Here is a 57,671-nt window from a genome sequence, read left to right on the forward strand (position 1 = left end):
TGATATAGTGATTAGGGTATGTCCTGATATTGACAAATACTTAAAAAATAAAACCGATTGCCTGAATACAAGGGTTGTAATATGTCGAAGTCTGCCAGCACAGTAGCTACCTATAAACGCTCTTTTTATACGGCACTGTCCGCAGTATTGCTACTCACGTCTGCTTCATCAGCATTGGCAGCAAGCGACCGTGTCAAAACCAACACACTGATAAGTAATGACTACTGCCATAGCAATTTAGAAAATCACATCCCGTCTTATCAATACCAAAGTACTCAGCAGCGCGCATTGAGCTGTATGCTCACACAGGTAAAACCCTATCAGCAAGCGGATAAGACAGCACGCCAGCGCTACTGGGCCTACAAAGCGCAAGCATGGCTGAACTACGCCATTCATCAGGACAGTATCAATAGCCGCTCTACCGCTGGTGCCTACGCTGCCCAAACGGCAGAGTCCATACTGCACTCATTAAAGAATGGCACAGAAAAAGATATCCACCTATATCAAGACATCCCTGCGATGTCTGCCTTGATGCGACCAGACCTATGGGCAACTATAAGTGCCCTCAAAGACAGTGACGGCATCGCTGTTGCCCCGCGTGAGATGGCGTTTAGCGAAGTGGCTCTGATTTGGGCGGCCACCAATCAATGTCAGCGCGGCTGGCGAGAGTCAGGAATTCATTTTCGCATGGCCGATCGCTGGCTTGAGCAAGCACGTGAAGCCTATATTAATGTCCATGATGCGCAGACCAATGTGGCTTTAGAACAATCTATCGTCAACTACTACAACCAGTATGCACCTCTAGATGCCAGTGACGATGTCTGCCGCGGACAAGTATTAACACCCAGTCCCTAAACGAATCAATCATAACCGGCGCTCACAGAGCTTTAGCCAACATTAAAACCAAAAAAAGCCGACAAATATGTCGGCTTTTTTTTGGTTCTAAAAAATACATTAACGGTTTTTACGCGGTAATTTCTCTGGCAGATAACAACGTAAATACGCGATAAATGCCGTATTTGCTTCTTGAATATAGTCATCCGTAATGGTCTGGTGGCGACGATAAGACAAGGTAAATATCGCATTAACGATGCTATAAGCAATCAATAACGTGTCTTGAATATCATCAAAATTCGGCATCTCATAGCGCTCTGATAAGCGCTTATACACTAAGTCTATGATTTGATGATCGATATCTTCACCGAAACTGTTTCCTTCAAAATCAGGCGTGTTGGTATCATAGATCAGCTTGGCTTTGGTTTCATCATTATGAAAGATTGTCACGCACTTATCGATCAACGCGGTCAAATACCCCTGCCATCTGTCGTAATTGCCAATATCGACCGTCTCCACCATCTCTAATATCTCGATGGCGTTCAAAAAACGCAACGCTAAAAATATCGCTTCGATATTAGGGAAGAAATGATAAGCAGATGCGCGCGGAATACCTGCCTCTTCGCACACCGCTGCAAGGGTAATATCGTTAATAGCATGGGTTTCGCTTAGCTTTTTGGCACCAGCCAATAGCTTTTGACGGCGTGCACGACCCTGCTGACTGGTAAACTTAAACTTATTTGGCACCAGCTTTTTTGCCAGCTCCGAATCTACCAATACGTCTTCAATCTTTTCGTCTTTATTTTCGCTCATTGTAAGTCTCTTAATGTTACGCCCTATTTTATAAATACGGTCTTTATTGAAAGTTTGGTCTTAAATAAAAAACAACGATGACTGACTAACAATAATTCATTGCTATCATCACCACCCCTTTCAATAAGGAGGCATCATAAACGCTTGTATACTATCAAGCAAGGCAGTTTAGTGGGTTAAAAATGATATATGAGTCAACAACATAACAATGTCGACATAACTGTATGATACTGCTAATTATTTAGTTTGATTTTCGCTCTTATAATACCATGATCGATGACCCTATCTGCATAATCCCATTTTAAATGATCATTAAAATAGTCCACCCGCTCTACCTGACCAAGCGAAAACTTGCTATCAGGTAAGAACTCTTCTGACACAAATAATTGATCGATGACCTCTGGCATACCTTGGTAAATATGAGTATAAGCCACATCTTTCATCCAGCCATAACGCGCTTGAATACGGGCAGCATCAAATAGTGCGACATCGCGCATGCTTTTATCATAATTGACCTCGCCCGTCTCCGTCATCAGCTGCGTGGTGACGCTATTCGTCACATCATTCATGTCACCCAACAAAATCAGCGGCTCACGGGTATTCTGCAAACGCTCAATGATAGACATACGAATCGAAGCCGCCTCGGCCGCGCGCATACAAAGACTTCGTAGCTTGGCACGGACCCTGATATTAGGGTCATCCATATCTTCTAGCAAGTTACCGGCCTCATCACGCAAGAAAAAAGCACGTTTGCTTTTTAGATGCGCGGTGACAATGGTGATTGGCTGACCATAAGCATCAACGCGCACCATCAGCGGCGGCCGATTAAAGCGCTGATAGAGGCCTACATCAGGGACATCAAGCACCGCCTTCGGTGCCACATCCTGTAACAAACTGACCTCTAACGGCTCAAAACGGCTGATCATGCCTACTGCTGGTGTCTTTTGGGCACCCTGCCCTTGGGTATAAGGGCTGGCCGCATCATTGCTTGCCAGCGGTGCGATGACGTGCTTTGCCTCAAAACCCAAAGACGCCGCCAGCGCTACTAAAGCGGCACTATCCCAAACTTCTTGTACAGCGATGATATCGGCATGAGCCTTCGCCAATAATTCGCTGATACCGCGTAGCTTATGATTGTATTTAGTATCATTATAAGCAGGGGCATTGTCATAATAAATGCGGTTGGGATTTGCAAAATTCAATAAGTTTGCGGTCGCGATATAAAATTGATGATTATCAGCCTTATTATTCATATATTCCCTATTATTATAGTAATGTCTGATATATTCATTAACATCCATAAATAATAAACTTTTTTCATAAAAAAAGCTTCCAAAGATGCCTTCGGAAGCCTCAAAATAACATAAATAATATAAATAAAAGCGATTGAAAGAAACTAATGTACAATTAAACTCTCTGCTGTAACGTCATAGTAAGCTCTTATAATACTGCTTAGTTTTTAGACGGTTACGCTTTTTTATTTGTATTTCTGATAAGTTTTTATAAGATTTTTAGTGCCTTATAAAGAAGCCAATTAAGAAACACGATTCCATGCATCGCGTGAGGCTCGGCGAGCATCATTCCACTCTAGGCGAGACTCGCCTTTTACTTCGTGCCATGAGCGCTCTAAGTCAGCTTCGTGGTCTTCAAAACGCGCATCGGCTGGATAGCGCGCACGATTGGCGTAGCCTACTGCATATGCTGGGTGCAAATCACGATCAAAATCTAGACCTTCACGATAGTAGTCTGCATTGGCATACTCAGCGCGCCAGTATGCTTCTTCACGTGTAGGATCGATCGCTTCTGCGGCTGCATGACCGGCGCCGCCACCGACGACTGCGCCAATCGCGCCGCCAATTAGTGTCCCTAGCGGCCCTGCCATTGTACCAATAGCTGCGCCCGCTGCTGCACCGCCAACACCGCCAACGCCTGTGCCGACAGGATGAGAGCCTGGCTCACCGGTGATGATGTCTGCGTTTAGGTCTTTTTTAGACTCTTTTGACATGTGTTTTACTTCACTGCGATCGATACCGTCATGGTTACTCATAATATTATCCTTAAATTATTTGTTATGTTTTAACTACTCAGACCGCTAAGATTGCGGACTTGTGAATACCGTTAAAGTATAGGAATTTATGGATAAGCTTCGATAGACGCGTTATGTAAACTCTGTCCCACTTCAGATTGCCTTACGTTACAGCCTGTATCTTTCTCACGGTCATGTACGGCCGTTTCAGGGTTTCAGTAATACTCCTTTATTGATTTTATCGTCTCCTTAATTGTCTATATCATTAGGGCGTGTTGTTTTATAGCGGCATTAAGGATCGTTTGATGGCTTGCTGCCATTTACTCAGATGCTGCTCACGCATATCTGCCGACATGCTCGGCTCAAATATACGCTCTACTTGCCAAGACGCTTGCATCGTGGCGTCATCATACAGCCCTGTTTTTAGACCCGCGAGCATTGCTGCACCTTTTGCGGTGATTTCTGTATCCCTAGGACGCAGCACTGGCACATCCAGTAGATCTGCCTGAAACTGCATCAGCAAATCATTATTGGCCGCGCCGCCATCTACCCTGAGCTCTGTAAGCGGATGGGGGCTGTCTTTTTGCATTGCAATCAGCACGTCATAGGTTTGATAAGCGACCGCTTCTAGCGCTGCGCGAGCAATATGCGCCTTAGTAGTGCCGCGGCTCATCCCAGTGATACTGGCGCTGATATCAGAGCGCCAATAAGGCGCGCCAAGTCCTGTAAAAGCTGGCAATAGTACCACCTCTTCACTACTGTCTACTTGCCGTGCCAAATCCTCCACTTCACCACTTGTCTTAATCATACCCAAATTATCTCGTAGCCACTGGATAATGGCACCTGCCATAAACACACTACCTTCCAAGGCATAGGTCACTTCTTTTTTTGGTGGCTGTAATAGGCGCATACCTGACTGAACGATTTGGTCAAATGATAAGTTATCTGGGCGCGTTGGGCTGGTTTTTCGCTGCCATGCGATGGTGGTCAGCAGTTTATGTTCGCTGATTTTTGGTTGTTTGCCTATGTTCATCAGCATAAAGCACCCAGTCCCATAGGTGTTTTTGGCCATACCCGCGTCCAGACAGCCTTGGCCAAAGAGCGCCGCTTGCTGATCGCCCAATACCGACTGAATAGGTATTTGCTTGGCAAATAGGCCTTTTTTGGTCTTGCCAAAATCTCCGTCAGACGGCAAAACGGTGGGTAGGATGCTCATGGGTATCGAAAAACGGGCACACAGCACTTCTGACCATGCCAGCTTATGAATATCAAACAATAACGTCCGAGATGCATTGGTCACATCGATGACATGCGCACCACCAGTCAGTTTGTATATCAACCAGCTATCGATGGTGCCCACCGCTATCTCACCTCTACTGGCGCGCACGCTCAGCTTAGGGTTGTTTTCGAGCAGCCAAGCGATTTTGCTGGCACTAAAATATGGATCGAGGCGCAGGCCTGTCAGACGCTGCACCTCTTCTGCCATGCCATGCTGCGCGCTGCTATTGAGACCCGTGTCGCTAACCGCAACTTTGCTCAATGCGCTTTTGCTCCGTGCACCGCTGTCAGACTCGCCGCGACTTGCAGGTTCAGCGGCCAGAGTTTTGCAATAGCTGGCCGTACGCCTGTCTTGCCAAATAATCGCTGGCGCTAATGGCTTGCCGGTTTGTTTGTCCCACATCACAATAGATTCACGCTGGTTGGTGATGGCAATGCTACTGACATCGGTGGCCAGCAGGCCTGCGAGGTTGATCACATCGTGCGCACAGCTAATCTGCGTCTGCCAAATTTGCTGGGCATCTTGCTCTACAAAACCTGCCTTAGGTGTTTGCAAGGTCGTCGGTTGCTGCGCCATCTTAATAGGGCGGGCGTGATCGTCGTAGAGTATCGCTCGGCTCGATGTCGTGCCTTGGTCCAAGGCCAATATATATCCTGCCATTACCTGCCCCTTTTTTGCTGATATGCTAAATAATCGTCAGCTCAGTTTACAATATGTCCTGAGTCTGTCCTATTCTGAGTATAGTCGATTTACTCTAAAAAGCGCATAGTGCTACTGGGATGCTATTTTTAAACGTAGGTTGCGCAGCCTCTGGGAACGCAGCACGCAAGTAAAGTTTATACCAGTAGCGCGTTTAAGTTTATATAACAGTTTCATGTTCAACTGACTATATGTTCTATATAACGCTAAGTCTTCTATTTTTGATGTTAGGCTTATGATACTGATTATAGCGCGGTATTTTGCCGGCACTGCTTGCCATATGTATAGCCATCTTTTGCGCGGTTTGATGTCTATTTATTTACTGTAGCTGATTGTCTATCATAGCGCTATTTAATACACAATAGAAAAAATCAAAATACTGAGTATTGACCCGTCACGATTGAGGCTCTACAGTGTGTTCGTAATAGGGCACATCCTCACTTATTTGCTTTGGATGAATAGTCTATAATAAATGTACAATGCTATCTGCTGCCGGCTTGCGATACGCAGTCATACCCGTAGCAACCTGTATACTAGTGTACTTTTTTATAGGTCTGATGGTCTTGAATCATACCTTGCACTCTTATTAACGGCTTATGTGACTTATGAAATTTGCTTTATCGGCTCTCTCTATTGCTATGATGACGGTGACTCTAATGAGTGCATCGATAGTTACCCATGCAAACACAGACACTCGTGTAGACCCCACGGCAGCGCCTAGCCACGCCGGCTTTCAAAATGAGATACCAACCATCACGCAAATCGTTGAGGCAGAGGATAGTGCGGCGCGTATTCAGGCAACCGACGACATCCGCATCGCACACAGTGTGATGAATCATGACAATAAGCGTGCCACGAAGCCCTTAAGTACGCTTATCGACCCCATCACGCACAAGACAGTGGACAACAGCTATGCGCTGGATGTGTCTAGTTTTTTGAGCCTTGAGCAAGCACAAGATATCTTATTGCAAGTCTCACCCAAGATCGCGGCCAATGATGCAGCCATCGCCGCCAGTGAATACCAAACCGACGCTCTCAAAACCTTAGACAACCCACTGGTGTTTGCGCGCGTTTCAGCCAGCGCCTACCACGTCGATGAGGATATCGATTTGTCTTCACTCAGAAGCGGCATTGTCAATGAGATTAATAACAGCGTCGATGGCATTGTCCCGCCGCCTGTCCCAGATTTGCCAAACTTCGGTGAGCTCGTCGGCGAGCGCCTGCCGGACTCTTATGATTTTAAGCGCTCAGGCGAGACGACCAGCGCTGGCCTAGGCGTGGCGTGGCCCATCTATACCGCCGGACGCACCGCAGCTCTAACGGGAGCCTCCCGCGCCCGTACCCAAGAAGCACTCGCAGACAGCATACTGGATAAAAACGCACTATATAACACATTAATCGAGCGGTATTTTAAAGCGCAGCTTGCCATCATTGCCGCCTATTTGCGCGACGATGCGTATGACACGCTAAAACAGACCGACCATATGGCCGAGCGCTTGTATGAAGAAGGCTTTATCTCTCATGTCGATAGACTAGAGGCACAGTCGGCGCTGGCAGATGCCAAAAGCGAAGCTGTCAAAGCCAACAACGATGCTCGCCTTGCGATGATTGCACTACAAAGACTGCTACGCACTGACTACCGTATCAAGCCCACTACGCCATTGTTTGTTTCCAGCCACCCGTTGCCTGATGTCAGCTACTTTCAGGACTTGGCGCTCAACAATCACCCAGGGCTACAAAAAGTTGCGGCCAAGCGCGCGCAGGCGCAGCAGCTACATGCCTTGTCCGATACAGGCTACAAGCCGACGGTCATGCTTTATGGCTACGGGCAAGTTGAAAAAGACCCAAGCTGGGTCGCTGGTATCTCTGCCAGCTGGAAACTGTGGGGCGGGCTCGACAAAACCGCATCACTGGCCTCTAGTAGCGCGCAGATTCGTCAAGCCGACTTGTCTGAGATCGAGGTCAGTGACAACTTACTCCTGCTGGTCGAAAAAAACTGGCATGATGTCAATAATGCCCAAGCACGCTATCAAGCCCTGCAGAGCAATGTAGATCTGGCCGCAGAGGTGCTGCGCTTACGCCGTTTGGGATTACAAGAAGGGGTCAATACCACGATAGAGGTGGTACAAGCACAAACGCAAGCGCTCAAAGCTCGTACCGAGCAGGCACAAGCAGCACATGACTATGTACAAGCACTGGCCGCCTTGATGCAAAGCTGCGGCACACCGTTGGCATTCAATGCTTACCTCAATGCTGCTGACATTCAATTGCCGACTTTATATACTCAGCAATAAAAAAACACAGCGAAAAAAATCACAACGACTTAAGTAAGCTACCGTCATTTACTTAACATGGCTGATAGAGACACCTAACCTGAACCTTTAGTGTGAATGATTGTTTTATGAAAAATCTGACTGCTACCTCGACCCGCAATTGGCGACAGACGTTACTAGAGACGTGGCGTATTGCCAATACCTCAAACGTCTGGGCACACTGCGCAAGCGTTGGTTATTTTGGTTTTTTGTCGATTTTTCCAGTCATGGCTGTGTTTGTGCTGCTGTACGGCTTGGCGTTTTCGCCCGCCGAGATGCAAGAGCAGATATCACTGCTACGCCCCTTTATACCTGATACGGTATATGACGTCTTAGATTCGCGCCTAAGCGATCTGGTCTCTAACACCGCCTCTACCCTCACTTTTGGCCTGACTGTCTCAGCCTTAGTTGCTTTATATGCAGGCTCCAAAGGGGTTAAGTCATTAATCGTTCTTATCAATCTGGCCTTTCATATCAGCCAAGAGCGCGGTTTTATTCAAGGCACTATACGCGCCCTTGGTTTGACCTTGGCGGCAGTGGTGGTTTTGATTATAGCCATATCCTCTATCGCGATTATTCCTGTTGCCGCCACTTACCTGCCCTTCCCGCAAGTCGCCAAGACAGTGGCGCTTTGGAGCAGATGGCCGATACTGGCAGGCATTATATTTTTATGCTTTTTGGGTTTATACCGATTAGCGCCCAATCGGGACGCAGTCGCGCTAAAAAAACTGGTACCAGGTGCGCTGGTAGCGACCGTCCTTTGGATTGTGCTGTCGATATTGTTTTCGCTGTATGTGCAAAACTTTAATAATTATAGCGCTGAGTTTGGCGTGCTTTCGGCTGCTGTGGTCATTATGCTATGGCTGTATTATTCAGCGTTTATCGTCGCCTTTGGTGCTATTTTTAACGCTGAGACGATCGAAAACGCCAAGCCTTATGCGATTCGTGTGTATTAATATTCTCTTTGTTTTCAACTTTGTTGCTTTAGGACTCTCACCGTCATGACTGAATTTCCAAACGAATCAGACGACTCACGCAAACGCCAAGCCTTATGCGATTCGTGTGTATTAATATTCTCTTTGTTTTCAACTTTGTTGCTTTAGGACTCTCACCGTCATGACTGAATTTCCAAACGAATCAGACGACTCACGCAAACTCCCTGATTCTGATGAATCAGCGCGGCCTCATGATGCACAGACGCCAACGGAGTCTGTAAAAGAGACGCCTGATGACAGCCCAGCACCAGCCGCGGCCGATTATTATCGCGGTACGCCAAAGTCAGACAATGCCGCCATGCGAAAAAAAGCCCTACTGGCTGGCGTGGCACTCATCATCATTGCTGTCATTGCCTACGGCCTATACAAAAGCACCGCGCAAAGTGAGCCGCCGCTTGTGACGCTGCAAGGACAGATGCAAATGCAGCAAACATCTATCGCCGCAAAGGTGCCAGGGCGCATCGCTCAAATCTTAGTTACCGAAGGTGATGAGGTCACACCCGGCCAGCAGCTGATTGAAATGGACTCGCCTGAGATCAATGCCAAGATCGCTCAAGCAAGGGCAGGCAAACAAATGGCCCAAAGCCAGTTGGATAAAGCCGAAAACGGCGCGCGCCCGCAAGAGATTGCGCAGGCAAAAGCGGCATGGCAGGCCAACAAAGCCGCCTCTGATTTGGCACAAAACACCTATCAGCGTGTCGACCGCCTTTATAAAGAAGGCTTGATGGCACGGCAAAAACGCGATGAAGCTTATGCGCAGTATCTGGCCACCAAAGATCAGACCGAAGCGGCGCGGCTGCAGTATGACTTGGCACTAGAAGGTGCGCGCAGTGAGGATAAATCAGCGGCCACCGCACAAGTGGCGCAGGTTGATGCCCAGCTTGACGAGGCTTTGGTCGCAAAAGAAGAAGCCAATCTTAAAAGTCCGATTGCTGGTATCGTTGATAATGTCATCGTAAGCGCAGGCGAAGTCGTCGGTCAAGGAGTGCCAATCTTGACGCTGGTCAACACCGACGATCAGTGGGTGGTACTCAATGTCACCGAGTCGCATCTCAATCAATTTGCCATCGGTCAAGTGTTTACGGGCACCATCCCAGCGCTATCTTCTGCCGGCAAGCCCTACAACAAACAATTTACCGTTTATGCCACCTCGACCCTCTCCGACTTTGCCACGTGGCGACCGACCAATAACGATGATGGTTTTGATGTGCGCACCTTTGAGGTCAAGGCTCGCCCGACTGTTCCCGATGCCCGTATCCGCTCCGGCATGAGTGTCATCGTACCTATCGACCCAACCACCATGAGCCAAGAGTAAGCCATGCGCCTAACTCAGCTAAGTGAGGCTTTTATACGTAGCGCCGCCTATGAGCGGCGGTTTTTGCACAAAAACCCATGGGACTTGACCATGGTGGTATGGATTCCCTTGCTCACCGTCTTGCTGATTTGGTGGATATTTTCGCAGACTCAGATTACCAACCTGCCTATTGGGGTCATTGATCAAGACAATGGCCCAGTGGCCAATACCGCCGTGCGCTATCTTGATGCCAGCCCAACGCTGAGCGTCAGACAGATGTATTATTCAGCCGCAGAGGCAGAAGCGGCTATTTTGCAGCGTGATATCTACGCTGTTGTCATCATCCCTGAAGACTTCTCGCGCAATATCTTATCGAGCAAATCCGCACCGCTTATTTTACAAGTAAATGCCCAGTATGGCACGCACTCAGGTATTATTCAGACTGGTGTGCAGGCAGTCGCAGGTACTCTCTCGGCAGGCGTTGAGATTCAGCGCTTGATCAAACAAGGCATGGCACCATCACAAGCGGCAATCGCCTATTCGCCAATCAGCATACAACGCATCAGTCTGTTTAATGCCGCCACCGACTATCAGCAGTTTTTGGCCTCTACCGTGATACCGGCGCTATTACACATACTGGCCATGGTCATCGGTGCCACGACCATCGGCCGTGAGCTACGAGATAAGCAGCTTGGCCATTGGTATGGTTTTATCGCCTCTGCTCAGGCTTATGACAATCTTAGTGGCAGCATTAGTGCCAATATTAGTGGCAATGTGAATAACAATGTAGCTGATAACACTGTGCAAAATATAGCCGCGCTCAGTCAACCTGCAGCTAAGCTGCCAAATAGTACCGCTAAGGGCAACACCAATCAAAAACCTGTATCTATGCTGCCGAGCGTGCACATGGGTGTTTTACTTTTTGGGTTGTTGGGTAAGTACTTTTGGCCGATGCTGGCTTATGGTCTCTGGTCTATCTTGGCGCTGTGGCTGGCCACGCCGCAAGAGTCCGTAGCGAGCAGCGCTTTTTTTGCCACTTATCTTGGCTTACTGCTTTTGATGATGCTATCGTTTTGGCTAGGCGCTATTTTTACTTTAGGCTCTTTTTCATTACGTATGGGTTTGTCTGCCACTGGTTTTATCTCCGCGCCTTCGTATGCCTTTGCTGGCGTGACCTTTCCTTATATTGCCATCAGTGACAGTGCCAAGCATTGGTCAGATGCCCTGCCACTTACCCATTATCTCAAGCTACATATCGCGCAGATGCAGATGCAAGCGCCTGTCGCCATCTCCCTGCCGATACTCTACGGCCTTGCCATCGCCACTGTCGTCGCTATGATGCTGACTGCCCTACTCACCAAACGTGCACTGGCACATCCTGAACGCTGGGGAGCACGCTAATGCCGCCATTATCAACAGACCATAACGCTAAAGTCACGCAGCCGCCAGCGCAAGGCTTTTTTGCAAGCTTTTTTCAGACCCTAACAGACGTTTTTACGGACAAAGGCATTGTATTGATGCTGATTATTGCCCCCATCATCTATGGCTTTTTTTATCCGTGGCCATACTCATCGGAGGTCGTCAATCATGTGCCAGTCGGTATCGTTGATAAAGACAACAGCGACTTATCACGCACTATCGTTCGTTATGCTAGCGCCAGCCCGCAGCTCGACACCAGACGGTTTTTAGACGAACAAAGCGCTAAGGAAGCCATTTGGGCAGATGAGATTGCAGGCTATATGGTGATCCCAAGTGGGCTTGAGCAAAACGTGCTGTCGGGTAAAGCAGCTAGTGTCAGTGTTCTTGGTAATGGCGGTTATTTTTTGCTCAACAAAAACGTGCAGATGGGATTTTTAAAAGCGGTTAGCACGGTCTCCGCTGGAGTCAAAATTAAAAAGAGTGTCGCGCAAGGTGCCTATGCCCCGACAGCCGCGCAAAACGCACAGGCCGTACCGCTACAGATTGTCCCGCTATACAACCAGACAGAAGGCTATGGCGCTTATGTGGTGCCCGCCGTTTCTATTATCATCTTGCAGCAAACACTACTTATGGCCACTGCCATGCTCATTGGTACTTGGTATGAGCAGCGGCGGCATCAGACCAGCATCAGCGGCTGGCTTGGGCGTATCACAGCGCTTAGTACACTGAGCTTTTTGATCGGCTGTTTTTATTATGGCTGGGCGTTTGAGCTACATCACTACCCACGCGGGCAAAATATGCTCGGCAGCCTGCTGTTTCTTTTACTGTTTTGTCCGGCAGTGGCGACACTTGGTTGCCTACTTGGGCTTTGGTTTCGTCAGCGTGAGCGCAGTATGCAGATTTTGATTTTTAGCTCATTGCCGATGTTTTTTGTCAGCGGCTACCCATGGCCTGCCGACCAGCTGCCTACTTTCTTACAAATAGTGCGCTGGTTTATTCCGACCACGCCCGCCATCAATACCTCAGTCCAGCTAAACCAAATGGGCGCGAGTATCTCTCAGGTCGCGACTGGGTTTTATGCGCTAGCGGCCTTATGGGCGCTGTATTTTGCGCTACTTGTGTGGCTTCGCTGGTATAGTGCGCCAAAGCGCAGGCAAGTCTCGTAGCGGCTCGGCTCGTTTAAAAGCTTTCTAGGGCGTGTCCTCAATTCAATCGATAGCCATCTAAATGGGCTAAAAATGGTTAAATCTGGCCAAACGGTGTCAAATAGCTGACGAATATCTCGATATTATCTGCGCTATCTTCCTTGTTTGACGGCGATTTATCTCATTTTTATCGCCATTTTTAAAATGAGGACACTCCCTATAGCCGATGCATTCTAAAAAGAATATAGCGCTACTGGGATGAATTTTGCGCAGCCTCTGGGAACGCAGCACGCAAGTAAAATTTATACCAGTAGCGCGTTTAAACTTATATAACAGTTTTATTTTCAATTGATTATAGTCTAAAAGGCAGCTCATCTAAAAATGTCATAAAAAAAGCGCCTGCTAATCATAAACAGGCGCTTTTTTATTTGACTGAACGTCGCGCGTCATTTTTAAAAAACGCGGTTTAGTCCATTTAATGCAGCCACGCGATACGCTTCAGCCATCGTTGGATAGTTAAAGGTGGTATTTACAAAGTACTCAAGGGTGTTGTTGCTCTTGCACTTCATCACCGCTTGACCGATATGGATAATCTCTGAGGCGTGATTGCCGTAGCAATGAATACCCAAAATCTCCAGCGTGTCACGGTGGAACAATATCTTTAATACACCAGAGCGCTCGCCGATGATCTGTGCCCGCGCCAGATGTTTAAAGAATGCTTGACCTACTTCATAAGGGACTTTTTCGTCCGTCAGCTCTTGCTCTGTCTTACCGATACTAGAGATTTCAGGAATGGTATAGATACCAGTCGGTACACTTGATACAGGCTCTGCATCACTGTCACCGACCATAAAGGCTGCCGCACAGCGCCCCTGGTCATAAGCGGCCGACGCCAGAGACGGCCAGCCAATCACATCGCCGGCTGCATAGATATTGTCGATTTCGGTACAGTAAGTATCATCGACTTTTAGCTGGCCTCGGCTATTGGCTTCAAGACCGATGGCCTCTAGGTTTAGGCCTTCTGTGTTGCCTGAACGGCCATTGGACCACAAGATCGCGTCTGACTTGATGCGTTTGCCACTCTTTAGGTGCAAGACCACATAATCATCATGGGTTTCTAAATAATCAATCTCTTCATTACTACGGATCAGAACACCAAACTGCCTAAAGTCATGGGCAATCGCATCGCTAATTTCACTATCTAAATAGCTCAGTAGCTGGTTTTGGTTATTGATTAAGTCAACTTTATAGCCAAGACCGGTAAAGATAGAAGCATACTCACAGCCGATAACCCCTGCGCCATAGATGATGATTTTTTTGACGACATAGTCCATCTGCAAGATTTTGTCAGAGTCAAATACCCGTGGATGGTTAAAGTCAAGAATATCTGGGCGATAAGGGCGGCTACCGACGGTGATGATGGCTTTGTTAAACGTGACAGTCTCAAAGATATTGTCATCGGTTTCGACGCGCAGAGTATGGGCATCGACGAAGCTTGCCCAGCCATTAATCACTTCGATACGATTGCGCTCATAAAAACGCGTGTGGGTGTTGACTTGCCGGCGAATCACTTGACGCGCTTTGGCCAGCACTTCATTGAGCGGGACTTGCTTGTATTCCATCGCTTTGGTAAACATGGGATCACGGCGAAAGTTGATCAAGTTAAACACCGATTGACGCAGCGCTTTACTCGGTATGGTGCCGACGTGCGTTGAATTACCACCGACCTGCTCACGCGGATCAATCACCGCCACCTTTTTGCCCGCTTTGGTCAGCTTCATGGCCGCCGCTTCACCAGCAGGACCCGCCCCTAAGACTACTACATCATACTCATACTGATGCTTATCGCCCTTTAGACGACGCGAGTCTTTGGTAAAGCCAGTTTTGATATCGATACGAGTATCATCGAGCGGATTGACCAAGTCAGGATGATGCATGATGTCTTCGGTGACTTGCTCGTGGGTTTGCTCGATTTTCTCTTTTCTACCTTTACCTTTGGTGTGCTCAGGGTTTGGTATAGGCGCGCTTTGTTTGTTAGATACTTCGGTATGGGTATCTTCATCAACATCGTTGGTCGCATCGCTTGGTTTTTTACTTCCCATTATGTCCTCTTTATATATTAATGTATGTATCATATCGCCCATGAAACGGCGTCATGGATCTTCTCATTATCATAGCTTTAATCATAGCTCTAAGGGGTGCCTACCATACGTTGAGATAGGATATTTTGCAACGTCCAGTGACCCGTTAGACGTTGTTGCCCCTCGTCGATCTGTGGCCGTACACTGATGACGTATTCGGTGCCAAGGCTTGGCGCAAAATCATCAATCCAGTCATAAGGAATCTGAAACACACTGCCATCTTTGCTAGATTTGGCCAGCAAGCATTGCATCGGTAGCGCTGAGGCGCAGGCGACACGATTGGGCATAATGGTGAGCGTTTGAGCGTCACCAAGCACAATACTCGGAATATAACGCGGCTCAGGCACAGGCTCACGAGCAAATGGCGACGTCTGGCAGGCACTCAATAGCGTCGCGGCGCTAATAACGCTTGCTAATAATAAAGTTGTTTTTTTGGCTTGATAAAGTGAACGCATAATCTTCTCTATATAAAATGACCGTTTGATAAAGATAGTGTGATAAATCTGGAGGTATAAAATGTGAGCGCTCAGCATTCTAACCGATGCGGCGTTTTAGCCCCGTCATCTGCAAGATACGCGTGGCAATCTCTTCTACCGACATCTCAGAGACATCGAGGCTTGGGATGCCATGAGTGATATAAATACCTTGTATGGCGCGCTGCTCTTGCTGACACTGCTGATAACTCGAATAACGGCTGCCCGCGCGGCGCTCTTGGCGAATCTTGACCAAGCGATCGGTATCAATCAGTAAACCAAACAGCTTGTCTTTGTGTTCGCGCAGGGGTTTTGGTAATTGATTGTCATACAGATCATCTTCGGTCAATGGATAATTGGCGGCGCGAATACCGAATTGTAACGCGAGATATAGTGACGTCGGTGTTTTGCCCGAACGTGATACCCCTACCAAGATAATATCGGCAGCATTATAATGGCGGGTGCGCGCCCCATCATCGTTATCTAAGGCAAAATGTACCGCGTCGATACGCTCTTTATACGTCTCGGAGTCGACATCATCATGAGCATGACCTGAATGGCCGTCTGGCTCTACCCCAGTCTCTTCTGCGACGCGGCCGATCAGCCCCTCATACATATCCAAGTTACAGCTGTGCGCTGAGTTGATTGTTTCGCGAATCTCGGGGCTCACGATGGTATCAAACACCAATGGCAGCAAACCATCACGCTGATAAGCCATATTGATTTGCTCAACCGCATCCTCAGCACGCTCTAGGCTATCGACATAAGGCAAAACTCTGGTCTCAAAAGGAACCGAGGAAAACTGACTTAAGATCGCGCGGCCCAGCGTCTCCGCCGTAATCGCCGTACCATCTGAGATAAAAAATGCGGTTCTGATGGCCTGCGAGCTGTCCAAGTTTAGCGCGTGGCGGTTTTGAATGGTGGGCTTGACTTGTTCAGCTGGATTGCTTGAGTACATAACATTGACACCTTAGTTGGAAACTCAGTAATGGTCTTCATGTAGCGTTCAGTAATGGGTTAATAATAACTATCGCCTCTTGCCGGCCAAGCACACATTTTATGCTTGGAATAAAGACGATGACCACCTTTATATAACGTATCTATTGAGCGATCTACACCACCTATCTATGCGCTACATTATACGCATATTAGCCCCTGAATAGAAATCAATGTTACAGGTGTACACCTACAAATCCACTCTACTCTGCGCGTCTCTGCCGCCGTCGCTGTCTATCAGCAAGCGCTTTTTATAACCACCTGTCACCTATTATTCTGTTCGCTCTTGATATTTTTTTATCTTGCTGCAAGTAAGATAGCGAGAAACCGGCCTTACTCTGTGTAGCAAATCCGACAATTTGTGTATTTTTAACAAGTTTTTTGGTCAAACCCCTCGAAATTCTACAAATATAGCGGTATAATTCACCGTTATAATCTTTACTAAATAACCTTATTTTCTGGAGTTATCATGGCAGCGCAATCTACAGCACTTGTAATCAATCTAGATCAGTTAGGAAAAGACGACATCGATATGGTCGGTGGTAAAAACGCCTCACTCGGCGAGATGATCAGCCACCTATCTGATTTAGGCGTTAGTGTTCCAGGCGGTTTTGCGACGACTTCCAATGCGTTCAATCGTTTTTTGACCGAAACAGGATTGCTCGATAAGATCAACAACGAGCTAAAAGCCTTAGACGTCAACGATGTCAACAAACTTGCTGCCACTGGTAAAAAAATCCGTACTTGGATCATTGAGCAAGCGCTGCCAAGCGACCTTGAGCAAGAAGTACGTCAAGCGTTCGAAGCCATGAGCGGCGGCGAAGACATCGCGGTTGCGGTACGCTCTTCTGCGACTGCCGAAGATTTGCCAGATGCGTCATTTGCTGGTCAACAAGAGACTTTCTTGAACATTCGCGGTATTGATAACGTCCTAATCGCTATCAAAGAAGTATTTGCCTCTTTGTATAACGACCGTGCCATCTCTTATCGCGTGCACAAAGGTTTTGAGCACGAAGGCGTGGCACTATCGGCTGCTGTACAGCGTATGGTACGCTCAGAAACAGGCGCCGCGGGCGTGATGTTTACCATTGATACCGAAAGTGGCTTTGATCAAGTGGTCTTTATCACCTCAAGTTATGGCCTAGGTGAAATGGTCGTACAGGGCGCGGTGAACCCAGACGAATTCTATATCTCTAAAAAATTACTTGCCAATGGCAAGCCTGCCGTTATTCGCCGTAACCTCGGTAGCAAGCATAAGAAAATGGTGTATGGCGATGAAGGCAGCACGTCAAAATCAGTGAAAACCGTTGATGTTGAAAAACAAGATCGCATGCAGTTCTCACTCACCACAGAAGAACTAACCTCACTTGCCAAGCAAGCGGTCACCATCGAGCAGCATTATGGCCAAGCGATGGATATCGAGTGGGCAAAAGACGGTGACAGCGGTGAAATCTTCATCGTACAGGCGCGCCCTGAGACCGTTAAAAGCCGCCAAGACAGCAATGTCATGGAGCGTTATGTCATCGATACCACTGATGCCAAAGTACTGTGCGAAGGTCGTTCAATCGGTCAGCGTATCGGCTCAGGTAAAGTACGCATCGTCACCAACCTAAACGAGATGGACAAAGTAGAAGAAGGCGACATATTGGTATCAGACATGACGGATCCAGATTGGGAACCGGTCATGAAACGCGCCTCTGCAATCATCACCAACCGCGGTGGCCGTACCTGTCACGCGGCTATCATTGCTCGTGAGCTAGGTGTACCAGCGATTGTTGGTTGTGGTAACGCCACTGAGCTATTGGTCGACGGTCAAGACATCACCGCCTCTTGTGCCGAAGGAGACACAGGCTTTATCTACGAAGGTCAGATCGACTTTGAAGTACAAACCAACTCTGTCGAGACCATGCCAGAGCTAGCATTTAAAGTGATGATGAACGTCGGCAACCCAGACCGCGCTTTCTCATTTACCCAGATGCCAAATGAAGGTATCGGCCTTGCCCGTCTTGAGTTTATTATCAACCGTATGATTGGTGTGCATCCAAAAGCGCTACTAAACATGAATAGCTTGCCACGTGAAATCTCACAAGCCATTCATGAGCGTATCGCAGGCTATGCCTCACCTGTCGATTTTTATGTTGATAAATTGGTCGAAGGTATCTCAACCCTAGCGGTTGCCTTTATGGACCAGCCTGTCATCGTTCGTATGTCTGACTTTAAATCAAACGAATATGCCAACCTATTGGGTGGTAAGCTATACGAGCCATCAGAAGAAAACCCAATGCTAGGCTTCCGCGGTGCCAGCCGTTATGTGTCTGACAACTTCCGCGACTGCTTTGAGCTTGAGTGTAAAGCACTAAAACGTGTCCGCGACGAGATGGGCTTGACCAACGTTGAGATCATGATTCCATTCGTTCGTACCACTGACGAAGCACGTCAAGTCATCGAACTGCTTGAGAAAAATGGCCTAAAACGTGGCGAGAATGGTCTACGCGTCATCATGATGTGTGAGCTACCGACCAACGCTCTGTTGGCAGAAGAATTCCTTGAGCATTTCGATGGTTTCTCAATCGGCTCTAATGACTTGACTCAGCTAACGCTCGGTCTTGACCGTGACTCTGGTATCGTCTCACATCTATTTGATGAGCGCGACCCTGCGGTTAAGAAATTGTTGACCATGGCTATCGAAGCTTGCCGTAAGCAAAACAAATACGTCGGCATCTGTGGTCAAGGTCCATCTGACCATCCAGATCTTGCGTTCTGGCTCATGGAACAAGGCATCAGCTCTGTGTCACTAAACCCTGACTCAGTGCTAGACACTTGGTTCTTCTTAGCTGGTGAAGACAAAAAATAAGCCGTCACATTAAGTCACGACGGTGATTGATACAGTCATTACAAGTACTACTTTTAGGGTCTATTTGATTTTTTCAAATAGACCCTAATATAATGTGAGACAAGTAGTAGCTTAAAAACAGTGACTTAATATTTGACTAACTATGCAGGCAATTATGCAAATTTTTCTTGCTCGAAATAACGTACAAGCTGGTCCATACAATTTGGAGCAGCTCAATATCATGTTGGCATCTGGCGAAGTGGTGCTAGATGATCTGATGTGGCATGAAGGCTTGGAACAATGGCAACGTGTCGGCACCTTAACCAACAACCAAACGGTCTATACACCCGCTCCGGCTAATGGCGCTGAGGTCAATGACTCTATCATTAACAACGTCACTATCTTTCCAGAAGACAATGCCTCAGGTAGTCAAACCGACAAGCCTGTGTCTTTAGATAGACTGTATGGCAAGCCTGAGCGTAAAGATACGGCGAATAATACCAAGGTCGACATGACGACCAATCGTCACCACACCCCGCATCACAACGTCTCATTAAACAAAACCCAGCTGAATAAAGCTGCCACTAACCAAGACAAAGTCATTGGCGACGTCGTATTAGCGCCAATTATGTCACGGGTCTTAGCGACCGCCATCAATGGACTGCTATATCTGCTGGCGATATTGCCGCTGGTGATGGCACTGACCAAAATGGATGTCGACTATAGTAAGTTTCAAAACATCCAAGATATGGACGCCGCGTACCAGTACTCAATGACATTGATGGAGAGCCTACCTAGTAGCACATTGATGATGTCGCAAATCATGGTGTTCGGCCTATTTGTATTGCAACTGGTATTTATCGCATTACGCGGGCAGTCACTGGGTAAGCTAATTACTGGTATTCGTGTGGTCGATCAAACCACTCATCACCTGCCCTCATTTACCAAGCTCATCGGTATGCGTACATTACTGCTGTTTATTATTTATAATTTGCTATTTTCGTTTACCAGCTTTTTAGGATTTGTCGTTGTCGCCGTTCATTATTACATGGCCTCCAAAAGCCCTGAAAACATCGGTTGGCATGATAAACTGGCTAAGACGTTGGTGGTCAAAGCCGACAGCAGTCAGCTGACAAAAAAGCCAACTCTGAAATAATCAACCGATAAATAACAAGCTCGATCTCTAAATTTATCCTTAAATACATCTTTAAATACTGAAAAAGCAGCGTATGATCGTGGCTTTTTTAGTATTACCGGCAATGCGTGAGTGATTAACCTTTGTATTAGCCACTCACTACTGTTATAATACGGCGCTTTATAAACTAAGCTTATCTCCAAGATTTTATAAGAACTATTTTTATAAATAGGATTTTATAAAACTGGGCGTTGGGTTTACCTTATAAATCTCCTTGCTATTGACATAGGGTCAATAGCTACTAATCCGTAAGGAGTCATAATGCGACATTACGAACTGGTGTTACTTGTACACCCAGACCAAAGCGACCAAGTGGTCGGCATGGTTGAACGCTATATCAAGTTGGTTCAAGACAACGGTGGTGCTATCCATCGCCTTGAAGATTGGGGCCGCCGTCAATTGGCTTATCCAATCAACAAGATTCACAAAGCTCACTACGTTCTTTTCAACATCGAAACTGACGGTGATACTTTAGCTGAACTTGAAGAATTATTCCGCTATAACGACGCGATCATTCGTAGTCTAGTTATGCGCCGTGACGAAGCTGTCACTGAAGAGTCGCAGTTAGCCAAGAATGCCGATGAAAAACGCGCACGCAAAGCAACTACTCGTCGTCCAGACAATCGTGAAAACGACGACAACGACAACAGTGAAGACTAATTAAAGGAGAATACTCATGGCACGTTTCTATCGCCGTCGCAAATTCTGCCGTTTCACTGCTGAAGGCATCACTCACATCGACTATAAAGATGTTGAATTGCTAAAACAGTACATCAGTGATAATGGTAAAATCGTACCAAGCCGTATTACCGGTACGTCTACTAAGTATCAGCGTCAACTAGCCACTGCTATCAAGCAAGCTCGTTACCTTTCACTACTTCCGTATACTGACAACCATCAGTAATTTAACCGTTAACTAGGAATGACTCATGCAAATTATTTTGTTACAGCGTATCGTCAACCTTGGTAAACTCGGTGAAACTGTCGATGTAAAACCAGGTTACGGTCGTAACTTTCTTATCCCTCAGGGCAAAGCGCTACCTGCGACCAAAGCTAACATTGAAAAGTTCGAAGCACGTCGTGCTGAGCTTGAAGCTGAAGAAGCTAAAGAAATCGCTACTGCTCAAGAGCGTGCTGACGCATTAACTGACGTTAATGTCATCATGCGTGCTAAATCAGGTGACGAAGGCAAGCTATTTGGCTCTATCGGTACTCGCGATATCGCTGAAGCATTGACTAACTCAGGTCTAGAAGTAGACCGTGCTGAAATCAAGCTACCTGAAGGCACTCTACGTCAAGTGGGCGAATACAATGTTGATATTCAGCTACACCATGACGTGACTGCTAGCATCTTGGTTACTATCTTATCTGAAGATGGCGACAATGAAGACGCAGCTGACGATGTAGAAGACGACAACGAAGATTACTCAGAAGAGTAAGCCTTTGTAGCAGTCTAAAAAAGCCAGTGACATCATGTTGCTGGCTTTTTTTATTCCTGATCGCTGCTAATCTCGTTTGACTTGTTTGTTGCGACCCGATGATATACTCTAGCAACTATCTGCAATAAACCCTTAAATATCTTATACTTAATGATAAGATAACCTCTATAAAACCCTCTATATATTTAGTTATCTGACTGTTATGCTATAACCCTCTCATTTGTTAATAGGGTATGACGAATAGTATGCCAAATAACGATACGTTGAACGATAAAACATTAGACAGTCATGTGATAAATACCAATGATAAATTGTTATGTATCCAAGGTAATAAGTTTTATGCAGAAGGTGAGGTTTATACTGTCGGTAGAATTGTAAATAATAAGTATTTTCAACTGCTAACTGGCAGTAATGACGATCACTAGTATGCCACACTAGATGAAAGAGGTATTTATGTCAGCTTCGATTCTATGACGCCTGATAATAACAAAGCATGGTTTGATAAGATTGCTTAAATGATGCAAAAGCCTTTGTCCATCGCTGCAGAAGATAAAATAAACTGGTCATTACACATGGCCAGTTTTTTGCTATGAGCCTTTTTATTAGAGCATGTCATTAGGGTATATTTTCAAATGTATTATCATGGAAGCTGGCATTGAAAACACACTCAAAAAAGAAAAGGCAAGGCTTGGCGCTCCCCCGTACGCCACTGAAGCTGGCCAATCTGCTGCTATCTTCGGTATATTTTGTCCAGGATCAATCATCTTGGCAGCAGTTATCCAGCCCGCATGACCGACTGCTAATACTGGTTTTTGGCCACTATTTTGCGCAGCCATGTCATTTAACCAGTTCTCCACACGCTCAAATAGCTGCTGCAAGCTCTCGCCACCATTAGGCGCAAAGTGAGCAAGCAAGGAAAATTTATACCAGTAGCGCGTCATAATACTTGTACTTTTTTCATTTAGGACTGACTATATACTTCAGACAAAAGGTATAGAAGCAGCCAGCCCCGCATATATGGCGATTTCACTTACCTGCTGCGTCGCCCCTAGCCCATCGCCCGTATAGCCATCTAAATGCCTACGTAATAAGCGGCGCATATAGTCTGTCGCCAGCAGCGCCAATATCAGCGCTACTATCCATTGGCTCAAACCAATCTGCTGCACAGTGCTCGGAAACAAGTAAATAACGAGCGCGCCTGCCACCAATAGCCAACCACTACTAAACAGCGCTTGGTATAAGAGAGTGAGAGTGGTTTTGTCGTTCTTGTAAAACGACCCATAATAGAGATGTTAATGGAGCAAAAAATATTCTCGCGGTCGGGCTTGACCGTCTTTAGTAGGAATCCCCGTTTCTTTAGGTCGGGGAGGAAGTCAAAACGGATATTCAACACAGGTCAGCTGTTATATCACTGATAAGCCATGCTATCATTTGGGTTTATGTCCCATTATCAAGGAAGATAAATGTACAACACCCATACGCCTACGCCTGAGGCCAATGAACCGTTCATTATCAGAGAAAACCATAAAGAGGCAAACGGCGTCGTCACGCTTACTCTCAATCGCCCCAAACAATTCAATGCGCTATCAAGCGATATGCTCACCGCCATGCAGACAGAGCTGGACAATATCGCCCAAGACAGCAATATCCGTGTGGTCGTCATCGCGGCGGCTGGCAAGGCATTTTCTGCAGGTCACAATCTAAAAGAGATGCGCGCCCACTCGGATGAAGCATTTCACAGTGCTTTATTTAAACAATGCAGCCAGATGATGCTGACCATCAACCAGATGCCGCAAGTCGTGATTGCCAAGGTACAGGGCATCGCCACTGCCGCAGGCTGTCAGCTGGTCGCCGCTTGCGATCTCGCCGTGGCGGCTGATGAAGCCAAGTTTGCCACCTCTGGCATCAACGTCGGGTTGTTTTGCTCGACGCCGGCTGTCGCTGTCAGTCGCAACCTCTCTCGCAAGCAAGCGTTTGAGATGCTCATCACCGGTGAATTTATCGATGCCCGTACCGCCTTGCAGCAAGGGCTTATTAACCGTGTCGCGCCAGCGGATCAGTTGGCGGCCAGCCTACACTCTTTAATCGATAGCATCACTGCCAAATCTTCTGTCGCGCTCAAAACTGGCAAGGATATGTTTTATCAGCAGTTGGAGATGGACTTGGCAGACGCCTATGACTATGCAGGCAAAGTGATGAGCTGCAATATGATGGCAGATGACGTGCGCGAGGGCATTGATGCGTTTATCGAAAAGCGCGATGCTGTATGGACGGGACGATAAGACTCACGCGCCAGAACGCATGACTAAACATGTGATTAAAAATCCACCTTGCCGCGTAACGCTTTTATTTTGCCGCGCTGCGTCTTTTGATCGACCCGTTTACGCTTAGCACTTTTGCTGGGTTTGGTCGGTTTACGTGTCGGCAGCGTTTTCGTGGATTGCAAAATAAAGGCTTTGAGGCGCTCAAGCGCATCTATCTTATTGCGCTCCTGCGTACGGTACTGCTGCGCTTTTAATACAAAGATACCATCTTTGGTGACACGGCTGTCTTTACTGTTTAATAAGCGCTGTTTGTGCTCCTCGCTTAAGCTTGAGGCATTGATATCAAAGCGCAGGTGAATGGCCGAGGCGACTTTATTGACGTTTTGTCCGCCTGCCCCTTGCGCACGAATGGCATGCATCTCCACGTCGCTATCGCTCAGACGCATGGTATGGCTGATAAAAATCATAAGACTCTTTTTTGTTGTATATGATTTTTATGATATGGGGCTTAATTTAGCATTTATAAACCGCAGTAGAGTAATGACAAAAAAGCTAACAGCAAGAAGCCAAAGGACAATACTAATAAAAAATACCAATGAAAAAGGACACGATATCGCTATCATGTCCTTTTTGTTTGGCTCTGACTGCATACTCATAGCAGCGCTGCGCTCGTAGTAACGCTAAGTTACTCTGCGGCAGTGGCAATCATCTCGACGAGTAGCTCAGGACGCGCCAGTGCAGACTCGCCGCAAGCACGCGCTGGTGGCTGTATGCCTTCAAACCACTTATCCCATACTTCATTCATCGCAGCAAAGTCTGCCATGTCTTTAATCCAAACGGTCACTGAGAGTAGCTTTGATTTATCGCTACCAACCTCTTCGAGCAATGCTTGGATTTTTTCTAGGCAAGTGAGGGTTTGGGCTTTGATGTCGTCTTCTGCGTTACCCACCTGACCGCACAGATAAACGGTCTGGTTGTGTACCACGATTTTACTCATACGCTGATTGCTGTGTAACTTTTTCATCGTATTTTATCCTTAATATCTAACGAAAGTTAAGTTGCATTTGTCCGATAAGCTGCTCTAACGCCTAGCTAGAAAAACGCTGAGCGCTAAATGGGGTGATATCGACCAATAGCGGCTTATCATGAATCATCTCTTCTACGATGCGCCCTGTCATCGGCCCCAAAGTAAAGCCTTGATGGCTGTGACCAAAGGCAAACCAGAGCTTGTCATGCTTAGGTGCAGGACCAATGACCGGCTTCATATCTGGCATACAAGGGCGCGAGCCTGCCCACGCTTCGCTCTCGACAGCGTCATCTAGCGGTAGAATTTTGCGCGCGAATTTTAGGACGGTCTGTAATTGACCGAAGTTTTTTGGCGCGTTCATGGTGGTCATCTCAGCACCGGTGGTGATGCGAATACCTTGCTGCATCGGTCCCATGACAAAGCCTTTGTCCATATCAAACATACTGTGATGGATGGTGTTTTTGTCCGTCACTTTAAAGTGCTGATGGTAGCCGCGCATCGGGAACAACGGCAGGTTATAACCCAATGGTTTGATCAAGTCGTTTGACCAAGGGCCGGCGGCGATGACCAGCTTATCACTATGGTAGGTCTCTTTATCCGTGATGATTTTCCAGCCTTCACCTTCTTTGACGATTTCTTTTACGTCACTTTCTTTGATCGTCCCTTGCATCTCTTCGAAGTTTTTGGCGTAAGCTTTGACCAAGGCGCTTGGGTTTGAAACTTGCCACGAGTTGAGCCAATGAATCGCGCCCACAAACCCATCAAAATTGGCACTCGGCTCCATCGCTTTCAACTCTGCAAGACTCAATACGTTGTGCTCGACGCCCTGCTCACGAGCTGCAATGGCTGATTCAATCGCCTCTTTAAAGGTATCTTCAGAGCGATGCAGCTGCAACCATCCATCACGCGTGATCAGCTCATCGGCACCAGATGCCGAAATCATGGTTTGATGCTCGCTGGTACAATGTGCAATCAGCGTCTGCCATTCAGCTTCGATTTTTTTAACCGTGGCTGGCGCCGAGTACTTCCAGTATTGCAGCAAGGCTTGATGATAACGCAAGAGAGCCGGTATCCGATAACGGATATCAGTACCTTGGTTGGGCAGTACGCGAATCATCTCTGTCAGCTGACGCGGGAAAGGATGAGTATGGATGGCTTCACGCTGGATCAAGCCAGCATTTCCATAAGAGGTCTCTGACCCTGGGAGTTTTTTATCTAGTAACAGTACTTGCGAATTATTTTTTTGTAGATGCCACGCAATTGAGGTGCCAACCATGCCAGCACCAATAACAATAACCTCATAGCGCATAGAATATCCTTTCCTAACAGGTAGTAGAGTCTTGCATATCAGGGGGTGATAATAACGCGAACCTAATAATTAATAAACCCATATTTAACGGATTTTTTCGCCGAAAAATACTTTTGGTTATACGTTTTTAACAAAGGTATTTTCTTCAGGAATAACAAGCCATTTTATTAAAAATAAAGCCCGCAAGTACCCCACTCGCCTGATATTGCGGCGCACCTACGCGAAAATCACACGTGGCGATAGCTCATAAGAGCGCCCATAACGAGGGCATCGTCATATGTATATTTTGATGTCAGTACTAAGACCAGTTTTGCGATAGATATTTGAGTCCAAATACACCGCAACAACCTCACCCTTATCCTCGGAAAATTTGCTACAATATGCCCAATTTTGGCTGGCGCTTTCATCGAGCATCGGCCGACCTTATTTTATAATACTATCGAGAGAGCATTATGGGTTTTAATTGCGGCATCGTCGGCCTACCAAACGTGGGCAAATCCACCTTATTTAATGCGTTGACCAAAGCGGGCATCGCTGCTGAAAACTTTCCGTTTTGTACCAAAGACCCCAATACTGGCATCGTCCCTGTGCCAGATCCTCGTCTCAAAAAACTGGCCGATATCGTCAATCCTGAGCGCGTGCTACCTACGACCATGGAGTTTGTCGATATCGCAGGTTTGGTCGCAGGAGCCTCAAAAGGCGAAGGCATGGGCAACCAGTTTTTGGCCAATATCCGTGAGACCGACGCGATTGCACATGTGGTACGCTGTTTCGACGATGACAACGTCGTCCACGTCGACGGCCGCGTCAGCCCTATTGATGACATCGAAACCATCAATACAGAGCTGGCGCTCGCAGACTTAGAAGCAGTCGAGCGCGCTATTCAAAACCAGAGCAAAAAAGCCAAAGGCGGTGATAAAGACGCGCAGGCCATGCTTGAGGTGTTTAAGAAAATCGAACCTTTATTAGCTGAAGGCAAAGCAGCACGCGCAGCAGGTCTGGATAAAGATGAGCAAAAACTGATCCGCAGCTATGGTTTAATCACTTTGAAACCGACCATGTATATCGCCAACGTAAGCGAGGATGGTTTTGAAAACAACCCTTATCTTGATGCGGTGCGTGACTATGCCACAGGCGAAGACTCTATCGTTATCGCTTTGTGCAACCAAATCGAATCTGAAATCGCGCAGCTCGACGAAGACGACAAAAAAGACTTTTTAGAAGACATGGGCATGGAAGAAGCCGGTCTTGATCAAGTGATTCGTGCAGGTTACGACTTACTTGATATGCAGACCTACTTTACTGCTGGGGTCAAAGAAGTGCGCGCATGGACGGTCGCTGTCGGCGCTACTGCACCGCAAGCAGCTGGCGTTATTCATACCGATTTTGAGCGCGGCTTTATTCGTGCTGAGGTCATCGCTTATGACGACTTTATCGAGTATAACGGCGAAAAAGGCGCTGCAGCCGCTGGTAAATCTCGCCTAGAAGGCAAGACTTATATCGTCCAAGACGGCGATGTGATGCACTTTAGATTTAACGTGTAACTTTCAATAGTATATAGTTAGCTGAATGTAAAACTGTTATGGATTTAAACGCGCTACTGGTATAAATTTTACTTGCGTGCTGCGTTCCCAGAGGCTGCGCAACCTACATTTGAAAACAGCATCCCAGTAGCGCTATGACATTTTTAAAGTGTATCGACTATAGCTTGTTTAAAATTAATTGGCCGATGTTGGATATTCTCCATCATTGGCTTTATTTTATCGCCATATTGTTATATTATAACATATCTTTTTTTCGCTTATTTGAGGGCTCATACTGTGAATAATTATTGTTCTAGACTTGCAGGTATTACTATATTAGGAAGTGTGATGGCAGGCTCTTTATTGGGCTGTCAGCCAAACAACGATACCGATACAGCGGTATCTAAAGAAGCACCAGTAGATAATCACGCCGATCATGAACAAGATCATGAAATTCATGACAATAAAGAGCATGAAAAGCACGGCTACGAAGAGCATAGTGATATGGAACATGGTCATGAAGGGCCTAATAATCATGAAGATCACAGTCATGAAGGTCATAGTCACGAGGAACATGCGCACGCAGGTCACGATCATGCAGCTCATACCAGCAACAGCACTACTTTCTCTTGTGAGCCTACTGCTACTATTGGCGTTTCTTATCATAGCGACAGTACACCGCAGACAGCGCATTTGCTCATCGATGGTATCGAATACGACTTGGCCGCCAGCGCTGAGAGCAATGACCAACAAACCTATATGAGCGATATCGGTCTTGATGACCGCCATGGCATCATCTGGCAAGTCAGTGATGATGAGGCGATACTACTGAGCAAAACCTTAGATGATGAGGTCGCCATCAGCGATGAGCAGATACTTTTTAACTGCCATACAGCCTAATGATCATCACGCTGAGCGGTGGTACGAAAGCGGTACTAAGTAGCAGCTGTACCAAGGATGCTATTTTGCTATGCTAGAGGCTCCCTTGGTTTCGGATATTTTTATATGCTAGGCACCTCTATGTCTTTGTCGTCTGCCACCACCCAATGGTCTCATCTTCTAAACGCTCAGCGCCTCGGCGCTCATAAAAAACCCAATGCCAATACCAGCACTCGCTCTCAGTTTCATAAAGACTATGACAGGCTGGTATTTTCGCACTCTTTTCGTCAGCTCAATCAAAAGACTCAAGTACATCCCTTGAGCAATCAGCTGGGTATTCATACCCGTCTGACTCACTCTCTTGAAGTCTCTTGTATCGGGCGCTCTTTGGGTATGATGGCAGCAGAAAAGCTCCATGATAAGCTGTCCCACGGTCTGCCCGCTGGGGTCTCGCCTGCTGATGTCGGCGTCATCGTGCAAGCGGCATGTTTGGCCCACGATATCGGCAACCCGCCATTTGGGCACGCAGGTGAGTACGCCATTCGCGACTGGTTTGCCCATCCTGAGCGGCAGGCGGTTTTGCAGCATTTATCCTCCTCTGAGCAGTTGGATTTATTGGCCTACGAAGGTAACGCGCAAGGGTTTCGTTTGCTCGCACGTAACGAGCATCATCCTGATAAAGGCGGCATGCGTTTGACTTGCGCAACCTTGGGCGCTTTTATGAAATATCCTTGGCTGGCCACCCACAGCAATGACAGCTCACAACTTACCTATCCGCAGCGCCCTGCTGCCACCTTACAAGCCTGTCCATCGCAAGCCAAAAAAGTACAAAAATTTGGCTGCTTTTATAGTGAAGCGGCGCAGCTAGAAACCTTAGCATCGTGTTTAAATCTGCCGCGCTCCAAGCAGCATGACGGTTTTGCCCGTCATCCACTGGCGTATCTATTAGAGGCGGCGGATGATATTTGTTACGCATTGATTGATTTAGAAGACGGCATCAATCTAAATATGCTGACCTATCAAGATGTGGCGGCGATCTTTTATGAGCTGATCGGTGAGCGACCTTGTACCATCGAGTTACCTGCTCATATGTCTGTCAGGCAAAGTCTGGCATCACTGCGCGCGCGGGCGATGATGCGTTTGGTCAATACCGTGACGGATGCTTTTGTTGCCAATGATGACGCGTTACTGGCCGGAACCCTTAGCGATAGCCTGTTTGCCCACTGTGATACCAGCGTACAAAGCGGCATCCATCAAGCCAAACAGCTGGCGCGTGAGCAGATATTTAACCATCCAAGTAAAGTACGTATGGAGCTGATGGCCAATCAATGCCTGCATCGTCTTTTAGATGCCTTTATGCCGCTGGCGTGGACGGGGAGTACGATCATAAGCGCCGTGCAGCCTATGTCTTTTGAGCAGGAGCGTTTGCTAAAGCTGCTACAGCCGCACTTAGATGAGCAGCGCCGTACGTTATCAGACAATATTTATCATAATATTTTAAGCATTCTAGACTTTATTACGGGTATGAATGATCATGAGGCCTATCGACTGGCGCAAGAGTTGCAGGGGCATTGGGGGACGGTGGTATAAGACGCGTCCATTTGAAAAACCGCGATAAACAAAATGAGTGGGTGCGATATAGCGACTATTGAGTTAACAGTCGTTGCGTATTTTGGTCGTATTTGTGCGCTAAAATGCGTATGATAACCCTTTACTGGATAACTTTTGAAATACTATGAGTAGTCGCGAACAAAAAAAACTTCAAACTCGGCACGCTTTTTTTAATGCGGTGCTCGATTTATGTATGACTGGACAAGCCTTTAGCTCTATTAGCCTTCGGCAGGTCACCCGTGAGGTGGGCGTGGTACCGACGGCATTTTATCGGCATTTTGACGATATGGAATCGCTTGGTCGAGCCTTAGTGATTGAGGAGCTAGGCAGTACACTCGCTATACTGAGTAATAGCCTGCAGATTGGCCGTAAGCGCAGTTTTGATCGGCAAATCGCCAAAAGTATCCAGCTGTTTTTGTATATGGTCAGCGATCAGCCGTATTATTGGCAGTTTTTGGTCAGTGAGCGCTATGGCGGCTCTGATGCGGTGCGCAAAGCCATCAGCGATCTGGTCAAAAACCACACGCAAAACTTAGCAGATGACTTAGCGTTGCAGCCAGCCTTTACTCACATCAATGCTTATGATCGACGGCTACTGGCTGAAGCTGGCATCAATATGTTTTTTTCTTGGATCATCGATTGGTTGGAGCTGACTTACACCGAAGATCATGATGACGAGATCGATCTAAACGAAGTCGAAAAAAACAAACAACTGATGCTCCATAACTGTACTCGGCAAGCACAGATGCTGTTTTATGGTGCGTACAACTGGAAATCAAGCGAAGAGACTCGTTTAAAAGATTAGCGGCTCTACAGCTTAAAAGCTGGGTCTAAAGGCCCACAAGCGCTGTGCCACCACCTGAATATGCTGAGCGGTTTTATTAGTCTCACTCGCGACGCTCTCATTGTTGCCGCCACTACTGTTTGCGGCATTGGCAGGCGTTTTGCTGATCAGTATGGTGGCAAAGCGTTGTTTTGCGGCACCAGTATCAGCGGCCGTGATCAGCGCCACAAATGCTTGGCTTTCAGTAGCAAGCAGCGGAGTCAACGCTTGGCGCTCGTCAGCGCTCACCGTACCAAGCGCTGGTAGTTGCCACAGCGCATCAATCGCCGCTAATGCTTGCTGGCCGCGCATATCGACCAGCGCCTGCATCTGCTGACGATCAGCCGTTTCTGTCAGGGCAGCGAGCAAAACTGGACTGGCAGTATTGATATTGATAGGCAAATAATAAGGCACTGCAGTGATATAAGGACGTAGTGCTGCTAAATCCTCAGTGCTGACCTTTTCGATATCTTGTAGCTGCTCCACACTGACAAATGGCTGATTGGGCAGTGTGCTGGCCGCGCCCCTCGATTGCTGTTCATAGACCACACCTTCATCACCGCCATCTTGATAAACCGTGCTGTCACTATCTTGGTAGTCAAGCACAGCTATAGCAATCTCTGGTGCCAAATTTAGCTGTACCAGCAACCTCTGAAATACCGCCAATGCGGTGCCATCCACTGCGCCGTCATGATATAAGTTATTGATATTAAATCGACTGGCTTCATCACGCACCTCGATGCTAATATTGTGCCCATCCAAGGTATACGGCGGGATCGGCTGCGCCCAAATATCTTGCTCACTATCGGTCTCATTTAGCGTATTATCAGCGCGAATCAGCGTCACGGCCAGCTGTTGACCAGCATGGATGTCTTGTAAAAGCTGGTTTTGCTCAAACAATAACCCACTGCGTCTAATGGCAATCTTTTGACTGGCCAGCATGGCACCTGCCACGACGGTGATGCTGACCACCAGTAGCAATATCGTCAATAAGGCAACCCCGCGCTGTGAGTTCGCTGTCATCGACATAACTGCCCTCTAGTATCGAATAAAGGATGCATTTAGACACCGCCCCCTGCATCATCGTTTTGGGCACCGCCATTATCATCATTGTTACTGTTGTTGCTGTTGTTATTGCTGTTACCATAATTAACTGTATTTGCTGTTTTAAAGCTATCAACAGCTAGCGACTTAGGAGCGAGCGCCCATTGCCACGTGAGTGGCATGTCTTGATAAGTAAAGCTCACCGCCACACCTTTTGGCAAAAGAGTGATTTTGGCCTGAGTATTGGCTGTATTGGCTACGCGGCTCGTTTGATTTGCCGATGTCCCCAAGCGCCCACCCTCTGTATTAGGGAACTGATCGCTTGGCTCTGGCATTAATGCCTGCCAGCGTCCTGCACTCACGCCTTTTAATAGCACACTATCTAAGCTTGTGCTCTCGCCATTCATACTATGGATACTATGATATTGACGGCGAATTAGCTGATCGTTAGCAAACACATAGGCGATCCGCTGCACACTAGCGCTACTCTGATAGCGTGGATCAGGATCGGCAAATCGTACAAAACTGACAGACTCGCCATCCACGCTCATAAACGGCTGAGGCGGCGGAAGTGTTGCTTGCGGATCTGTGCTGCTGTTATTGGTTAAGTCGTCAGTCGTTGACGCTTCATTGGCCTGATAAGCAATGACTTGCCCCATATCTTGTTGCAACTGCAAATACGCGTATTGTAATACTGCCAAATCATCTGCATGACGCTGGGCACGCTCACGCGACTTGCTGACACTGTCAAACACTTGCCACCCTGCGACTGCGAGCATGGCAAATATCGCCATTGCTAGCAGTAGCTCTAGTAAAGTAAAGCCCCGCTGCTGCCTCATGGCGCACCGCCAGATGCGGCCAAACCTGCTAAATCTAGGCTGCCGATGTCTTGCTCACTATTGCTTAGCATCACACTGATATCGGTCACAGCCGTACGTGCTTGGCCATCTACTATCGGCGCAACTGATATATTTACTTCTTTTAGCGCAGGCGTGATCGCCTCATTGACCGTCATTACCACCTGCCAATCTCGGCCTTGGGCATTGATCGTTTGGGTGCGATTGGCCGTCAGCCACGTCTCTTGAATACGTAAATCCGCCGCCGCGTTTTGTGCCACAAAATGCGCCAGTGTACGGGTACGCAGTATGTCGACTGAGCTTAAATAAGCACTACTAGCGCGGCTGGCTGCAACAGCAACCACGGCCAAAATTGCTAGCGCCACCATCACCTCTATCAACGTAAAGCCGCGCTGGCTCTGCTCTAAATGTGATGAGGCAGCTTTATCATAAGCGTTGGTGTGTTGGCTCATCACTTATTGTCCTTGTCCAATCATCATACTACCGTCGGGCATAATCGTGATCACATCACCTACCAGCCGCGCCTCATGCAGCACCTCGATGGTCACCGGCGTGGCCTGCCCTGTACCAAACCAAACCACCTGCGGCACCATCTGACCGACAAACCAAGGCTGCAATGTCTGAGCTTGCTGAGCGCTTGATACCTCTACAGCCGCCAAGCTCTGCACCCTGATATGAACACCAGATGGCAGCTCGGGCAGCGTCACCTCCGTCTCAGGCTTCCAGCTTGGCGTTGGCAAGGCTTCATCAGAACCACCGCTCATGGTAGACAACTCTGCTGACAGCTCCATGGCATTTTTGGGTATGCTATCATTGCTATCTGCTGAGACGCTCGCTGCCTGATACGCGGCATAGGGATTGGACAAGGTCACAATCACAGGCGTCACCTGACCGCGCTTATCGGCCTGCAGACTAAGACCCATCGGCTGCATACGCTCAGCGGACAATAACCGTACATAGCTGAGTGAGTCGGTCAGATGCTCATAAAACGCGCGGTTTTTACGTGCTTCACTACTGCCCACAGATAGGCTCATCATGCCAGCGAATATCGACAAAATGACCACCACTACCACGATTTCGACCAGTGTAAAGCCTGTTTGAGATTTAGAAGACATGAAGTGCGAGTGTGTCGAAGCAGAAGTATGAACACAAGACGTACGGGCGTTTTTTATGAAATGAAGTGTATGGGCATCAGCATCAGGCATAAGCGTCTTATCATACAGCCTATACTGACTAAATTCTGATTGAATCAACCTTAGAGAGCTGGTCGCTGAGCGAGTCTGAGTCTTGACAGTGACCGGCATATTGCACCTATAAGCTCATGATTGTATTAAGGTAAGTACAAAAACTCTCTGTGCTGCCTACCAAAAGGCCACAGCACAGAGCGATGTGACTGCCTACATTGGGCACTGTTTTTATCTGTTGGGTTATGTGCTCTTAACTCATGTAAGTCATCATTTTTAACACGAGAAACGCGCTAATAGTTGGTGTTACGGTGCTCTTCTGATTCTGTATCGATTTGCTCTACCAACTCTTGCATATCCTCATCCATCACGTCATCGTCAGCAGCTGGGTAGTGACTTGGCAACTCCAGCATTTGCTGCACAAAAGCATAACGCAAGGTGTCGCGGCGACCCAAATAACGCTGATAAAAACTTGAGTTTAATAACCCCGCCCCGCCTTGACCCATCGCCCAAATCGATGACAAATAGTCACGAGTGCTCAAACTACTGTGCTCGTCTTTTAGATACGCGCTAATGATGTCGATCAAACGCTTCATACGCTGACGGCGAATGTCGTACAGCTCGCCAAACAAGCGGTTAAGACCTGTCACCGAGGCCGCCAGACGCTCTTCTATCTGGTTGAGCAACATGGCTTTTTGGGGATTAAACAGTTGCTGCAAAATCATACGAGCCACCCCCGCTGATGGGCAGTCATCAATACGGTTGATCTCAAACAACTGCTCTTCATAACGAATAATAATACGCAGATACAGCTCATCTTTACTGGAGAAATGCTTATATAACGTGCCTTTGGCCAAATCCAGCTGATCTGCCAAACTGTCCAAAGTGATATCACCATCGCCGGACTCAAGTAACAGTTGCTCTGCCATCGCTAAGATATTCTCTTCTCGTGCTTTGAACTGATGCTGACGACTCATAATCTCTCCTAAAACTTGACAAGATTAAGCATATAACCATCGTTTATACGGATGTATCGGCAACAAGCGGATGCAACTATATGAAGACTGCTCGAGAACTGCCAAAGGGAATATGCTCGTGTTTGCTAAATAGTCATGGGTAACTGCCTGATTACGCTCGATATTAGAAATAAAAAAGAGACAAAGCCCTCACATTACCCGATAAATGACTGAGTGGTCATAGCATAACCATTTTAGCTGTACTGTGCCAGCAAATTTTCAAAGTTTTTTGCTGTCAGCGCTCCAACCTCCTCACTGTCACACCCATAAATCTGAGCCAGATAACGGGCGACATACGGCACATAGGCAGGCTCATTGGGTTTGCCGCGCTTGGGGACAGGAGCCAGATAAGGGCTGTCGGTTTCGATGAGGATTCTATCTTTGGGCATCTTGCGCGCCGCATCTTGAATCATCTGTGCGCTCTTAAAACTGACGATGCCTGAAAACGAGATATAAAACCCTAGATCCAGCGCTCGTTTGGCCGTCTCCCAATCTTCAGTAAAACAATGAATGATGCCATGCTCGGCGCCTTCTGCTTTTAGGATATCAAGGGTATCTTCTTTGGCATCGCGCATGTGCACCACCAAAGGTTTTTTGAGCTGCTGGCTGGCATAGATATGACGAGCAAGACTGGCTTGCTGCTCTTTTTTATTTTCTGTTGACCAGTAGTAATCCAGTCCCGTCTCCCCGATGGCCCAGACATGCTCAGCATCAGCGGTTTGTATCAGCCGCTCGGTTGTCGCAGATTGCAACACTGTGATATCTTCACAAGGATGAATGCCGACACTCATGCCCAGCTCTAACACCTCATCGCTATGAGTGCTGACAATATGAGCGATGTCATCATATTCAGCAAAATCACACATAATCGCCATCGCGCGCGTGACATTGGCCGCTTTCATCGCGTCAATTGCGCCGGACAGTTGGCCATCATATTTGGTTAAATCCAGGCGGTTTAGATGACAATGCGTATCAGTAAACATAAACACTCTCGTTAATTAAATACATAAGTGGTAAATTTTAAAATAAGACATGACAGTTAAAAAAATGACCTTAACAGTATAAAATGCCTCGTCTTTGTGCTATTTATTGCTCTGACTTGCACTGTTTTCAAGGCATAATCCATAAAGACCCATAGAGCGCTGCGACCAGCGGCCTATCACGTCTAACATTCATCCACATAAGCTCTGCTATTATGACGCCAAAAAAGACAGTGACCCTGCCCCCTATCCTCAAAACTCTGCTACCCAAACAACTCTACAAACAGCGATTTTTATTGACAGATAACGGACAGGACAATCATATCGATATCGCCCATGATGCGCGTATCATCGGCGGCTCAGCCATTACCATACGTAAAGGTCATGACAATCAAATCAGTATCGGCAAGCACGGGAAGTTTAACAAGCTCAATATCGATATCAATGGCAGTCATAATCATATTACCATCGGTAAGCACGTCAAATTTTCAGGCCATCTGCTGATTGTGGGCGATCATTTGCACATTGATATCGGCGATCGGACCACGGCGATTGACTGCTATGTGTTGGCACGTGACAAAAGCGTGCGCATCGGCATAGCATGCATGATATCGCGCGGGATAGAAATCCGTGCAACCGATGTCCACAAAGTCTACGACACCGAGTCCAACGAGCGCCTAAACCAGGCCCGCGCTGATGTGGTATTGGAAGATCATATCTGGATCGCAGCCAACGTCACTATCTCCAAAAATGTCACCATCGCTAGCGGCTGTATCATTGCCGCAGGGTCTTTTGTCAACAAACCCATTACCACCCCAAACTGCATGGTCGCAGGCACGCCCGCGAAAATCATGCGCCAAAATGTACGCTGGGAGCGCTAAAGCGGTATGCAAACATGAAGGACAGCGGTCTATTTGCCGCATACGCTTAATGCAGCGGTACCACGCGCATCACCTCTTCTATGGTCGTCACCCCTTCACTGATACGCTTGGCACCCGATAATCGCAGCGGCTGCACCCCTTCGCGGTAGGCTTGTTTTTTTAGTGCCTCTACATTGGCATCGGTTGCGACCAACTTTTTTAACTCATTGGATAGCGGCATGATTTCATACAGGCCCACACGGCCTTGATAACCCGTTTGGCGGCAATGCTCACAGCCTGTTGCACGGTAGATTTGCGCAGGCAAGGGCGCGCGCCAAGGCTGCACCAGCTCCTGCCATTGAATGGCAATCTCACTCTCGGGGCGCACCTCTAACGCTTGCTTGCAGTGTGGACATAAGGTACGCAATAAACGCTGGGCCATGACTCCGAGTATGGTCGCTGAGGTCAAAAACGGCTGCACCCCCAAATCATGCAGACGTGTCAGTGAGCTTGGTGCATCATTGGTATGCAGTGTTGAGAGTACCAAGTGCCCAGTCAGCGACGCTTGTACCGCCATATTGGCCGTCTCAGTATCGCGAATCTCCCCAACCATGATGATATCTGGATCCTGACGCATCAATGAGCGGATACCATCAGCGAAATGCAAATCCACTCCCGCATTGACCTGCATCTGATTAAAGCTTGGCTCAATCATCTCGATAGGGTCTTCGATGGTACACAAGTTGACCTGCTCGGTCGCCAACTGTTTGAGCGTGCTATATAGGGTGGTGGTCTTACCAGATCCTGTCGGGCCGGTGACCAAAATAATACCGTTTGGATGGGCGGTCAGCTCATGCCATGTCTCGAGCTGCTTACCCGACAAACCAAGCTGAGCAAACGAGCGTACCAACACTTCAGGGTCAAAGACGCGCATCACCAACTTTTCGCCAAAAGCGGTCGGCATGGTAGAGAGTCGCAGCTCGGTTTCTAGCCCCTTTGGCGTACGAGTCTTTAGACGGCCATCTTGCGGCTTGCGCTTTTCGGCGACATTTAGCCGCCCCAAGATTTTGATACGCGCAGTCACTGCGACGATGATGGCCAGCGGCATCTCATATACTGTGTGCAGCACCCCATCGATACGAAAGCGCACCCTCCCCATCTCGCGCCGCGGCTCTAAATGAATATCGCTGGCACGCTGCTCAAAGGCATACTGCAGCAGCCAGTCGACGACTTTGACAATATGTTGATCATTGGCATCGGGGTTGGTGTTGTCCCCAAGCTGCAATAACGCCTCAACATTGGTCACATCAGCGGCAGCACGCTTATGTAAAGAGTTGGCACCCGCAATCGCTTGTGTCACTTGATAAAACTCTTGACGATAACGCTTGAGCTGATCGGGACTGATATAGACGGTGCGATAGGTTTTGGATTTGATCAGCTTTTCGATATTGGCGTGCCAATCGGTAAAAAACGGCTGGTCTGTACCAATGACGACCTCATCTAATGTGACCTCAATCGGCAAAATATGCTGCGAGCGAGCATATTCAAACGACATCAGCTGCGTGACTGCTGGCACATCAACCTTTAGCGGATCAATACGCACCATCGCCATACCCGCTTTGGCCGCTAGCCATTGGTTGAGCCATGACAGCGTTAGTTTGGCTTCAGAGGTGCTGTCTAGCGCATGAGCATTGGGCAAACCAAACTCGCTAATGGTCAGTAGTGGATGCTGCTCCTTGGCTCGGCGGCTGGTGATGACCAAATTATAGCTGCGTTGATCAATGATTCTATCCGCCAGTAACTCATCTAGGCACCACCGTAAATCTATGACTATCGAATACTTCTGCTCAGACATATTTTTCTTCTTTTTTGGTCAGTACATGTGAGGCCATCGTCTAGATTGGCCAAGCTCAGCTGCAGCATTATATAAGGTCTTTAGCGTGATACTATGTTAGCGTTATACTATACAACATTATGCTATGCTGGTAATCGCTGTGATCTGTAGCGCCCCTGATGCAAGCCGCCAAAACGCTACATCGACAGACTTGTAGCGCATCGTAAAGGTTTTGTGCACTTCCTTGTGGCGATAGGCAGGTCGCGGATCTTGAGCGATGAGTGCTTGAATGATGGCCATATCCGTATCGACAAGTTGCCAGCGCGCCTGATTGATTAACACTTGCCTGCCAGCACCTTGCGCAGTTTCTCTAGTAAGCGCATCAGACATTAGCTGCAAAAACTGCTGATAAGCGGCGTCAGTGACTGTGACCTCTAGCAGCTCAGGTGCCGTAGGAGCAAAGCCACTACGAGCATCGATCAGCGCATCGCTATACGCCACATAGGGCTTGATATCGATGATGGGCGTACCATCTATCATATCAGCGCCACTGATGATAAGAAACGCGCGACCTTGTACTACCTCGACGCGCTCAAGCTTGACCACAGACAGCCCCAGCGCTGATGGGCGATACATACTACGGCTGGCAAACACGCCTATTTTTTGATTGCCGCCCAATCTTGGTGGCCGCACTTGCGGACGAAAATACCCTTTTGCTGTCGTGTGCGCCGCTGTCGCATCCTCTTCGCCGGCAGGTACGGCTGCACTCACTCTGCCAGCTTTGGCCGTATCATTATGATGAAACTGCCAGCTCAGCCAGATATGACTAAACGCCTCTAAGCCAACAAAAGCGGCGGGCGTATCATAAGGCGCAATCATCTCAACTACGCTCATCAGCGCCACCAAGTTTGGTTGTCTTGGCGCCCCAAACTTTTGCGAGAGCGGCGCCCGATGATAGCCAATAATAGGCGCCCGATGACAATCGGCGAGCACATCGTCACCTGATACAGGCATAAATTCTCCAAAAACACGCTTATTGCATGATACAAAATTATTTACTAACGATATTCTATTTTATCATGCCACATAGTCGCTGCCAGACGGATTTTTATTTTAAAGTTTGGTATTATGAGCGAGAGTTTGATGACCGCCCCTATTTTTATAAAAACAGTTTTATAGAAACGGCTTGATAAAAGCAATTTGATATGGGCAGATCAATAGAGGCGACTTGATAGGCTAGGCGCGCTGACGAAACCGCTTTTGATAAAAATAATGATACCTTGTCGTGTTTTGCATTATCTTAGCGGACAGATTTGGCTGAACGAACTGATTTTCACGGCTTGACGCTACAGGCATTTGCTGTCATTTACAACATTATATAAAATTATAAAATATGTAAGTTAAAGTATATAAAAGGCTAAGATAGCGCTTCATATCGCCTATAAAAACCAGTACCTTATTAGCGCCGAAACGGTCATTGAAAAATTTTATCTTATACCTATTTAACTCATACGATACCGATAATCACTTATTAACGAGGACTTTATGTCAAAACTTCGCACCGAAACGGTTACAGAGGTTCATCACTGGAATGACTCTCTATTTAGCATCAAAACCACTCGTGACGATGGCTTACGCTTCCGTAATGGCGAGTTTGCGATGATTGGAATCGTGGTCGATGGCAGACCGCTGCTACGCGCTTACTCTATTGCCAGTCCCAACTACGAAGAGCATTTAGAGTTCTTTTCGATCAAAGTACAAGACGGCCCACTGACTTCACGCTTGCAACACATCAAAGTTGGCGATGAGTTATTGGTCAGTAAAAAACCCACAGGCACGTTAGTGTTGGATGACCTGTTACCAGGTAAGCACCTTTACATGCTATCGACTGGTACTGGACTTGCGCCCTTCTTGGCATTGTCACGTGACCCTGAGGTTTATGAGCGTTTTGATAAAATCATTTTGGTACATGGCGTGCGTCATGTCGAAGACTTGGCCTATCGCGATATGTTTGAAAACCAGTTGCCTAACGATGAAATCTTTGGCGAATGGTACCGTGAGAAGTTCATTTACTACCCCACCGTGACCCGTGAAGAATTTAGAAACCAAGGCCGAGTCACCGATTTGATGAGATCAGGTAAGCTGTTTGACGATATCGGCTTGCCACCGATGAACAAAGACGATGATCGTGTCATGCTATGCGGTAGCATGCCATTTAACGCGGAAGTATCAGAGATACTAGACGTCTTTGGCCTCACTGTCTCCCCACGTATGGGCGTACAAGCCGACTATGCCGTTGAACGAGCCTTTGTCGGTTAGGTCTGCATTTTTTGCTATATCGTCAAATAACTGCAAATTATTTAAAATAATTCTTGACGACAAAAAATAGGCTGCTATAATACGCAGCCTATACGGCAAACACCGTAGCCCAATTCGATAACTGTTATTTTTATAAACGTTATCTACTTACATGCCAGTGTGATGGAATTGGTAGACATGACGGATTCAAAATCCGTTGCCTTTAAAAGCGTGTCGGTTCGAGTCCGACCACTGGTACCATCTTTAACAAAAAAGCCTCCTATATGGGAGGTTTTTTTGTGTTTATAAGATTTATTGTATCATTGGGCTATCAATGTATTCTTGGTCTTCTTGCGTGATGGCTGCTATCTTTATAGGCACTGCACAGGCCCAAGATGTGCCGCTACGACAGTAAAAATATCCATCATGATAAGCAACAATATAGACGGTGAAGTCATTACCATACAGATCCATCATCGCCAGCTCATCACTCTCATCGCAAACTGCACACCAGATATCCTTATCTCCTCGTGCTAGCATTGCGCGTGTCAATTCACTCCCTGTTAGTTTATTCATCATCAGCTCCTTAGTCCCTCATGCACCCCTAAGTATGTTCCTTTAGGCGGCGGGTTTACCAATACTCTATAGGCGAGTGTGGTGCGAGCCATAAACAACCTTTTTATTCGCTATAGACTAAGGCGTATAAAGAAGTTGTTTATTCTTTTAACAATCGTCTACTTCGATACTTACTTTAGTGTAGAACGTCTGAAGCAAAAGCGTAACATCTAAATGCATTAATCATGATGGACGGCAAATCCTTTAGGTTAAACGGTAAACAAAAGGTACGATCTTAGGGATATTGGCGGGTTTAACCCCCTGATATTTTTTAAATTGTCTTAATAGTCTATTTGTTTATAAAATCAAGCCATATTTATGGTTGCCGCTAAAATAGTTTTGCTAATTGGGGTAAAATAGCGGTCATGACTGCTTCTACTCCTCTTTCACCCCGCAAAATCATTCATATTGATATGGATGCTTTTTATGCCAGTGTCGAACAACGTGACTTCCCAGAGTTACGAGGTTTGCCTTTGGTAGTCGGCGGTGACCCAAGCGGGCGCGGGGTTGTCGCAGCAGCCAGTTATGAGGTGCGCAAGTTTGGTGTGCGCTCAGCGATGTCATGCTATGAAGCGCGTAAACGCTGTCCTGAGGCGATATTTGTTCGGCCGCGCTTTGAGGTTTATCGGGCGGTCAGTCGTGATATACGCCAACTCATGCATCGATTGACGCCTCATGTCGAACCGCTGTCATTGGATGAAGCCTATCTGGATGTCACCGGCTTATCTGTACATAAAGGCTCAGCGACGTTAATGGCCAATTGGCTACGAGCACAGATTTTGGCGCACACAGGGCTGACCGCTTCTGCTGGCGTCTCATTTAATAAGATGCTGGCCAAGATTGCTTCTGATATCAACAAACCCAATGGTATCGCAGTTATCCCACCAGCCGATGCCGATGCGTTTATTAGCACCCTTCCCATCGAGCGCTTTCATGGTATTGGCAAAGCCACTGCCAAGCGTCTCCATGCCATGGGCGTGCGCACGGGTGCTGATTTGCGGCGCTTGCCAGCGGCGGCATTGGTACAGGAGTTTGGAAAACGTGGTCAGTTCTATCATGATATCGCTCATGGCCGCGATGAGCGTACGGTCAAATCGCAGCGCACGCACAAATCCGTAGGCTCTGAGACCACCTTTCGGGACAATCTTGACGACGATGCTGAGCTAAAAGTACAAATTTATGCACAAAATGAAGATGCGTTTTATCAAATGCAAAAAAAACAACTGGCCGCGCATACCATTACTTTAAAAGTTAAATACGCGGATTTTACTCAAGTCACGCGCTCACACACGTTATCGACGGCCTTTGACAGCGCCGAATCCGCCCATTATTGGCTAGACAAGCTGTTTTTGGACATCCCACGTCATCTGCCCATACGTCTGGTCGGTGTGACTTTCTCTTCATTGGTGCCCGCCGCCCTGCTTTTGCCTCAGTTAAAACTATTTGAATAGATGAGCCTGATTGATATCTGATTGATGTCTGATTGATAGTTACCTCAAGCCATCAGTATGGCTGTCAGGTTTTTGTGGCAGCGCGCGCGGTCATGACGAAATGGCCGCAATAACGTGGTCGTTATGACATATTATGCCTGTGAGTCATTCAATGAGATATGCGTTTATCCTGTCATTTCTGCTACAATTACGCTCATATCATCCTTCATCACTCTTCACTGAAAGACCCACTATGACCCACTCCCATGCTGTAGATTTAGATCGTAATACCATGACTGATACCCATAAAAACAATAATGACTTAGACTATCTGAGCGTTAATGACTATGACTATGAGCTCCCAGATGACTTAATCGCCCGCTACCCGCTAGCGCAGCGCTCGGCCTCAAGATTATTGTATTTACCCGCCAGCAATCCCGCCACTGTAGCAGATAGCCGTGCCGAAGACCGCATGTTTTCTGAGTTGCCAGATTTACTAAATGCGGGTGATTTGATTGTGTTTAACGACACCAAAGTGATGAAAGCGCGCCTGTTTGGACAAAAAGACACAGGCGGTAAGATCGAGGTGCTGATCGAGCGTTTGGTCGATATTGCCGACTTGGCGCCCGCTGCCCTGCATTTGACGACCGCGGATAATCAACCGGTCTGCACTGACCATATCGCACTTGGCCACATAAAAGCCAGCAAAGCGCCCAAGCTTGGACAGCGCTTGCAGCTTGCGGATGGTCATATACATGCGGTTATGATTGGTCGTCAGGATAATTTATTTATCCTAGCCTTTGATGCTCCTATCTTGCCGCAGCTAGAGCAATACGGCGAGCTACCTATCCCGCCATATTTTGAGCGTCATGCAGACGACACGGACAATACTCGCTATCAAACCGTTTTTCATGATCCAGCCAAACTCGCTAGCGTGGCGGCACCGACTGCCAGCTTACATTTTGATAAAGCAGTTTTGGATAAACTGGCGGCCAAAGGCATTCACACCGCCTTTGTGACGTTGCACGTGGGCGCAGGCACCTTTGCCCCTGTCAAAACCGACAATTTGCTCAATCACACCATGCACAGTGAATATGCGCATCTACCGCAAGCAACCGCGGATCTAATCAATCAAACCCATACAAACGGCAAGCAAGTGATCGCGATTGGCACGACGGTCACGCGCGTGCTCGAAACTGCCTACCAAAAGACTGCGAGCACGGGCAAGCCACTTGCTGGCTGGTCAGGCGACACAGATATTTTTATTTATCCAGGCTTTAAATTCGCCGTAATCGATAAGCTACTGACCAACTTTCATTTGCCCAAGTCCACCCTATTGATGCTGGTCTCGGCGTTTTCGGGTAAACAAGCGATAGAACAAGCGTACAAACGTGCCGTCGAGCAGCAATACCGCTTCTTTAGTTATGGAGATGCTATGCTACTTGAGAAGCAGATAACCGCTGAATGAAAGGGCGTTTTATACAGTAAATTAACATTTGATATATTGGACACAACAGTTGTGAAATAAACTGGTAAACTAAACCAGATTTTGTTATAAAAGCAAAGATAACCTATATTCTAAGGGCTGCATATGTCTTGTCGTTTATCTCATCGTTTGACTCGCGTACACCGTGCGGTATCGATGGCATTACTGTGTTCGGTAAGCTGTGCCGCCTTTGTCTCTAGTACCCAAGCGGCCACGATTGGCAAGACCGTTGTGACCTCAGCACAGCATGAGCCTCTAAGAGCCAGCATCAGTGTCTCGGATATTCGGGCGGCTGATTTTTCAGCCAGCTTGGCCAACCCTGCTATCTATCAGCAAATGGGGTTGACGCCAACTGACTCAATGAGGGTACGCTTTCAGCCGACCTCAGAAACCAGCGGCCAAGTCTATATCAGTACATCAAAACCTGTTTCTAAACCCTTTGCCGATATTGTATTGACCATCAATGATCAGGGTCAGCGTAATGTCGTGCCCAAAACATTATTGATGCCGCTCGATGCCAGTTTACCCATCGACACCACCAAAAGCATCGTAACAGGCGCAAAAAAGCCCAATTTACCTGCCGTATCCGCCAATAATGCCAAACCTTTGACCCTTAGAAAAGGTGCTCCGCCACCACTGATATCGGCATCAGCTGCAAGCTCATCGACAAGCGCTCCTACGGCCGTCAAACGGTCCGCGCCCAACGTGCAACTACCGAATACGCAAGGAGCCAATACGCAAAGCGCAAGTATTCAAACGCAAGCTGCCTCAGCCGGAATGCCTGCCAAGACATCTGTATCAGCAACTGACCATCTAGTCTATACGCCTAGCCGTTTAGACAATGGGCGTTTGGCAAATGACTTTGAGCTCACGGCCGCCAGTCCAGCGAAGACCAACGCTAGCCGACCCAACCCTGCCAGCCGCTTGGACAATGGCCGTTTGGCTCAAGAGCAAACCGCCTCAAGTGTTAGCACCGCGAGCGAAGCATCACCTACGCAACACACGCTCGGCACAGCGCAAGCAGACAACGCATTAGATACGCTAAGTATTCAAGTCACGCGTCAGATACAGCCGAGTCAGCAAAAAACCACGGGTGTGAGTCCCAGTATCGTAGCTGCCGCCCCAAAAAACGACGCAGCTCAAGACAACCAAACCGCCGAGCAAGCGGCTTTGAGCACTGCACATACGGCAGCGGCAACGGTAGTCGGTAGCAACATACCGGCTGATACTGCCGCGCCCTCTCAGCCAAGCACCAACAATCAGACTGCACCTACAAACCACGTGGCAGCAGACTCTATAGCAGACGCCAAAACGCGAAGCACGGCAAACTTTCAATATCAAGTACAGCGCAATGATAGCTTATGGATCATTGCTCAGCAGATTGCCCAAGAAAACAATGTCGATATTCAGACCGTGATGAAACAGATTCAATCACAAAACCCCAATGCTTTTATCAATAAAGACGCAGACCAGCTCAAAGCCGACGCCAAGCTAAATCTACCGAATTATGATGTATTGCCATCACAGCAAGCGCTAGAGGCGGCTATCAGCGCCCAAAAACAAAAATATCGTCGGCGGATAAATACCCCTGTCGCACAGCCAGCGCCTAAAGCAAAGCCCCATACAGCTAAAGCGCAAAACAACTCAGCGCCTGCAGCCAAGCCACGAAAAAAACCAACCATTACCAAGACTCTGCCAAGAGCGCAGTTTTCTGTATTGGCTCCAGGACATGATGGCAATGCCGATGGCACCCAAACCAAATCAGCGGCGGCCACAGGCAATGGACTTAGCACAGACATACTAGCTACTTTAAAAGCATCACGGCAAGCGGCTGCCTCTCAGGCCCAAAGCTTATCCAAGACCAGTAGCGCACTTGACAGTTATACGCGAAAAATTCAATTACAGAATCAAAAATTGGCAGAGCTGCAAGCTCGTCTCAAAAAACTACGCAACCAATAATTGCCTGATATAGCAGCGTATTATGCTGTGATCATAGGCGTGGGAGTAACAATGGACAATATGCTATACATCATCGCCGGCTTGGTACTGATTGTATTAATAGCGGTTTTAGTGATACGTAAAAACAAAGCGCAAAAACCTTCGGCGCAGCCTTATGTCAAGTCAGATAGACATGCCGCGGCACAGACACCAGCGCCAAAAGCAAGTGCGCCCGTACAAACTGACGTCAGCAGCGAAAACAAGTTTGACCCCATCACCATTGCCCAGCGCTTTATAGATCAGCAGCGTTATGACAAAGCGATTGAAACACTCAATCGCGGCTTGCGCGAAAAGCCTAATGACAGTCAGCTTTCTTTAAAGCTGCTAAGCATCTATGCGACGATCAATCAATCAGAGAATTTCAACAAAGTCTATGACACCATCAGCGCGCAAAACGACCCAAAAAGCCTTGCCTTAGCAGATGAGCTAAAGACGCTGTTTTTTGAAGAGCAAAATCAAGTCGCCGCGCAAACCGCGCCCGTTGAGCAAGCTGCCGACTTTGAAAGTATAGATTTTGATCTGCCAACGACACATGCCAATCCCACCCATGATGTGGCAACTGATGATATCAGCGAGAGCGATGCCTCCTTAGCTTCTTCTGTCGAGACCCCAGCACTATCAGAACAAGTGCTGGCAGATGACAATACCGACACAGATTTTGCTTTGACGCTCAGTGATTTGGAAGCGGATTTAGATGAGCCGGCACCGGCAGCAGAGCCCACCACGGCAGCTGACGAGAGCACTGCGGCCACAGAAGTGGCTGAAGAGACAGATTTTAGCGAATTCGACTTTGGTCTTGAGGACATTGAAACAGCGCAGCCAGAGTCATCTGATGTCTCAACCCAAGCGGACAGTGTCGAAGCGGATACCACTGAAGCACTAACGCTAGATGAAGAGGATTTCGTCTTAGATTTTGATGATTTAGTGACAGATATGGATTCAGAAGATGCTGCTGATAAAGCGAGCACGACTGACCATATGACTGATGCGACCGCCCAAAGCCGCGACGACGACTTTGTCTTGTCCTTAGACGATTTGGATGACGCAGATGACTTAGACAGCGACCTAAACAGCGACCTAGGCAATGACCTAAACGCTGCATCAGAGACGGCACTAGCAATTGAGACAGAGTCTGACTTAGCTGACTTAGATGTTGAAATAAACACTGATGAGCCTGTGCTTGATCTAAGCGATGAGATAAGTGACGAATTAAGTGATGACAGTATCGATATTGATGACTTAACATTAGACAGTGACTTTGCAGACAGCAGTGATGACGCTACCCCTACTTTGACAGCAGCCTCTGAGCTGACTTCAAGTAGCCCCACATCGTTTGATGATAATACATTGATCGATGATGACTTTGATTTTGATGCATTATCAGATGAATCGCATACAGCAGCGAGCCCAGTTGCCCCAGTAGCAACTCAACCTGCCGAGAGTATTGAAAAAGATAACGCTGAGGACTTCTCAGCACAGTTTGCCGCTGATTTTGACTTTGTCCAATCATTAGACAGCAATCAGGTAGCACTAGACTTGGCAGGTCAGTACCTGCAGCTAGGCGAGTACGATAGTGCCAAACGCTTGCTCAATGAAGTCATTTCTCAAGGCAATAGTGCACAGCAGCAGCAAGCGCAGTCGCTACTCGAGCGCACAGCGTAATTAAAAAGCAGGCTTTTTTATTAGCAAGTATTCTTGTGCCTTGAGAATACTTGCTTTTTTTTGCATTGAGCCTTTATAGTAGGCTCTGATTTAGATGACTATTAATGCAGTTGCGCAACTCATTGAGCAGTTCATTTGAGCGATTGAGCTGGGCACCCTAGTTCTTATTTTTATTTACTTTTTATGACGGCGCCGACTATGCCCTCTTCTGTTATGACCAAGACGCTTACTGATCCCATCCAGCTGATTTATGCAGGCGGCACTTTTGGCAGTTATGGCCGGCCATTAGCACCGCTACCAGCAGAGGTGTTTTTACCGACGTTACAAACACTGTTAGCAGAGCCAGACCATGCCCACCATCTGCCGCCAATCTCTTGGCTAGACAACACTTTAATCAAAGACAGTAGCCAATTAACGCCTGTCGATTTTGTGCATTTTTACCAGCTGATACTAGCCGCCTATGCGCAGGGACACAGACGTTTTGTGCTGATCACTGGTACCGACACGCTCAGTTATCTCGGGGCGTTTTTGGCAGAGGCCTTTGCAGGGAGTGATATCTGTGTGGCGGTCACTGGCAGTATGCGCCCGCTATTAGACAGCGAGATGCTACATACCTATAGCGTCGATACGCATAGCGATGCGTGGGGCAACCTAAACGATGCGTTAAAACTGGCAGCAGCGGGTGAGTCAGGAGTGAAAATTGCCTTTGGCGGCGAATCTTGGCCTGCACAAACGGTACAAAAAATCCATAGTCATGACCTCATGGCGTTTACTGGTCACTCTCGGGCAGCCTATCCTGCCAATAGTTATATAAAGCACTTGCCAGACGCCCGCCGCCAACACTGGCTCGAGGACCAACAAGAAATCAGCAAAAGCATCGATGCTCGTGCCAAGCAAGCACGTATTCATGCTCTGTATTGCCTACCCAACGATACTGAGGTTATGAGCAATCAGCTACAAGCCCTACTTTCTCAGCCGCCATGTGGCATTATCTTATTAGGGTTTGGTGCAGGCAACGTGCCCTATTCAGCTGATTTGGCGCAGGCATTGACCCTTGCGCATCAGCATGGGCATATGGTGGTTTGCGCCAGTCAATCGCCTTTTGGCGGCGTGAGTGACAACTATGCGGCTGGCAGTTGGCAATATGAGTATCATGTCATCGCTGGCGGCCGGTTGACCATTCCAGCCATCTATGCGCGATTATTGTGGCTGCTGCTACGGTACGACGATCCTACCAGACGCCGTCAGCGCTGGACAAACAATGTCAGCCAAACCAGCATCACCATCAAAAAGCGCTGATCTGATCGGTCCTATTAAAGCTATAAGAAACTCTTACCATTTACTTTATAAGCCACACATTATCATGTCTGAGATACTCCCTATCGAAACCGCCAGTAAAAACCCCACTTACACCCTAGCAATCGCTATTGAGTTTTTGGGTACGCAGTATCACGGCTGGCAGCGGCAACAAGAAGTGCTGGGTGTCCAAGAAGCCCTCGAAACCGCTATCGGCAAAGTCGCCAATGAGACTGTAGAAGTCGTCGCCGCAGGGCGTACCGATGCTAGCGTCCATGCCAGTAATATGATTGCCCACTTTACCACCCACGCCTATCGCCCGACTCATAATTGGCTTCGCGGTGTAAACAGCCTGCTCCCCGACGACATTGCTCTGCGCTGGATACAGCCCATGCCGAACGACTTTCATGCACGGTTTGGCGCTATCGCCCGTCGTTATCGTTATATCACCCTCAATCAACCCCAGCGCCCTGCTATCTTAAACCATCAAGTCACTCATATTTATGAACCACTTGACCTGGCCGCCATGCAGCAGGCAGCAGCGGATATCGTCGGTACGCACGACTTTAGTAGCTTTCGCGCTGCCGCTTGTCAGTCCAATCAGCCAGTGCGCTCAGTCAGTCATGCCAGACTGTTTGCCCATGGCCAGTTTATCGTGTTTGACATTCAAGCAGATGGCTTCTTGCATCATATGGTACGCAACCTAATGGGCACCTTGTACGCTATCGGCAAGCACGAGCTAGAGCCGTCTGATTTTTTGACTATTTTGGCCAAAAAAGACCGTACTATTGCACCACCGACTGCCTCTGGTGACGGCCTATACTTTATCAATGCTTACTATCCCGAGCATTGGCAAAAACTATTGCCCACCGCGCCTCTTACGCCCCTTTGGCTAAACCTGCCTGACTGATATACATATCGATTACAAGCTGTCAAGCCAAAACCAGGTTCTGTATTGCTTTAATACGCTAGCTTGCGTATAATATGGGCTTATTTTTAACTGATTGATACAAAATTATGGCAAAAGACGATATTATCGAATTTGAAGGCGAAGTCATCGACACCCTTCCAAACACTTTGTTTAAAGTTCGTTTAGAAAACGGGCACGAAATCATCGCGCATATCTCTGGTAAAATGCGTAAACACTACATCCGTATCTTGACTGGCGATAAAGTCAAAGTCGAGATGACCCCCTATGACTTATCAAAGGGTCGTATCACCTATCGTGGTAAAAACTAATTGAGATAAAAATCGATTTTATTAAACAGTGATGACGATTACGCGGTTATGACAAATCTCATCATTACCAAATGATGCAGTACTTGCTAAGACGTTTTTAAGAGCATTTTTGTGAATGCTTGGGTGGTTTAACAGATAATAATAATGAAAATGCAAACCTACTCATTATTGGCTATCAATGTTTTGTCTTACAAGTTAGTCAGGTCAATATAAAAAAGATATGGCGAGACTCGAATAAGTTTTTTGCGGCATCGAGCGGCGCTAGCACAGCACGCAAGAAGAATTTGTACCAATCTCGCGAATTTATGCTGTGTATCTTTTTTATTTAATAATGACTATATCCGTCAGACCCGCAAAAAAATACCGCTAACCATCAGTTAGCGGTATTTTTTTGACGCGTTCATAAAAACCCGTCTTTATAAGCAAAAAACTTTGATGGTTTCATGCCCTCTGTCTTTTGCCTAAAGCTATTTGAACTCTACCGTAGCCCCATTTTGTATGACGCCCAATAGTGCTAAGGCATCCCAGTTGGTCAGACGCACGCAGCCTGCAGATGCTTGACGGCTGATACGGGCAGGGTCCGGTGAGCCATGAATACCATAAGAGGGTTTACTCAGGCCAATCCACACAGAGCCGACTGGGTTGTTAGGGCCTGGCGGCAAGATAGCTTTGTTCCCATCATTGGCAGTATAAGTATAGTTGGGCTCATGAACCTTGACCTCTACTGTATGCGTGCCTGATGGCGACGGAGTGGCTGTACTCCCTACTGTCGTCGGATAACTGGCAACCAGTGCCCCTTTGTCATCGTACGCATATAGCGTCTGGGTAGTTTTGTCAGCGACCACACGGCTGACGGGCGCGGTGTTAGGGTTTCCTGGATTATAGACCGTTATGGTCTCACCCGCTGAAAAGCTGGCACTGGGGTTTAGGGTTTTGAGATATTTTTCACTCATGTGAAACTTCTCTGCCAATGCCTCTATCACATTTTCATAGTACAGACCCTCTAGCTCCGCTTTTGCGGTAGCGCCCGCTGGGATAGTAGTGGTTTTGATATCGACGTCCGCGTCTGTCAATTGGTAGCTGACCAACACAGGCTGCGTCATAAGCGCCTTATCACTCGTGAGGGCTTGCCAAGTCTCGGTATTTAGAGCCTCTGTGACATTTAGGCCATTGGCTTTTTGGAAGGCTTGCATGGCTTTTTTGGTGTTTTTGCCCCAGTATCCATCGACCGCACCCACGCCACTGTGATGCCAGTTTAATAATGCTTGTAATTTGGTGCCAATCGTCCGATCGATATTAGTACCAGGCGTCCAGCTGGCGTCGTTTACTTTTTTTGCCATCGCTGGCAAATTTTCGGTGCTGTACTTAATGGTAGGAAGCAGTTTGTTAAGCGACATCGACGTTTTGTTATCGCCAGTCAACTTTTGACTGACGCCATTGGTAACTGGACTGACGTCTTTAGTGGCGGCGGATTTGCTCATCACTGCCTGAGCATCGCCCACGGCATTGTCTGTATCGGCGATAACGCTTTGCCCTATCAATACGGCAGCTGACAAACCAACCGCGGCGAGCGCTGCGCTGACTTTATTTAAATGATACATGTATGCTCCTAGCATTTTTATCAGGTTTTATTGTTATATCGATTATTTTTATCAGATCGTCTTTTTATCAGTTGTATACGTGAAATATGGTGCCATATAGGTCTGTGAGCATATAACACCTTTATGTTAATAAGACTGGCCTTCTGCACAAGCTGTGTTAATAAAAGTACTTTTTTGCGGATAACAGGTTGGTTATGTTACCCATCGCAGCCAACTGTTAAACAAGTATAAAAAAACCCATAAACTGCAGAGCAATTTATGGGTGCTAAATTTATAAAATATAACGATTTAACAGTCAAAAAATGAGTCGTCAGACTTTAAACGAGCAGTCAGACTTTAAATGAGTCGTCAGACTTTGTATATAGCTTTTTGTAGGACGCGATATCACAGGGCCTTATACCAATTTTGCCAAAACGGCTTGTCCCATTTGCTGACAGCCAACTTGGGTCAATCCGGCTTCACTAGGATCTAAAATATCGAGCGTACGAAGTCCATCATCCAGCACGTCGCTGACTGCTTGTTCAATGGCTTGGGCGGCCGTTTCTTGTTTAAAGGTATAGCGCAGCATCATAGCAACAGATAATATCGTCGCTAGTGGGTTGGCCTTGTCTTGCCCTGCGATATCCGGTGCCGAGCCATGACAAGGCTCGTACATGCCTTTTCCTGACGCATCGAGACTGGCTGATGGCAACATACCAATGGACCCTGTCAGCATCGCAGCTTCGTCAGATAAGATGTCACCAAACATATTGCCCGTCACCATAACGTCAAACTGTTTTGGGTCTTTGATCAGCTGCATACACGCATTATCAGCATACATATGTGATAACGCCACATCACCATACTCAGCCTGCTGCATCTCAATCATCGTCTGCTTCCACAGCTCAGTGACCTCTAAGACATTGGCCTTATCCACTGAGCATACTTTGGCAGCACTACCTGTCGCGGCTGCCCGCGTTTTTGCCAACTCAAATGCCACCTTGCCGATACGCTGAATCTCGCTTGTGCTATATACCATGGTGTTATAGCCTTGCTGCTCACCATTATCTAGCGTACGAATACCGCGCGGCTCCCCAAAATAGATCCCGCCTGTCAGCTCACGCACGATTAGTAGATCGAGACCTGAGATGATTTCAGGCTTAATGCTCGAGGCATTGGCCAACTGGGGATACAGCTTTGCCACACGTAGGTTGGCAAACAAGCCAAGCTCACCGCGAATCTTCAGAAGACCACGCTCAGGACGCTTGCTGCGCTCGATACCATCCCATTTTGGACCACCGACCGCGCCTAGTAATACTGCATCGGCGGCACGGGCACGAGCCAAGGTCTCATCTGGTAAAGGCACGCCAGTCGCATCGATGGCGACGCCGCCGATCAGTCCAGATTCGAGGGTCAAATTTAATGCAAACTTGTCATTGACGGCATTTAATACATCAATGGCTTGGGTCATAATCTCAGGGCCGATGCCATCGCCCGCTAGTGTCAAAATCGTTGCCATACTAATCCTTTTTCATAGGTTTTTATTGAATAATATTGCTATGGGTTTTTGCTAAAACGTACAAAAAGATACGCCCTCGCTACAGCGTATTTCGCGGCTTTTAAGGCGTGTCTTTATCCCAACACTGCGTCAAACATGAAACAAACGACAGTCAAGCAGGCTATCTGGCATAGATGGATGACCTCAACGTATTAACCAGATTTTTATATATGGGTTTCTACAAACTCACCTCGATGCTTGTTATCTAACTGCTTACAAAACCGGCGCTGTACGGTACTACCCTGTAGCAGCTCAATGCATAAAGGCTCGGGCGACGCGGTCTCTAGCAAGCTGCCTGACTTGTTACTAGATTTTTTTTGATAAGCACGTAACTGATAAGTCCCTGCCTGAGTAAAATCATGAATCATGGCAAAACGCTCAACATAGCCCACGTTGTTTTCTGGATAGAAGTTGACGTGAATTTCGCGCTTGGCTGGCATGACTCTGGCATAGTAATTGGTCAATCCTGGCATTGCAGAGGCGGATAACGGCACTATCTTGATCGACTTTTTATTGACAAGCGGCCTCATCTCAGCACTGGTTGGGGCCTTTTTTGTGCCCTCTGCAAGCGTCGTCACCATGGCTGGATTTACCGGCTCGTGACTGTCAGGAGCGATGACGAGTGTTTTATCTATTTGCACAATTTCGCAGTGATAGGTTCCAACACACGCGATATTTACCTCGCCTGCGACTGGCTGAATATGGCCTGCCCATACTTTGGCATTTTCGGCTTCATCGATTTTTTGATAACCGGTTAATAGCTGGCAGCCTGACATTAAAAAACTGGCAGCAATCACTGTACTGGTCCATAAAGCATAACGTGTTTTATTCATAATGGCGGCTACTGTTAATAATAAGGAAGATAAAAACAACACAACGACCCCCTTATTTTAGCCAGTTCACCGCCATAACTCAACGCTGCATTACTATTGTTCAGCACTTTACTCACCGTGGTTTAAAGGCGCTTTGTTTATGCTTGTACGTCATTAAATACCCAAGGTGTTTTTTGTTTCATCTTGTCCTCATACGCTTTGATGGCATCGCCTTGCTGCAAAGTCAGTCCGATGTCATCAAGACCATTTAACAAGCAATGCTTACGAAACTCATCGACCTCAAAAGCGTACTCTTCACCGCTTGGAGTGATAACCACTTGACGCTCAAGATCGGCGGTGAGCTCATAGCCTTCATTGGCTATGGTCGCTTTCATCAATTCATCGACAATCTCTTCGTCTAAGACGATGGGCAACATACCGTTTTTAAAGCAGTTATTATAAAAAATATCGGCAAAGCTTGGCGCAATAATCGTACGAAAGCCATATTCTGACAGTGCCCAAGGCGCATGCTCACGGCTTGAGCCACAGCCAAAGTTTCTGCGTGCCAGCAAAATGGTAGCACCTTGATAGCGGGGCTGATTTAAGACAAAATCAGGGTTGATCGGGCGTTTACTATTATCTTGCCCCGGAAACCCTTCGTCCAAATAACGCCAGTCATCAAATAGATTGACGCCAAAACCAGTACGTTTAATGGACTTTAAAAACTGCTTAGGGATAATCTGATCGGTATCAACGTTTGAGCGGTCTAAAGGGCATACAATGCCCGTTTGGGTGTTATAAGCTTGCATAGTTTTTCCTATCAATTCAATGAGGGAGTTATGGATGAACGGTCTTAAAACGTACGCACGTCGACAAAGTGACCCGCCAATGCTGCTGCTGCTGCCATCGCAGGACTAACCAGATGCGTACGACCGCCGTTACCTTGACGGCCTTCAAAGTTACGGTTAGAGGTTGAGGCACAATGCTCTCCAGGCTCTAGCTTATCGGCATTCATCGCAAGGCACATTGAACAGCCAGGCTCACGCCACTCAAAACCCGCCTCCGTAAAGACAGTATCCAAGCCTTCTGCTTCTGCCTGTTGCTTGACCTGCCCTGAGCCTGCCACCACGATCGCTTCCTTGATATTGTCAGCGACTTTGCGGCCTTTGATGACCGCAGCAGCATCACGCAAGTCTTCGATACGCGAGTTGGTGCATGAGCCAATAAAAATACGATCAAGCTGGATATCGGTAATCTTTTGCCCTGCACTTAGACCCATATAGGTGTATGCGCGTAGCCAGCCTTCTTGTTGCGCCTCATCGATAGCTTCGTCAGGTGTCGGAACAGACTGAGTGACATCGACGACCATTTCAGGTGACGTGCCCCAAGACACCTGCGGCGCAATCTCACTACCATCAATCTCAATTACGCTATCAAATACGGCATCATCATCTGAGTATAACGTACGCCAATAAGCTTCGGCTTGCTCCCACTGCTCCTCGGTCGGCGCATAAGGACGACCTTTGACATAGTCAATCGTCGTATCATCGACCGCCACCATACCAACGCGCGCGCCCGCCTCAATCGCCATATTACAGACGGTCATGCGCCCCTCCATGCTCATGTCTTCGAACACTTGCCCTGCAAATTCAATGGCATATCCTGTGCCGCCTGCCGTACCGATTTTGGCAATAATCGCTAGCACCACATCTTTTGGCGTCACGCCAGCGCCAAGCGTACCATTGACTCGGATTTGCATATTTTTTGATTTCTTTTGAATCAAACACTGAGTGGCTAGGACGTGCTCAACCTCAGAGGTCCCGATGCCATGCGCTAAACAACCTAGCGCGCCATGAGTGGCGGTATGTGAATCACCGCAGACCACTGTCATACCGGGCAACACTAAGCCCTGCTCAGGACCGACCACGTGCAAAATACCTTGACGCGCATCATTGATGGTAAACTCAGCAATATCGAACTTGCTACAGTTTTCATCCAACGTCAGTACCTGCAGGCGCGATACATTGTCTTTGATACCCGACACGCCCGCTAAGCGCTCTTTGGTTACTGTTGGGACGTTATGATCTGGGCTTGCGATATTCGCAGACAGACGCCACGGTGTACGATTGGCCAGCTCTAAGCCTTCAAAAGCTTGCGGACTTGTCACTTCGTGTAGCAAATGGCGATCGATATAAATCAGGCTCGAGCCATCATCACGCTTGGTGACTTCGTGAGCGTTCCAAAGTTTGTCATATAACGTTTGACCGGCCATATTGCTATCCTTTATTGATTGCTAATTGCTAATTGCTAATTGCTAATTGCTCAGTTTTTCACTGACTTACTATTTTTACCTACTTGCTATCGGTAAGCAAAAATGAGGTCTAGTCTAGGTAGTATATTGGTATGTCTTATCTCTACGCCAACGCTTTGTCAGGTCGGCATACTTATCTAATATTTATTGCTAAAAACTGCGCTTAAAACAAGCGTTATACGAAAAAACACCGCCGTTTATGCAATAAATATGTGACAATACGTCTCGATGTCTTGTGATTATAGCAGGCTAATCCTATAATAATAATTGATGATTTTTACA

General features: G+C 47.4%; 51 protein-coding genes, 1 tRNA gene and 1 pseudogene. 27 read left to right on the forward strand and 26 right to left on the reverse strand.

Going from position 1 to position 57,671, the window contains the following annotated elements; translation table 11 throughout:
• Positions 1-81: 81 nt before the first annotated feature.
• Positions 82-855 carry a hypothetical protein gene (locus ACNFVB_RS08700; protein WP_430737228.1) on the forward strand — a complete coding sequence of 258 codons (774 nt, stop codon included), beginning with the start codon at positions 82-84 and terminating at the stop codon, positions 853-855.
• A gap of 99 nt (positions 856-954) precedes the next feature.
• Here ACNFVB_RS08700 and ACNFVB_RS08705 read toward each other — a convergent pair whose 3' ends face one another.
• The 4 genes from ACNFVB_RS08705 to glpK all read right to left on the reverse strand — a co-directional run bounded on the left by ACNFVB_RS08705 (position 955) and on the right by glpK (position 5,612).
• Entirely contained in the window at positions 955-1,647 is a 693-nt protein-coding gene (locus tag ACNFVB_RS08705; RefSeq protein ID WP_430737229.1) for a TetR/AcrR family transcriptional regulator, read from the reverse strand.
• Positions 1,648-1,880: 233 nt separating this feature from the next.
• Positions 1,881-2,900 carry an endonuclease/exonuclease/phosphatase family protein gene (locus tag ACNFVB_RS08710; protein WP_430737230.1) on the reverse strand — a complete coding sequence of 340 codons (1,020 nt, stop codon included), beginning with the start codon at positions 2,898-2,900 and terminating at the stop codon, positions 1,881-1,883.
• A 281-nt stretch (positions 2,901-3,181) separates the two neighbouring features.
• Positions 3,182-3,694, reverse strand: coding sequence for a hypothetical protein (locus tag ACNFVB_RS08715; RefSeq protein WP_288999630.1), 513 nt, complete (start codon positions 3,692-3,694; stop codon positions 3,182-3,184).
• A gap of 259 nt (positions 3,695-3,953) precedes the next feature.
• Positions 3,954-5,612 (reverse strand): glycerol kinase GlpK, encoded by a 1,659-nt coding sequence (gene glpK, locus ACNFVB_RS08720; RefSeq protein WP_430737231.1) that lies wholly within the window; start codon positions 5,610-5,612, stop codon positions 3,954-3,956.
• 695 nt (positions 5,613-6,307) lie between these two features.
• Between glpK and ACNFVB_RS08725 the strand changes: the two genes are divergently transcribed.
• From ACNFVB_RS08725 to ACNFVB_RS08745, 5 genes are all read left to right on the forward strand, one after another.
• Positions 6,308-7,945: a TolC family protein gene (locus ACNFVB_RS08725; protein WP_430737232.1), complete on the forward strand. Its 1,638-nt coding sequence runs from the start codon at positions 6,308-6,310 to the stop codon at positions 7,943-7,945.
• A 107-nt stretch (positions 7,946-8,052) separates the two neighbouring features.
• A complete protein-coding gene (locus ACNFVB_RS08730) occupies positions 8,053-8,919 on the forward strand; it encodes a YihY/virulence factor BrkB family protein (protein WP_288999633.1) in 867 nt (288 codons plus the stop codon).
• 160 nt (positions 8,920-9,079) lie between these two features.
• On the forward strand, positions 9,080-10,273 hold the full coding sequence (locus ACNFVB_RS08735) for an HlyD family secretion protein (RefSeq protein WP_430737233.1): 1,194 nt from the start codon (positions 9,080-9,082) through the stop codon (positions 10,271-10,273).
• A 3-nt stretch (positions 10,274-10,276) separates the two neighbouring features.
• A complete protein-coding gene (locus ACNFVB_RS08740; protein ID WP_430737234.1) occupies positions 10,277-11,653 on the forward strand; it encodes an ABC transporter permease in 1,377 nt (458 codons plus the stop codon).
• Positions 11,653-12,837, forward strand: coding sequence for an ABC transporter permease (locus ACNFVB_RS08745; RefSeq protein ID WP_430737235.1), 1,185 nt, complete (start codon positions 11,653-11,655; stop codon positions 12,835-12,837). Before ACNFVB_RS08740 ends, ACNFVB_RS08745 begins: the two co-directional genes overlap by 1 nt.
• Before the next feature lie 431 nt (positions 12,838-13,268).
• Here the strand turns inward: ACNFVB_RS08745 and sthA are convergent, their stop codons facing one another.
• The 3 genes from sthA to ppsR all read right to left on the reverse strand — a co-directional run bounded on the left by sthA (position 13,269) and on the right by ppsR (position 16,388).
• Positions 13,269-14,918: a Si-specific NAD(P)(+) transhydrogenase gene (gene sthA / locus ACNFVB_RS08750; protein WP_430737236.1), complete on the reverse strand. Its 1,650-nt coding sequence runs from the start codon at positions 14,916-14,918 to the stop codon at positions 13,269-13,271.
• Positions 14,919-15,007: 89 nt separating this feature from the next.
• Positions 15,008-15,412, reverse strand: coding sequence for a DUF4377 domain-containing protein (locus ACNFVB_RS08755; protein ID WP_430737237.1), 405 nt, complete (start codon positions 15,410-15,412; stop codon positions 15,008-15,010).
• A 79-nt stretch (positions 15,413-15,491) separates the two neighbouring features.
• Positions 15,492-16,388, reverse strand: coding sequence for a posphoenolpyruvate synthetase regulatory kinase/phosphorylase PpsR (gene ppsR, locus ACNFVB_RS08760; RefSeq protein ID WP_192995369.1), 897 nt, complete (start codon positions 16,386-16,388; stop codon positions 15,492-15,494).
• A gap of 507 nt (positions 16,389-16,895) precedes the next feature.
• Here ppsR and ppsA point away from each other — a divergent pair.
• The 5 genes from ppsA to rplI all read left to right on the forward strand — a co-directional run bounded on the left by ppsA (position 16,896) and on the right by rplI (position 21,893).
• Positions 16,896-19,280: a phosphoenolpyruvate synthase gene (gene ppsA / locus ACNFVB_RS08765; RefSeq protein WP_430737238.1), complete on the forward strand. Its 2,385-nt coding sequence runs from the start codon at positions 16,896-16,898 to the stop codon at positions 19,278-19,280.
• 154 nt (positions 19,281-19,434) lie between these two features.
• Complete coding sequence (locus tag ACNFVB_RS08770) at positions 19,435-20,415, forward strand: RDD family protein (protein ID WP_430737239.1); 981 nt, start codon at positions 19,435-19,437, stop codon at positions 20,413-20,415.
• Positions 20,416-20,715: 300 nt separating this feature from the next.
• Positions 20,716-21,114, forward strand: coding sequence for a 30S ribosomal protein S6 (rpsF, locus tag ACNFVB_RS08775; protein WP_075102154.1), 399 nt, complete (start codon positions 20,716-20,718; stop codon positions 21,112-21,114).
• Positions 21,115-21,130: 16 nt separating this feature from the next.
• The gene (gene rpsR / locus ACNFVB_RS08780) at positions 21,131-21,358 is read left to right on the forward strand and encodes a 30S ribosomal protein S18 (protein ID WP_058368567.1); all 228 of its coding nucleotides are present in this window, start codon (positions 21,131-21,133) and stop codon (positions 21,356-21,358) included.
• 25 nt (positions 21,359-21,383) lie between these two features.
• Positions 21,384-21,893, forward strand: a complete 510-nt coding sequence (rplI, locus tag ACNFVB_RS08785) for a 50S ribosomal protein L9 (RefSeq protein WP_075102155.1) — start codon at positions 21,384-21,386, stop codon at positions 21,891-21,893.
• A 602-nt stretch (positions 21,894-22,495) separates the two neighbouring features.
• On the opposite strand, the gene ACNFVB_RS08790 is transcribed toward rplI, so the two are convergent.
• Together ACNFVB_RS08790 and ACNFVB_RS08795 are read right to left on the reverse strand one after the other, a co-directional pair.
• Positions 22,496-22,834: a phosphoglycerate mutase family protein gene (locus tag ACNFVB_RS08790; protein ID WP_430737240.1), complete on the reverse strand. Its 339-nt coding sequence runs from the start codon at positions 22,832-22,834 to the stop codon at positions 22,496-22,498.
• A 39-nt stretch (positions 22,835-22,873) separates the two neighbouring features.
• Entirely contained in the window at positions 22,874-23,098 is a 225-nt protein-coding gene (locus tag ACNFVB_RS08795; RefSeq protein WP_430737241.1) for an adenosylcobinamide-GDP ribazoletransferase, read from the reverse strand.
• 47 nt (positions 23,099-23,145) lie between these two features.
• On the opposite strand from ACNFVB_RS08795, the pseudogene ACNFVB_RS08800 reads away from it, so the two are divergent.
• Both ACNFVB_RS08800 and ACNFVB_RS08805 read left to right on the forward strand, forming a co-directional pair.
• A pseudogene (locus ACNFVB_RS08800) lies at positions 23,146-23,229 on the forward strand (zinc ribbon domain-containing protein); the annotation flags it as partial.
• Positions 23,230-23,356: 127 nt separating this feature from the next.
• Complete coding sequence (locus ACNFVB_RS08805; RefSeq protein WP_430737242.1) at positions 23,357-24,175, forward strand: enoyl-CoA hydratase; 819 nt, start codon at positions 23,357-23,359, stop codon at positions 24,173-24,175.
• A 35-nt stretch (positions 24,176-24,210) separates the two neighbouring features.
• On the opposite strand, the gene arfB is transcribed toward ACNFVB_RS08805, so the two are convergent.
• From arfB to ACNFVB_RS08820, 3 genes are all read right to left on the reverse strand, one after another.
• On the reverse strand, positions 24,211-24,624 hold the full coding sequence (arfB, locus tag ACNFVB_RS08810) for an alternative ribosome rescue aminoacyl-tRNA hydrolase ArfB (protein ID WP_075101581.1): 414 nt from the start codon (positions 24,622-24,624) through the stop codon (positions 24,211-24,213).
• Positions 24,625-24,842: 218 nt separating this feature from the next.
• Positions 24,843-25,181 (reverse strand): RidA family protein, encoded by a 339-nt coding sequence (locus ACNFVB_RS08815; protein WP_075101582.1) that lies wholly within the window; start codon positions 25,179-25,181, stop codon positions 24,843-24,845.
• Between the two features lie 64 nt (positions 25,182-25,245).
• Positions 25,246-26,493 carry an NAD(P)/FAD-dependent oxidoreductase gene (locus ACNFVB_RS08820; RefSeq protein WP_430737243.1) on the reverse strand — a complete coding sequence of 416 codons (1,248 nt, stop codon included), beginning with the start codon at positions 26,491-26,493 and terminating at the stop codon, positions 25,246-25,248.
• Between the two features lie 452 nt (positions 26,494-26,945).
• Here ACNFVB_RS08820 and ychF point away from each other — a divergent pair, with 452 nt between their 5' ends.
• The 4 genes from ychF to ACNFVB_RS08840 all read left to right on the forward strand — a co-directional run bounded on the left by ychF (position 26,946) and on the right by ACNFVB_RS08840 (position 31,311).
• On the forward strand, positions 26,946-28,037 hold the full coding sequence (gene ychF / locus ACNFVB_RS08825; RefSeq protein ID WP_430737244.1) for a redox-regulated ATPase YchF: 1,092 nt from the start codon (positions 26,946-26,948) through the stop codon (positions 28,035-28,037).
• A 327-nt stretch (positions 28,038-28,364) separates the two neighbouring features.
• Positions 28,365-28,916: a hypothetical protein gene (locus tag ACNFVB_RS08830; protein WP_430737245.1), complete on the forward strand. Its 552-nt coding sequence runs from the start codon at positions 28,365-28,367 to the stop codon at positions 28,914-28,916.
• Positions 28,917-29,036: 120 nt separating this feature from the next.
• Positions 29,037-30,485, forward strand: coding sequence for a deoxyguanosinetriphosphate triphosphohydrolase (locus ACNFVB_RS08835; RefSeq protein ID WP_430737246.1), 1,449 nt, complete (start codon positions 29,037-29,039; stop codon positions 30,483-30,485).
• Between the two features lie 145 nt (positions 30,486-30,630).
• A complete protein-coding gene (locus tag ACNFVB_RS08840) occupies positions 30,631-31,311 on the forward strand; it encodes a TetR family transcriptional regulator (RefSeq protein WP_430737247.1) in 681 nt (226 codons plus the stop codon).
• Positions 31,312-31,323: 12 nt separating this feature from the next.
• On the opposite strand, the gene gspK is transcribed toward ACNFVB_RS08840, so the two are convergent.
• The 6 genes from gspK to ACNFVB_RS08870 form a co-directional block, all read right to left on the reverse strand.
• Positions 31,324-32,352, reverse strand: coding sequence for a type II secretion system minor pseudopilin GspK (gspK, locus tag ACNFVB_RS08845; protein ID WP_430737248.1), 1,029 nt, complete (start codon positions 32,350-32,352; stop codon positions 31,324-31,326).
• Between the two features lie 38 nt (positions 32,353-32,390).
• A complete protein-coding gene (gspJ, locus tag ACNFVB_RS08850) occupies positions 32,391-33,212 on the reverse strand; it encodes a type II secretion system minor pseudopilin GspJ (protein ID WP_430737249.1) in 822 nt (273 codons plus the stop codon).
• Positions 33,209-33,682: a type II secretion system minor pseudopilin GspI gene (gene gspI / locus ACNFVB_RS08855; protein ID WP_105246274.1), complete on the reverse strand. Its 474-nt coding sequence runs from the start codon at positions 33,680-33,682 to the stop codon at positions 33,209-33,211. Before gspI ends, gspJ begins: the two co-directional genes overlap by 4 nt.
• Before the next feature lie 3 nt (positions 33,683-33,685).
• A complete protein-coding gene (locus tag ACNFVB_RS08860) occupies positions 33,686-34,345 on the reverse strand; it encodes a prepilin-type N-terminal cleavage/methylation domain-containing protein (RefSeq protein WP_430737250.1) in 660 nt (219 codons plus the stop codon).
• A 362-nt stretch (positions 34,346-34,707) separates the two neighbouring features.
• The gene (locus tag ACNFVB_RS08865; protein WP_075101590.1) at positions 34,708-35,391 is read right to left on the reverse strand and encodes a TetR/AcrR family transcriptional regulator; all 684 of its coding nucleotides are present in this window, start codon (positions 35,389-35,391) and stop codon (positions 34,708-34,710) included.
• 233 nt (positions 35,392-35,624) lie between these two features.
• Positions 35,625-36,413, reverse strand: coding sequence for a TatD family hydrolase (locus tag ACNFVB_RS08870; protein WP_430737251.1), 789 nt, complete (start codon positions 36,411-36,413; stop codon positions 35,625-35,627).
• A gap of 212 nt (positions 36,414-36,625) precedes the next feature.
• Here ACNFVB_RS08870 and ACNFVB_RS08875 point away from each other — a divergent pair, with 212 nt between their 5' ends.
• Entirely contained in the window at positions 36,626-37,291 is a 666-nt protein-coding gene (locus tag ACNFVB_RS08875) for an acyltransferase (protein WP_430737252.1), read from the forward strand.
• Positions 37,292-37,337: 46 nt separating this feature from the next.
• Here ACNFVB_RS08875 and ACNFVB_RS08880 read toward each other — a convergent pair whose 3' ends face one another.
• Positions 37,338-39,125, reverse strand: coding sequence for a GspE/PulE family protein (locus ACNFVB_RS08880; protein ID WP_430737253.1), 1,788 nt, complete (start codon positions 39,123-39,125; stop codon positions 37,338-37,340).
• 117 nt (positions 39,126-39,242) lie between these two features.
• Positions 39,243-40,118 (reverse strand): TrmO family methyltransferase domain-containing protein, encoded by an 876-nt coding sequence (locus tag ACNFVB_RS08885; RefSeq protein ID WP_430737254.1) that lies wholly within the window; start codon positions 40,116-40,118, stop codon positions 39,243-39,245.
• Positions 40,119-40,649: 531 nt separating this feature from the next.
• Between ACNFVB_RS08885 and ACNFVB_RS08890 the strand changes: the two genes are divergently transcribed.
• Together ACNFVB_RS08890 and ACNFVB_RS08895 are read left to right on the forward strand one after the other, a co-directional pair.
• Positions 40,650-41,423, forward strand: a complete 774-nt coding sequence (locus ACNFVB_RS08890; RefSeq protein WP_430737255.1) for a ferredoxin--NADP reductase — start codon at positions 40,650-40,652, stop codon at positions 41,421-41,423.
• 153 nt (positions 41,424-41,576) lie between these two features.
• Positions 41,577-41,663 (forward strand) — tRNA-Leu (locus ACNFVB_RS08895).
• A gap of 51 nt (positions 41,664-41,714) precedes the next feature.
• On the opposite strand, the gene ACNFVB_RS08900 is transcribed toward ACNFVB_RS08895, so the two are convergent.
• A complete protein-coding gene (locus ACNFVB_RS08900) occupies positions 41,715-41,981 on the reverse strand; it encodes a hypothetical protein (protein ID WP_430737256.1) in 267 nt (88 codons plus the stop codon).
• 401 nt (positions 41,982-42,382) lie between these two features.
• Here ACNFVB_RS08900 and dinB point away from each other — a divergent pair, with 401 nt between their 5' ends.
• The 7 genes from dinB to infA all read left to right on the forward strand — a co-directional run bounded on the left by dinB (position 42,383) and on the right by infA (position 51,128).
• Positions 42,383-43,468 carry a DNA polymerase IV gene (gene dinB, locus ACNFVB_RS08905; protein WP_430737257.1) on the forward strand — a complete coding sequence of 362 codons (1,086 nt, stop codon included), beginning with the start codon at positions 42,383-42,385 and terminating at the stop codon, positions 43,466-43,468.
• Positions 43,469-43,739: 271 nt separating this feature from the next.
• Entirely contained in the window at positions 43,740-44,915 is a 1,176-nt protein-coding gene (queA, locus tag ACNFVB_RS08910) for a tRNA preQ1(34) S-adenosylmethionine ribosyltransferase-isomerase QueA (protein ID WP_430738510.1), read from the forward strand.
• Between the two features lie 123 nt (positions 44,916-45,038).
• Positions 45,039-46,892, forward strand: a complete 1,854-nt coding sequence (locus ACNFVB_RS08915) for a type IV pilus assembly protein FimV (RefSeq protein WP_430737258.1) — start codon at positions 45,039-45,041, stop codon at positions 46,890-46,892.
• Positions 46,893-46,943: 51 nt separating this feature from the next.
• Positions 46,944-48,593, forward strand: a complete 1,650-nt coding sequence (locus ACNFVB_RS08920; protein WP_430737259.1) for a FimV/HubP family polar landmark protein — start codon at positions 46,944-46,946, stop codon at positions 48,591-48,593.
• Positions 48,594-48,806: 213 nt separating this feature from the next.
• On the forward strand, positions 48,807-49,892 hold the full coding sequence (locus ACNFVB_RS08925) for an asparaginase (protein WP_430738511.1): 1,086 nt from the start codon (positions 48,807-48,809) through the stop codon (positions 49,890-49,892).
• 64 nt (positions 49,893-49,956) lie between these two features.
• Positions 49,957-50,799, forward strand: coding sequence for a tRNA pseudouridine(38-40) synthase TruA (gene truA / locus ACNFVB_RS08930; RefSeq protein WP_289056336.1), 843 nt, complete (start codon positions 49,957-49,959; stop codon positions 50,797-50,799).
• Positions 50,800-50,906: 107 nt separating this feature from the next.
• A complete protein-coding gene (gene infA, locus ACNFVB_RS08935; protein WP_021814850.1) occupies positions 50,907-51,128 on the forward strand; it encodes a translation initiation factor IF-1 in 222 nt (73 codons plus the stop codon).
• 467 nt (positions 51,129-51,595) lie between these two features.
• On the opposite strand, the gene ACNFVB_RS08940 is transcribed toward infA, so the two are convergent.
• The 5 genes from ACNFVB_RS08940 to leuC all read right to left on the reverse strand — a co-directional run bounded on the left by ACNFVB_RS08940 (position 51,596) and on the right by leuC (position 57,350).
• Positions 51,596-52,729, reverse strand: coding sequence for a L,D-transpeptidase family protein (locus ACNFVB_RS08940; RefSeq protein WP_430737260.1), 1,134 nt, complete (start codon positions 52,727-52,729; stop codon positions 51,596-51,598).
• Positions 52,730-53,123: 394 nt separating this feature from the next.
• Positions 53,124-54,227, reverse strand: a complete 1,104-nt coding sequence (gene leuB, locus ACNFVB_RS08945) for a 3-isopropylmalate dehydrogenase (RefSeq protein ID WP_192994570.1) — start codon at positions 54,225-54,227, stop codon at positions 53,124-53,126.
• Between the two features lie 203 nt (positions 54,228-54,430).
• Complete coding sequence (locus tag ACNFVB_RS08950; RefSeq protein ID WP_430737261.1) at positions 54,431-55,099, reverse strand: hypothetical protein; 669 nt, start codon at positions 55,097-55,099, stop codon at positions 54,431-54,433.
• 137 nt (positions 55,100-55,236) lie between these two features.
• Positions 55,237-55,887 carry a 3-isopropylmalate dehydratase small subunit gene (gene leuD, locus ACNFVB_RS08955; RefSeq protein WP_430737262.1) on the reverse strand — a complete coding sequence of 217 codons (651 nt, stop codon included), beginning with the start codon at positions 55,885-55,887 and terminating at the stop codon, positions 55,237-55,239.
• A gap of 44 nt (positions 55,888-55,931) precedes the next feature.
• The gene (gene leuC, locus ACNFVB_RS08960) at positions 55,932-57,350 is read right to left on the reverse strand and encodes a 3-isopropylmalate dehydratase large subunit (protein ID WP_430737263.1); all 1,419 of its coding nucleotides are present in this window, start codon (positions 57,348-57,350) and stop codon (positions 55,932-55,934) included.
• Positions 57,351-57,671: the final 321 nt, after the last annotated feature.

Source organism: Psychrobacter sp. VH5 (genome assembly GCF_050572635.1).
Taxonomy (GTDB): domain Bacteria; phylum Pseudomonadota; class Gammaproteobacteria; order Pseudomonadales; family Moraxellaceae; genus Psychrobacter; species Psychrobacter celer.

Bases quoted from the DNA above. Each gene is read 5' to 3' on its own strand.
- ACNFVB_RS08700 (WP_430737228.1), top strand. From the start codon at position 82: ATGTCGAAGTCTGCCAGCACAGTAGCTACCTATAAACGCTCTTTTTAT.
- ACNFVB_RS08705 (WP_430737229.1), bottom strand. From the start codon at position 1,647: ATGAGCGAAAATAAAGACGAAAAGATTGAAGACGTATTGGTAGATTCG.
- ACNFVB_RS08710 (WP_430737230.1), bottom strand. From the start codon at position 2,900: ATGAATAATAAGGCTGATAATCATCAATTTTATATCGCGACCGCAAAC.
- ACNFVB_RS08715 (WP_288999630.1), bottom strand. From the start codon at position 3,694: ATGAGTAACCATGACGGTATCGATCGCAGTGAAGTAAAACACATGTCA.
- glpK (WP_430737231.1), bottom strand. From the start codon at position 5,612: ATGGCAGGATATATATTGGCCTTGGACCAAGGCACGACATCGAGCCGA.
- ACNFVB_RS08725 (WP_430737232.1), top strand. From the start codon at position 6,308: ATGAGTGCATCGATAGTTACCCATGCAAACACAGACACTCGTGTAGAC.
- ACNFVB_RS08730 (WP_288999633.1), top strand. From the start codon at position 8,053: ATGAAAAATCTGACTGCTACCTCGACCCGCAATTGGCGACAGACGTTA.
- ACNFVB_RS08735 (WP_430737233.1), top strand. From the start codon at position 9,080: ATGACTGAATTTCCAAACGAATCAGACGACTCACGCAAACTCCCTGAT.
- ACNFVB_RS08740 (WP_430737234.1), top strand. From the start codon at position 10,277: ATGCGCCTAACTCAGCTAAGTGAGGCTTTTATACGTAGCGCCGCCTAT.
- ACNFVB_RS08745 (WP_430737235.1), top strand. From the start codon at position 11,653: ATGCCGCCATTATCAACAGACCATAACGCTAAAGTCACGCAGCCGCCA.
- sthA (WP_430737236.1), bottom strand. From the start codon at position 14,918: ATGGGAAGTAAAAAACCAAGCGATGCGACCAACGATGTTGATGAAGAT.
- ACNFVB_RS08755 (WP_430737237.1), bottom strand. From the start codon at position 15,412: ATGCGTTCACTTTATCAAGCCAAAAAAACAACTTTATTATTAGCAAGC.
- ppsR (WP_192995369.1), bottom strand. From the start codon at position 16,388: ATGTACTCAAGCAATCCAGCTGAACAAGTCAAGCCCACCATTCAAAAC.
- ppsA (WP_430737238.1), top strand. From the start codon at position 16,896: ATGGCAGCGCAATCTACAGCACTTGTAATCAATCTAGATCAGTTAGGA.
- ACNFVB_RS08770 (WP_430737239.1), top strand. From the start codon at position 19,435: ATGCAAATTTTTCTTGCTCGAAATAACGTACAAGCTGGTCCATACAAT.
- rpsF (WP_075102154.1), top strand. From the start codon at position 20,716: ATGCGACATTACGAACTGGTGTTACTTGTACACCCAGACCAAAGCGAC.
- rpsR (WP_058368567.1), top strand. From the start codon at position 21,131: ATGGCACGTTTCTATCGCCGTCGCAAATTCTGCCGTTTCACTGCTGAA.
- rplI (WP_075102155.1), top strand. From the start codon at position 21,384: ATGCAAATTATTTTGTTACAGCGTATCGTCAACCTTGGTAAACTCGGT.
- ACNFVB_RS08790 (WP_430737240.1), bottom strand. From the start codon at position 22,834: ATGACGCGCTACTGGTATAAATTTTCCTTGCTTGCTCACTTTGCGCCT.
- ACNFVB_RS08805 (WP_430737242.1), top strand. From the start codon at position 23,357: ATGTACAACACCCATACGCCTACGCCTGAGGCCAATGAACCGTTCATT.
- arfB (WP_075101581.1), bottom strand. From the start codon at position 24,624: ATGATTTTTATCAGCCATACCATGCGTCTGAGCGATAGCGACGTGGAG.
- ACNFVB_RS08815 (WP_075101582.1), bottom strand. From the start codon at position 25,181: ATGAAAAAGTTACACAGCAATCAGCGTATGAGTAAAATCGTGGTACAC.
- ACNFVB_RS08820 (WP_430737243.1), bottom strand. From the start codon at position 26,493: ATGCGCTATGAGGTTATTGTTATTGGTGCTGGCATGGTTGGCACCTCA.
- ychF (WP_430737244.1), top strand. From the start codon at position 26,946: ATGGGTTTTAATTGCGGCATCGTCGGCCTACCAAACGTGGGCAAATCC.
- ACNFVB_RS08830 (WP_430737245.1), top strand. From the start codon at position 28,365: ATGGCAGGCTCTTTATTGGGCTGTCAGCCAAACAACGATACCGATACA.
- ACNFVB_RS08835 (WP_430737246.1), top strand. From the start codon at position 29,037: ATGTCTTTGTCGTCTGCCACCACCCAATGGTCTCATCTTCTAAACGCT.
- ACNFVB_RS08840 (WP_430737247.1), top strand. From the start codon at position 30,631: ATGAGTAGTCGCGAACAAAAAAAACTTCAAACTCGGCACGCTTTTTTT.
- gspK (WP_430737248.1), bottom strand. From the start codon at position 32,352: ATGACAGCGAACTCACAGCGCGGGGTTGCCTTATTGACGATATTGCTA.
- gspJ (WP_430737249.1), bottom strand. From the start codon at position 33,212: ATGAGGCAGCAGCGGGGCTTTACTTTACTAGAGCTACTGCTAGCAATG.
- gspI (WP_105246274.1), bottom strand. From the start codon at position 33,682: ATGAGCCAACACACCAACGCTTATGATAAAGCTGCCTCATCACATTTA.
- ACNFVB_RS08860 (WP_430737250.1), bottom strand. From the start codon at position 34,345: ATGTCTTCTAAATCTCAAACAGGCTTTACACTGGTCGAAATCGTGGTA.
- ACNFVB_RS08865 (WP_075101590.1), bottom strand. From the start codon at position 35,391: ATGAGTCGTCAGCATCAGTTCAAAGCACGAGAAGAGAATATCTTAGCG.
- ACNFVB_RS08870 (WP_430737251.1), bottom strand. From the start codon at position 36,413: ATGTTTACTGATACGCATTGTCATCTAAACCGCCTGGATTTAACCAAA.
- ACNFVB_RS08875 (WP_430737252.1), top strand. From the start codon at position 36,626: ATGACGCCAAAAAAGACAGTGACCCTGCCCCCTATCCTCAAAACTCTG.
- ACNFVB_RS08880 (WP_430737253.1), bottom strand. From the start codon at position 39,125: ATGTCTGAGCAGAAGTATTCGATAGTCATAGATTTACGGTGGTGCCTA.
- ACNFVB_RS08885 (WP_430737254.1), bottom strand. From the start codon at position 40,118: ATGCCTGTATCAGGTGACGATGTGCTCGCCGATTGTCATCGGGCGCCT.
- ACNFVB_RS08890 (WP_430737255.1), top strand. From the start codon at position 40,650: ATGTCAAAACTTCGCACCGAAACGGTTACAGAGGTTCATCACTGGAAT.
- ACNFVB_RS08900 (WP_430737256.1), bottom strand. From the start codon at position 41,981: ATGATGAATAAACTAACAGGGAGTGAATTGACACGCGCAATGCTAGCA.
- dinB (WP_430737257.1), top strand. From the start codon at position 42,383: ATGACTGCTTCTACTCCTCTTTCACCCCGCAAAATCATTCATATTGAT.
- queA (WP_430738510.1), top strand. From the start codon at position 43,740: ATGACTGATACCCATAAAAACAATAATGACTTAGACTATCTGAGCGTT.
- ACNFVB_RS08915 (WP_430737258.1), top strand. From the start codon at position 45,039: ATGTCTTGTCGTTTATCTCATCGTTTGACTCGCGTACACCGTGCGGTA.
- ACNFVB_RS08920 (WP_430737259.1), top strand. From the start codon at position 46,944: ATGGACAATATGCTATACATCATCGCCGGCTTGGTACTGATTGTATTA.
- ACNFVB_RS08925 (WP_430738511.1), top strand. From the start codon at position 48,807: ATGACCAAGACGCTTACTGATCCCATCCAGCTGATTTATGCAGGCGGC.
- truA (WP_289056336.1), top strand. From the start codon at position 49,957: ATGTCTGAGATACTCCCTATCGAAACCGCCAGTAAAAACCCCACTTAC.
- infA (WP_021814850.1), top strand. From the start codon at position 50,907: ATGGCAAAAGACGATATTATCGAATTTGAAGGCGAAGTCATCGACACC.
- ACNFVB_RS08940 (WP_430737260.1), bottom strand. From the start codon at position 52,729: ATGTATCATTTAAATAAAGTCAGCGCAGCGCTCGCCGCGGTTGGTTTG.
- leuB (WP_192994570.1), bottom strand. From the start codon at position 54,227: ATGGCAACGATTTTGACACTAGCGGGCGATGGCATCGGCCCTGAGATT.
- ACNFVB_RS08950 (WP_430737261.1), bottom strand. From the start codon at position 55,099: ATGAATAAAACACGTTATGCTTTATGGACCAGTACAGTGATTGCTGCC.
- leuD (WP_430737262.1), bottom strand. From the start codon at position 55,887: ATGCAAGCTTATAACACCCAAACGGGCATTGTATGCCCTTTAGACCGC.
- leuC (WP_430737263.1), bottom strand. From the start codon at position 57,350: ATGGCCGGTCAAACGTTATATGACAAACTTTGGAACGCTCACGAAGTC.